Origin of the sequence: Ruegeria sp. HKCCD8929 (assembly GCF_013031405.1) — a bacterium.
GTDB lineage: Bacteria > Pseudomonadota > Alphaproteobacteria > Rhodobacterales > Rhodobacteraceae > Ruegeria.
The window spans coordinates 286326-343531 of the sequence record NZ_WPZY01000004.1 but is presented as its reverse complement, the minus strand read 5'-3'; the positions used below and the strand labels follow the sequence as shown (position 1 = coordinate 343531).

At 63.6% G+C, this 57206-nt stretch carries 49 protein-coding genes (2 of these 49 cut by a window edge); 21 read left to right on the top strand and 28 right to left on the bottom strand.

Annotated elements, in window-relative coordinates; translation table 11 throughout:
* Positions 1-1126, bottom strand: the 5' portion of a protein-coding gene (locus GOX53_RS08770) for an ABC transporter substrate-binding protein (RefSeq protein ID WP_171175406.1). It extends 362 nt beyond the left edge of the window; only the first 1126 of its 1488 coding nucleotides appear in the window; its start codon is at positions 1124-1126; its stop codon lies beyond the left edge, outside the window.
* Positions 1127-1301: 175 nt separating this feature from the next.
* Between GOX53_RS08770 and panB the strand changes: the two genes are divergently transcribed.
* The 3 genes from panB (at position 1302) to glpK (ending at position 4537) form a co-directional block, all read left to right on the top strand.
* Positions 1302-2141, top strand: coding sequence for a 3-methyl-2-oxobutanoate hydroxymethyltransferase (panB, locus tag GOX53_RS08765; protein ID WP_171175404.1), 840 nt, complete (start codon positions 1302-1304; stop codon positions 2139-2141).
* Positions 2138-2989, top strand: coding sequence for a pantoate--beta-alanine ligase (panC, locus tag GOX53_RS08760; RefSeq protein WP_171175402.1), 852 nt, complete (start codon positions 2138-2140; stop codon positions 2987-2989). Before panB ends, panC begins: the two co-directional genes overlap by 4 nt.
* Before the next feature lie 69 nt (positions 2990-3058).
* On the top strand, positions 3059-4537 hold the full coding sequence (gene glpK / locus GOX53_RS08755) for a glycerol kinase GlpK (protein WP_171175400.1): 1479 nt from the start codon (positions 3059-3061) through the stop codon (positions 4535-4537).
* A 246-nt stretch (positions 4538-4783) separates the two neighbouring features.
* Here the strand turns inward: glpK and GOX53_RS08750 are convergent, their stop codons facing one another.
* The 10 genes from GOX53_RS08750 to GOX53_RS08705 all read right to left on the bottom strand — a co-directional run bounded on the left by GOX53_RS08750 (position 4784) and on the right by GOX53_RS08705 (position 13699).
* Positions 4784-6082 (bottom strand): flavin-dependent oxidoreductase, encoded by a 1299-nt coding sequence (locus tag GOX53_RS08750; RefSeq protein WP_171175398.1) that lies wholly within the window; start codon positions 6080-6082, stop codon positions 4784-4786.
* A 59-nt stretch (positions 6083-6141) separates the two neighbouring features.
* The gene (locus tag GOX53_RS08745) at positions 6142-6684 is read right to left on the bottom strand and encodes an isopentenyl-diphosphate delta-isomerase (protein WP_171175396.1); all 543 of its coding nucleotides are present in this window, start codon (positions 6682-6684) and stop codon (positions 6142-6144) included.
* Positions 6685-6904: 220 nt separating this feature from the next.
* Positions 6905-7318, bottom strand: a complete 414-nt coding sequence (locus GOX53_RS08740) for a cytochrome c family protein (protein ID WP_171175394.1) — start codon at positions 7316-7318, stop codon at positions 6905-6907.
* A 114-nt stretch (positions 7319-7432) separates the two neighbouring features.
* A complete protein-coding gene (locus GOX53_RS08735) occupies positions 7433-8452 on the bottom strand; it encodes a P1 family peptidase (protein WP_171175392.1) in 1020 nt (339 codons plus the stop codon).
* An 84-nt stretch (positions 8453-8536) separates the two neighbouring features.
* Positions 8537-9283: an SDR family oxidoreductase gene (locus tag GOX53_RS08730; protein WP_171175389.1), complete on the bottom strand. Its 747-nt coding sequence runs from the start codon at positions 9281-9283 to the stop codon at positions 8537-8539.
* A gap of 58 nt (positions 9284-9341) precedes the next feature.
* Positions 9342-9761, bottom strand: coding sequence for an alternative ribosome rescue aminoacyl-tRNA hydrolase ArfB (gene arfB / locus GOX53_RS08725; RefSeq protein ID WP_171175387.1), 420 nt, complete (start codon positions 9759-9761; stop codon positions 9342-9344).
* Positions 9762-9820: 59 nt separating this feature from the next.
* Entirely contained in the window at positions 9821-10459 is a 639-nt protein-coding gene (locus GOX53_RS08720; RefSeq protein WP_171175385.1) for a queuosine precursor transporter, read from the bottom strand.
* Positions 10460-10554: 95 nt separating this feature from the next.
* Positions 10555-11439 carry an esterase-like activity of phytase family protein gene (locus GOX53_RS08715; protein WP_171175383.1) on the bottom strand — a complete coding sequence of 295 codons (885 nt, stop codon included), beginning with the start codon at positions 11437-11439 and terminating at the stop codon, positions 10555-10557.
* Complete coding sequence (gene mepA / locus GOX53_RS08710; protein ID WP_171175381.1) at positions 11412-12278, bottom strand: penicillin-insensitive murein endopeptidase; 867 nt, start codon at positions 12276-12278, stop codon at positions 11412-11414. Before mepA ends, GOX53_RS08715 begins: the two co-directional genes overlap by 28 nt.
* Entirely contained in the window at positions 12278-13699 is a 1422-nt protein-coding gene (locus tag GOX53_RS08705; protein WP_371810269.1) for an MFS transporter, read from the bottom strand. The genes mepA and GOX53_RS08705 overlap by 1 nt, the downstream gene beginning before the upstream one ends.
* A 98-nt stretch (positions 13700-13797) precedes the next feature.
* Here GOX53_RS08705 and GOX53_RS08700 point away from each other — a divergent pair, with 98 nt between their 5' ends.
* The 3 genes from GOX53_RS08700 (at position 13798) to yaaA (ending at position 17037) form a co-directional block, all read left to right on the top strand.
* Positions 13798-14085 (top strand): YggT family protein, encoded by a 288-nt coding sequence (locus GOX53_RS08700; protein ID WP_171175377.1) that lies wholly within the window; start codon positions 13798-13800, stop codon positions 14083-14085.
* Positions 14086-14184: 99 nt separating this feature from the next.
* On the top strand, positions 14185-16224 hold the full coding sequence (recQ, locus tag GOX53_RS08695; protein ID WP_171175375.1) for a DNA helicase RecQ: 2040 nt from the start codon (positions 14185-14187) through the stop codon (positions 16222-16224).
* Between the two features lie 30 nt (positions 16225-16254).
* Positions 16255-17037, top strand: a complete 783-nt coding sequence (yaaA, locus tag GOX53_RS08690) for a peroxide stress protein YaaA (protein WP_171175373.1) — start codon at positions 16255-16257, stop codon at positions 17035-17037.
* A gap of 81 nt (positions 17038-17118) precedes the next feature.
* Here yaaA and GOX53_RS08685 read toward each other — a convergent pair whose 3' ends face one another.
* The gene (locus GOX53_RS08685; protein WP_171175371.1) at positions 17119-17583 is read right to left on the bottom strand and encodes a VOC family protein; all 465 of its coding nucleotides are present in this window, start codon (positions 17581-17583) and stop codon (positions 17119-17121) included.
* A 112-nt stretch (positions 17584-17695) separates the two neighbouring features.
* Positions 17696-19912: a response regulator gene (locus GOX53_RS08680; protein ID WP_171175369.1), complete on the bottom strand. Its 2217-nt coding sequence runs from the start codon at positions 19910-19912 to the stop codon at positions 17696-17698.
* Between the two features lie 138 nt (positions 19913-20050).
* Between GOX53_RS08680 and GOX53_RS08675 the strand changes: the two genes are divergently transcribed.
* From GOX53_RS08675 to GOX53_RS08660, 4 genes are read left to right on the top strand one after another with little or no spacing between them, the layout of a single operon-like run.
* A complete protein-coding gene (locus GOX53_RS08675) occupies positions 20051-25477 on the top strand; it encodes an alpha-2-macroglobulin family protein (protein WP_171175367.1) in 5427 nt (1808 codons plus the stop codon).
* A complete protein-coding gene (locus GOX53_RS08670) occupies positions 25474-26037 on the top strand; it encodes a putative glycolipid-binding domain-containing protein (protein WP_171175365.1) in 564 nt (187 codons plus the stop codon). Before GOX53_RS08675 ends, GOX53_RS08670 begins: the two co-directional genes overlap by 4 nt.
* On the top strand, positions 26030-28066 hold the full coding sequence (pbpC, locus tag GOX53_RS08665) for a penicillin-binding protein 1C (protein WP_171175363.1): 2037 nt from the start codon (positions 26030-26032) through the stop codon (positions 28064-28066). Before GOX53_RS08670 ends, pbpC begins: the two co-directional genes overlap by 8 nt.
* Positions 28067-28085: 19 nt before the next feature.
* On the top strand, positions 28086-28934 hold the full coding sequence (locus GOX53_RS08660; RefSeq protein WP_171175361.1) for a 2-keto-4-pentenoate hydratase: 849 nt from the start codon (positions 28086-28088) through the stop codon (positions 28932-28934).
* Here GOX53_RS08660 and GOX53_RS08655 read toward each other — a convergent pair.
* From GOX53_RS08655 to GOX53_RS08640, 4 genes are read right to left on the bottom strand one after another with little or no spacing between them, the layout of a single operon-like run.
* Complete coding sequence (locus GOX53_RS08655) at positions 28931-30973, bottom strand: hypothetical protein (protein ID WP_171175359.1); 2043 nt, start codon at positions 30971-30973, stop codon at positions 28931-28933. The two genes, GOX53_RS08660 and GOX53_RS08655, sit on opposite strands and share 4 nt — an antisense overlap.
* Positions 30970-33732 carry a DUF4159 domain-containing protein gene (locus tag GOX53_RS08650; protein WP_171175357.1) on the bottom strand — a complete coding sequence of 921 codons (2763 nt, stop codon included), beginning with the start codon at positions 33730-33732 and terminating at the stop codon, positions 30970-30972. Before GOX53_RS08650 ends, GOX53_RS08655 begins: the two co-directional genes overlap by 4 nt.
* On the bottom strand, positions 33729-34604 hold the full coding sequence (locus tag GOX53_RS08645; protein WP_171175355.1) for a DUF58 domain-containing protein: 876 nt from the start codon (positions 34602-34604) through the stop codon (positions 33729-33731). Before GOX53_RS08645 ends, GOX53_RS08650 begins: the two co-directional genes overlap by 4 nt.
* Entirely contained in the window at positions 34601-35608 is a 1008-nt protein-coding gene (locus tag GOX53_RS08640) for a MoxR family ATPase (protein ID WP_171175353.1), read from the bottom strand. The genes GOX53_RS08645 and GOX53_RS08640 overlap by 4 nt, the downstream gene beginning before the upstream one ends.
* 64 nt (positions 35609-35672) lie before the next feature.
* Between GOX53_RS08640 and GOX53_RS08635 the strand changes: the two genes are divergently transcribed.
* The 3 genes from GOX53_RS08635 (at position 35673) to GOX53_RS08625 (ending at position 37513) form a co-directional block, all read left to right on the top strand.
* Positions 35673-36269, top strand: a complete 597-nt coding sequence (locus GOX53_RS08635) for a DUF1285 domain-containing protein (protein WP_171175352.1) — start codon at positions 35673-35675, stop codon at positions 36267-36269.
* 159 nt (positions 36270-36428) lie between these two features.
* Positions 36429-37184: a hydroxypyruvate isomerase family protein gene (locus tag GOX53_RS08630; protein ID WP_171175351.1), complete on the top strand. Its 756-nt coding sequence runs from the start codon at positions 36429-36431 to the stop codon at positions 37182-37184.
* A gap of 74 nt (positions 37185-37258) precedes the next feature.
* Positions 37259-37513 carry a DUF2798 domain-containing protein gene (locus tag GOX53_RS08625; protein WP_171175350.1) on the top strand — a complete coding sequence of 85 codons (255 nt, stop codon included), beginning with the start codon at positions 37259-37261 and terminating at the stop codon, positions 37511-37513.
* A gap of 15 nt (positions 37514-37528) precedes the next feature.
* Here the strand turns inward: GOX53_RS08625 and polA are convergent, their stop codons facing one another.
* The 3 genes from polA to GOX53_RS08610 form a co-directional block, all read right to left on the bottom strand.
* The gene (polA, locus tag GOX53_RS08620; RefSeq protein ID WP_171175349.1) at positions 37529-40327 is read right to left on the bottom strand and encodes a DNA polymerase I; all 2799 of its coding nucleotides are present in this window, start codon (positions 40325-40327) and stop codon (positions 37529-37531) included.
* A gap of 70 nt (positions 40328-40397) precedes the next feature.
* Positions 40398-40868 carry a hypothetical protein gene (locus GOX53_RS08615; protein ID WP_171175348.1) on the bottom strand — a complete coding sequence of 157 codons (471 nt, stop codon included), beginning with the start codon at positions 40866-40868 and terminating at the stop codon, positions 40398-40400.
* A gap of 81 nt (positions 40869-40949) precedes the next feature.
* Positions 40950-41126 (bottom strand): zinc-finger domain-containing protein, encoded by a 177-nt coding sequence (locus tag GOX53_RS08610; protein ID WP_171175347.1) that lies wholly within the window; start codon positions 41124-41126, stop codon positions 40950-40952.
* A gap of 89 nt (positions 41127-41215) precedes the next feature.
* Here GOX53_RS08610 and GOX53_RS08605 point away from each other — a divergent pair, with 89 nt between their 5' ends.
* Positions 41216-42145 (top strand): ABC transporter ATP-binding protein, encoded by a 930-nt coding sequence (locus tag GOX53_RS08605; RefSeq protein WP_171175345.1) that lies wholly within the window; start codon positions 41216-41218, stop codon positions 42143-42145.
* Positions 42146-42214: 69 nt separating this feature from the next.
* Here the strand turns inward: GOX53_RS08605 and GOX53_RS08600 are convergent, their stop codons facing one another.
* Positions 42215-42688, bottom strand: coding sequence for a DUF1203 domain-containing protein (locus GOX53_RS08600; protein WP_171175343.1), 474 nt, complete (start codon positions 42686-42688; stop codon positions 42215-42217).
* 121 nt (positions 42689-42809) lie between these two features.
* On the opposite strand from GOX53_RS08600, the gene GOX53_RS08595 reads away from it, so the two are divergent.
* Positions 42810-45743 (top strand): error-prone DNA polymerase, encoded by a 2934-nt coding sequence (locus GOX53_RS08595; protein WP_171175341.1) that lies wholly within the window; start codon positions 42810-42812, stop codon positions 45741-45743.
* Here GOX53_RS08595 and GOX53_RS08590 read toward each other — a convergent pair.
* The 4 genes from GOX53_RS08590 to GOX53_RS08575 all read right to left on the bottom strand — a co-directional run bounded on the left by GOX53_RS08590 (position 45740) and on the right by GOX53_RS08575 (position 51281).
* Positions 45740-47797, bottom strand: a complete 2058-nt coding sequence (locus GOX53_RS08590) for a choice-of-anchor B family protein (protein ID WP_171175339.1) — start codon at positions 47795-47797, stop codon at positions 45740-45742. The two genes, GOX53_RS08595 and GOX53_RS08590, sit on opposite strands and share 4 nt — an antisense overlap.
* A gap of 12 nt (positions 47798-47809) precedes the next feature.
* Positions 47810-48427, bottom strand: coding sequence for a superoxide dismutase family protein (locus GOX53_RS08585; RefSeq protein WP_171175338.1), 618 nt, complete (start codon positions 48425-48427; stop codon positions 47810-47812).
* A 33-nt stretch (positions 48428-48460) separates the two neighbouring features.
* Positions 48461-50359 carry a M36 family metallopeptidase gene (locus GOX53_RS08580; protein WP_171175336.1) on the bottom strand — a complete coding sequence of 633 codons (1899 nt, stop codon included), beginning with the start codon at positions 50357-50359 and terminating at the stop codon, positions 48461-48463.
* A gap of 250 nt (positions 50360-50609) precedes the next feature.
* A complete protein-coding gene (locus GOX53_RS08575; RefSeq protein WP_371810268.1) occupies positions 50610-51281 on the bottom strand; it encodes a CAP domain-containing protein in 672 nt (223 codons plus the stop codon).
* Positions 51282-51308: 27 nt separating this feature from the next.
* Here GOX53_RS08575 and GOX53_RS08570 point away from each other — a divergent pair, with 27 nt between their 5' ends.
* Both GOX53_RS08570 and GOX53_RS08565 read left to right on the top strand, forming a co-directional pair.
* Positions 51309-51908 (top strand): L,D-transpeptidase, encoded by a 600-nt coding sequence (locus tag GOX53_RS08570; RefSeq protein WP_171175335.1) that lies wholly within the window; start codon positions 51309-51311, stop codon positions 51906-51908.
* A 139-nt stretch (positions 51909-52047) separates the two neighbouring features.
* Positions 52048-52230, top strand: coding sequence for a hypothetical protein (locus GOX53_RS08565; RefSeq protein ID WP_171175333.1), 183 nt, complete (start codon positions 52048-52050; stop codon positions 52228-52230).
* 74 nt (positions 52231-52304) lie between these two features.
* Here GOX53_RS08565 and hemH read toward each other — a convergent pair whose 3' ends face one another.
* Complete coding sequence (hemH, locus tag GOX53_RS08560; protein WP_171175331.1) at positions 52305-53354, bottom strand: ferrochelatase; 1050 nt, start codon at positions 53352-53354, stop codon at positions 52305-52307.
* A gap of 56 nt (positions 53355-53410) precedes the next feature.
* Complete coding sequence (locus GOX53_RS08555; RefSeq protein ID WP_171175329.1) at positions 53411-54241, bottom strand: class I SAM-dependent methyltransferase; 831 nt, start codon at positions 54239-54241, stop codon at positions 53411-53413.
* Positions 54242-54257: 16 nt separating this feature from the next.
* Between GOX53_RS08555 and GOX53_RS08550 the strand changes: the two genes are divergently transcribed.
* Genes GOX53_RS08550 through GOX53_RS08535 form a run of 4 tightly spaced genes read left to right on the top strand, consistent with a single transcriptional unit; the run spans position 54258 to position 56566 of the window.
* Positions 54258-54986: a ComF family protein gene (locus tag GOX53_RS08550; protein WP_171175327.1), complete on the top strand. Its 729-nt coding sequence runs from the start codon at positions 54258-54260 to the stop codon at positions 54984-54986.
* Positions 54987-55023: 37 nt separating this feature from the next.
* Complete coding sequence (gene grxC / locus GOX53_RS08545) at positions 55024-55281, top strand: glutaredoxin 3 (protein WP_171175325.1); 258 nt, start codon at positions 55024-55026, stop codon at positions 55279-55281.
* Complete coding sequence (locus tag GOX53_RS08540) at positions 55281-56111, top strand: carbon-nitrogen hydrolase family protein (RefSeq protein ID WP_171175323.1); 831 nt, start codon at positions 55281-55283, stop codon at positions 56109-56111. Before grxC ends, GOX53_RS08540 begins: the two co-directional genes overlap by 1 nt.
* A 14-nt stretch (positions 56112-56125) precedes the next feature.
* Positions 56126-56566 carry a MarR family winged helix-turn-helix transcriptional regulator gene (locus tag GOX53_RS08535; protein ID WP_171175321.1) on the top strand — a complete coding sequence of 147 codons (441 nt, stop codon included), beginning with the start codon at positions 56126-56128 and terminating at the stop codon, positions 56564-56566.
* Positions 56567-56676: 110 nt separating this feature from the next.
* On the opposite strand, the gene ubiG is transcribed toward GOX53_RS08535, so the two are convergent.
* Positions 56677-57206: the 3' portion of a bifunctional 2-polyprenyl-6-hydroxyphenol methylase/3-demethylubiquinol 3-O-methyltransferase UbiG gene (ubiG, locus tag GOX53_RS08530; protein ID WP_171175319.1), read on the bottom strand. Its footprint extends 217 nt past the window's final position; 530 of the gene's 747 nt are visible here — the last part of the coding sequence; the start codon falls outside the window, past its right edge; it ends in the stop codon at positions 56677-56679.

Sequence of the window (57206 nt, the reverse complement as noted above, 5' to 3'; positions counted from 1 at the left end):
CGGCCTTGATGCCGACCTCGGCCAGTTGGGCGGCGATGATCTCACCTCCACGCCGGGCGTAAGAAGGCGGCGGCAGGTGCAGCGTGGTCTCGAACCCGTCGGCATACCCCGCCTCGGCCAGCAGCGCCTTGGCCTGTTCGGGGTCATGGCCCGACTTGCTGGTCAGATCGACATAGGCCGGGTGATGCGGCGCGAAATGGGTGCCGATGGGGGTGCCATAACCGAACATCGCACCATCAACGATGGCCTGACGGTCGATGGCATGGGCCACGGCCTGACGCACGCGGAGGTCATCAAACGGGGCCTGCTTGTTGTTGGTGGACAGGATCGTCTCACCCTCGGTCGAGCCGACCAGCACCTGAAAGCGCGGATCGGCCTCGAACTGCGGCAGGTTCTCGGGCGCTGGGAAGTTATCGAATACGTCCACATCCTCGGCCATCATGGCAGCAAAGGCGGCGGTCGGGTCCGAGATGAACTTAAAGGTCGCCTTGGCCAGCGCAGGCTGCTCGCCCCAGTAGTCCGGGTTGCGCTCAAGCACGATCTTGTCGCCCTGCACCCATTCCGCGAACGTATAGGCGCCAGTGCCGACCGGATTGGTCTTGATGCTGTCAATGCTCTCGGGCGCCACGATCACCGCATCGCCCCAAGCCATGTTGAACAGAAAATTGCCGTTGGGCTCACCCAGCGTGACCTGTACGGTCAGCGGGTCGACCACGCTCACATCGGTAATGCCGGCAAACAGAGCCTTTTGCGCGTTGGCACTGTCTTCGGCCCGAGCCCGATCGAGGCTGAACTTGACGTCCTCGGCATCCATGGCCGAACCGTCATGAAAGGTCACACCATCGTTCAGTTTGAAGGTATAAACCGTACCGTCATCCGAGATTTCCCAGCTTTCCGCCAGCCCCGGCACGATGGAGCCGTCGCCCATGAAACGGGTCAGCCCCTCGAACACGTTGGAATAGACGACCGAGTCGATGGCCTGTGCCGCAGCACTCGTCGGGTCCAGATGCGGCGGTTCAAGCTGCATGGCCACGATGATGTCATCCTTGGCCCAGGCCTGTCCTGCGATCAGCGCGGAACTCAGCGCCAAAGCCGACACAAATCCACGTTTCAATGACTGTCCCATTATCGTCTCCCCACGTAATGAACCGGTCGCCTGAGCCCTGCGGCCCGGCGTCTCTGGCCTCACTGTTTCCGCAAACCTCGGGTCAATCAAGGGTATGTTGGCGCAACCGGGCTTTATATGAGGGGGGTCTGTCTGCTATGCCGCACTGCAACATAATCCGCCACCAGGACTGACGATGAGCGCCACCGCCCGCAAGAAAGCCCCGAACGCCGAGGATATCCGCGCCCGCAAAGGGCGGGAGCCACTGGTCAGCCTGACCGCCTACACCACGCCGATGGCACAGCTGATGGATGCCCATTGCGACTTTGTTCTGGTCGGCGACAGTGTTGGCATGGTGCTGCACGGGCTGACCTCGACCCTCGGCGTGACGATGGAGATGATGATCCTGCACGGGCAGGCCGTTGCGCGCGGGCTGGATCAGGCGATGATGGTCGTCGATATGCCGTTTGCGTCATACGAAGAGGGCCCGGCACAGGCGTTCCGCAACGCTGCCCGGCTGATGGCCGAAACCGGCGCCGGTGCGGTCAAGCTGGAAGGCGGGGTCGAGATGGCCGAAACCATCCGCTTTCTGGTGAAACGCGGCATCCCGGTCATGGCCCATATCGGCCTGACCCCGCAATCCATCAACACGCTGGGCGGCTACAAGGTGCAGGGCCGCGATGCGCAGGCGCAGGCGGTTCTGGCCGATGCCCGCGCCGTGGCCGAGGCCGGGGCGTTCTCGGTGGTGCTGGAAAAGGTGCCCGCCACTCTCGCCGACCAGATCACCGCCGAGGTACCGATCCCCACTATCGGCATCGGCGCGTCCGCCGGGTGCGACGGTCAGATCCTGGTGGTCGATGACATGCTGGGCTTTTTCACCGCCTTCAAACCGAAATTCGTCAAGCGCTATGCCGAGCTTGGCCCGCAGGCCGAAGCCGCCATCGCTGAATACGCCGCCGAAGTGCGCGCCCGCAGCTTTCCTGCCGACGAACATATCTTTGCCGATCAGGCCCCGGCCAAAGGACCCAAAGCATGACCGTCCCCATCCTGCGGCAACTGGCCGATCTGCACGCCAAGACCTCCGAGTGGACCCGCGCGGGTGAGGTGATCGGCGTGGTGCCGACCATGGGTGCGCTGCATCAGGGACATCTGTCGCTGGTCGAGGCCGCAAAGGCCGAGTGCGACCGGGTGATCGTGACGATCTTCGTGAACCCCAAGCAGTTCAACAACCCAGAAGACCTCGCCAAATACCCCCGCACCGAGGCTGACGATGCCGTCAAGCTGGAGCCTTATGGCGTCGATGCGATCTATGTCCCCGAGCCCGACCAGATCTATCCCGCGGGCTTTGCCACCAATGTCTCGGTCGCGGGCCTCACGGACGTGATGGAGGGCGAATTCCGCCCCGGTCATTTCGACGGGGTGGCGACAGTGGTCGCTAAACTCTTCCTGCAGACGCGCGCAAACAGAGCCTATTTTGGAGAAAAGGACTATCAGCAACTGATGGTCGTCCGCCGCATGGCCCGCGATCTGGACATCCCGACCGAGGTGATAGGCTGCCCGACGGTGCGTGAGGCGTCCGGTCTGGCCATGTCCTCCCGCAACCTGCGCCTGTCGCCCGAGGGGTTGGAGGTTGCCGCGCATCTTAACGCGGCAATGCGCTCGGTGGCCGAAGCGCTCGGCCGGGGCGAGGCTTTTGACGAAGTAGCCAAACACGCCTGCGCGGGGCTGCTGGAAGCCGGTTTCTCGGAGGTCGAATACCTCGATCTGCGCAGCGCGGCCTCGCTGAAGCCACTCGGCCGCGCCAGCGAACCTGCCCGCCTGTTCGCCGCCGCGCTGGTGGAAGGCATCCGGCTGATCGACAATATTGAGGTGCCTGCCGCCTGAATTCCGGACTGGTCCGAATGGGATATGTCGGGCTAGTGTCCCCCTCAAAAGTTCAAGGGGAGGGCAGGCATGACCCATATTCTGGCTATCGATCAGGGCACAACCTCAACCCGGGCCATTCTGTTTGACGCCGACATGCGGCCCGTTGGCACGGCGCAGACGGAGTTCACCCAGCATTTCCCGCAGGAAGGCTGGGTCGAACATGACCCGGACGAGATCTGGGACAGCGTTCTGACGGTCTGCCGCGAGGTGATGGCGGCTCAGGGCGTCATGCCCGCACAGATCGCCGGAATCGGCATCACCAACCAGCGCGAGACCACGATCATCTGGGATCGGGCGACCGGCAAACCCATCCACAACGCCATCGTCTGGCAGGACCGCCGCACTGCTGACGTCTGCGACCGGTTCCGCCACGCCGGGTGCGAGGATGACATCACTGCCCAAACCGGCCTGCTGCTGGACCCCTATTTCTCGGGCACCAAGGTGAAATGGCTGCTCGACACCATCCCCGGCGCACGCGACCGGGCGGCGGCAGGAGAGCTTCTGTTCGGCACCATCGACAGTTTCCTGATCTGGCGCCTGACCGAGGGCCGCGTGCACGCAACCGACGCCACCAACGCGGCGCGGACGCTGCAGTTCGACATCCATCAGGGCGCGTGGAGCGAAGAAATTTGCGACCTGATGAACGTGCCGATGGCGATGCTGCCCGAGGTTCGCGACTGCGCGGCGGATTTTGGAACCACCACAGCGCTGGGCGGCGAAATCCCGATCCTCGGCGTTGCCGGCGATCAGCAGGCCGCCACGATGGGTCAGGCCTGCTTTGCGCCGGGAATGATGAAATCCACCTATGGCACCGGCTGTTTCGCCCTGCTCAACACTGGCGCCGAACCGGTCGAGTCGCGCAACCGTCTGCTCACCACAATTGCCTATCAGCTGGGCGGGCAGCGAACCTATGCGCTTGAGGGCTCGATCTTCATCGCGGGTGCCGCGGTGCAATGGCTGCGGGACGCGTTGCAGATCATCGAAACCGCGGCAGAAAGCGGAGAACTCGCCGCCCGCTCGGACCCGGCGCAGCATGTGGTGCTGGTGCCTGCCTTCACCGGTCTGGGCGCGCCCTACTGGAACCCAGATTGCCGCGGTGCCGTGTTCGGGCTGACCCGCAACTCGGGTCGGGCCGAGATCGCGCGGGCGACGCTGGAAAGCATCGCCTATCAGACCCGGGACCTGTGGCAGGCGATGCAGGGCGACTGGGGCGCCGAAACGGATGTGATCCTGCGCGTCGATGGCGGAATGAGCGCATCCGACTGGGCCATGCAGGGCCTGGCCGACCTGCTGGGCGCCCCGGTGGACCGCCCGGTGATGCCTGAAACAACGGCTTTGGGCGCGGCCTGGCTGGCGGGGATGCAGGCCGATGTCTATCCAGACCAAGAGGGCTTCGCGCAAACCTGGGCCTTGGACCGCAGGTTCCAACCTGTTCTGCGCGCATCGGACCGAGATGCAGCTTACGCACGCTGGCAGAAAGCGGTTCAAGCGGCGATGATGTTTTAAGGTGTGGCCGCGGGATTTGCCCTGCGCCGACGACATCGGCCTGCTTGCCCACACAGGGCGGCGCCTGACCGCGGGTGGGTGCCTCTGTCATCGGTGGTCGTCGCTTTATTGGGCCACCACATCCAAGATTCGAGCGGGCCTACGGCGTCAACATAGCGCCCGCCCATAGGAGCGGTTGGGCGCTGCCCGGCGGCACTGCGTGCCTCGATTCCGGGCTGGTCGCCAAGGTCGAAAGGACGGTCCTTTTCAGTCTGTCTGACTGACCCGATATTTGGCTCTTAGAGCCTGGTTACGAACCAGCGCGCCCTCGGGAATCGTCCGCGGTCTCGCATTCAGGTCCGCAATCGAGAACCCAGCTATAGATTTGTACTTCTCCGCGTGCGCTGCCAGTCCTGCCCTTGGGATCACCTGCTCGATATCCCCGAAATCGCCACCGCACAAATCCTCGACCCGCTGCAGCACCGCGTCCGGGCCTCCGCCCGCGCGGTTGGCCCGACCGACGACGGTTGTCAGGGGGCGCATTTCGCCCTCATAGGCGGTCAGGGCGGCGGGAGTCGGGCCGTGCTCCAGCAGTTTTGCTCCGATGACGCGGGCATCGATGATGGCCTGGCTGGCCCCGTTCGAGCCCACTGGATAGGTCGGATGTGCGGCATGTCCCATGAGCGTGACGGGGCCGTGGTTCCAGCGGGGTAGCGGGTCGCGGTCGACCATCGGGTATTCATAAACCACTTCGGCACCGCGGATCAGGGCCGGCACGTCGATCCAATCGAACCGCCAATCCTCGAACTCGGGCAGGAAATCACCGATATCGGCGGCGCGGTTCCAATCCTCTTTCTTCCACTCGGCATCCAGCGGAAAGCGTTTCTCGGCGATCCAATTGATCGTTGCGATCCCGTCAGCATCGGGGTTCGAGATCGGATAGGCCACCAGCCGCAGCGCATCATGCCCGATCATCACCATCGCCGCCCCGCCGAACCAGACCGGCGCCTGCGTGGTGGCGCGCCAGAGGACGCGGCCATTCCAGATCGGTTCGCCCTCGTCCGGGTACATCTGCGCCCTGAGCGCCGAATGGATGCCGTCGGTCCCCACCAACAGCGTACCTTCGACCCGACGACCATCTTCGAGCCGCAACACGGAAACGCCGTCGGTCGTATCGAACCCGACCGCCCGCGCGCCGGTGACCACGCAATCCGGCCCGGCCCGATCGATCAGCGCGTGATGGAGCATCATCTGCAGGTGCCCGCGATGCACCGAGTATTGCGGCCAAGCATAACCGGCCCAAGTGCCGCGCGGTTCCTCCCAGATGGTCTTGCCGAGCTTGGAATAAAACCCGTATTGCCGCGTTTTGACCCCGATGGCCTCAAGCTCGGCACCCAGGCCCAGATCCAGCAGCTCGCGCACCGCGTTGGGTTGCAGGTTGATGCCGACGCCCATGGGGCGGATCTGGCGCGCGGCCTCGAAGATGCGAAAAGGAACGCCGATCTGGTGCAGGGTCAGGCCCAGGCTAAGCCCCGCAATGCCGCCACCCGCGATCAGTATGGTCATTGTCCCGCCCTCCGTCCGTCCGGGCCCAGAGAAACAGGCAGGGGCGCGGGGCGCAAGCCTCAGGCCTTGGCGGAGATGATCAGATCAGGGCCAAAGATCGTGTCGGCGTGATGATGCAGATAGATCTTGAGCCAGGGCGTAAAGCGTTCGGGGTGGCGTTTCACTTCGGCGAGCAGGTCGTGATAATCGATCCAGCGGGTATCCATCACCTCGTCCGGATTGGGCTCCATCGCCAATGCTCCACGGGCGTGGGCCAGGAACACGTCCACCACCTCATTCTCGACCATGTTGTTGCCGACATCGGCGTGATACTCCAGCCGGTGACGGTACTCGGGATACAGGCCGCCGATCCCCAATTCCTCGCCCAGACGCCGCACTGCGCAGGCGGACGAGGTTTCGTCCCAGTCGGGATGGGTGCAGCAGGTGTTCGCCCACAGGCCCGGCGTGTGGTATTTGCCCATGGCCCGGCGCTGCATCAGGATCTCCATTCCGCGCACGACAAAGACTGACACGGCCTTGTGCTTGAGGCCCTTTTCATGCGCCTCCAGCTTGTCCACGGGGGTCAGTTCGCCATCGACCCATGCCGGGATCATGATTCCCATGTCAGTTTCTCCTGCTGCCACTGCGCCTGTCGGGGGCGGCTTGGGCGGGCGTTTGGATGGCCGGATCGACCAGAGGCATATCGGCTATGCTGAGTAGGCGGGATGGCCCTTTCAACCGGCTCCGGTTTCAAAGTGGCGCCGAACCGGCGCGCGATCAATCGCACGAAAGGCCGCAGGGGGCTGCGGCCTTCGCGAAGGGTTGACGAGTGTATGTGGAGCGTTATTCGGACGCCACGCTCGCGAGATAGGCATAGACGTCTTCCGCGCCTTTCCTCAGCTTGAAGGTCATCTTGGACTTCGCGCCATCGTCCTCGAGATAGGTTTTCAGGAACGCCTTGGGGTCCTGGGAATACTCGACGAAAGTGGCCTCATCCCAGACCAGACCCTTCTCTCCGGCCTCGACCAGGCTTTTGCCGTATTTATAACCTTCGACGGTACCCGCGGTGCGTCCGGCAATGCCGTAGAGGTTCGGGCCGGTCTTGCCGCCCTTGACGATGGTTTCGCCGGCATCGCTTTCGATGGTGTGGCAGGACTTGCATTTGTTGAAGGCTTTTTCGCCCTTCTCTGCATCGCCCTCGGCGAAGGCTGGAACGGCCAGCAGGCCAACAAGCGCGGTGGCAAGGATACGAGTCATGGCTGATACTCCAAAGGTTCTTGGCTGCCTCAATGGAAGCCTGCGGCCAGCGATAGTCAACCGGCACATTGCCGCGCGCGGGCAGTGTGTCGCACATCATGCGCGATGACAGGCCTAACTGTTGCCGGGGATTGCCGACCAGCTCGGCAAAAGATCGCCTTTGGCGGGGGTGGCAAGATAGATGGCGCGCGCGATGGCCCGGCTGAGGCACAGCGCAGCTGCGTGGCCGATGCGGGTGAGGTCCTGCTCGGGGTTGGTCAGGGGGCGGGCGCCGGTGCTGACGCTGAACACCAGATCGCCATCGCCCGGAGAATGCGCAGGCACGACGGCGCGCGCGATGCCGTCATGGGCGGCGATGGCCATACGCTGGCATTGCGCCTTGGTCAGATCGGCATCGGTGGCAACGATGGCGATGGAGGTGTTGGCGCGTTCTGTTGCCTGCGTTTGCATGGACTGCATCTTGCGGCTTTCGAACCCACGCCCCAGCCCCGCGTTTGGATCGGGTCCAACGCCGCCGAATTCTGTGCCTATCTCGAATGGGGCGGCCCAGAAATGGCGGTCGCCGGGGGTGGTGACGCTGCCCATCGGATTGGCGGCGACCAGCGCGCCAACGGTGGTGCCATCATCGAGTACGAGTGAGGCCGAGCCCAACCCGCCCTTGAGCATCGCTGTCAGCGCGCCGGTGCCAGCCCCGGCGGTGCCCAGCGCGAAGCTATCCGAAGCGGCTTCGAAGGCGGCGCGGCCCAAGGCGCGGTAAGGGTTCTCGGCCCAGTTCTTTTGCCCGCCGTTGAGCAGGTCGAAAATGATCGCGCCGGGCACAATGGGGATGACGGCATCCGCCACCCGGAATCCGCGCCCGCATTCCCGCAATGCGTCCGAGACGCCGGAACAGGCGTCGAGCCCATAGGCCGAGCCTCCCGAAAGCGTGATGGCGTCGATCCGGGCCACGGATTTGTCGGGCGCCAGCAGATCGGTTTCGCGCGTGCCCGGCGCGCCGCCCATCACGTGGACTGAGGCGGTGAACGGGGTGTCGGCGATCAGGACGGTGGTGCCGGATTTCAGCACATCGTCCTGCGCGTTGCCGACTTTGAGGCCGGGGATATCGGTGATCAGGTTTTTGGGGCCCGGGATCATTGCTGTCTTGTCCGTTGGTACGGGAAAGCGCGCGGCCGCGCGCTGCCTCCGGCGGGGATATTTTTGAACAGAAGAAGGAGCAGGTCAGATACAGCGGCCACCGTCGACCTCCATTGCGACACCGGTGATCATGCTGGCCTCGTCCGAGCAGAGAAAACAGGCGGCGTTACCCATGTCTTCGGGGGTGGAGAAACGGCCGAGCGGGATAGTCGAGAGGAACTTGGCGCGCATTTCCGGCGTGTCCTCACCCATGAAGGATTTGAGCAGCGGGGTTTCCCCGGCCACCGGGCAAATCGCGTTGACGCGGACGCCCGAGGGGGCCAGTTCCACGGCCATGGTGCGAGTGGCGGTGATCATCCAGCCTTTGGAGGCGTTGTACCAGTTGAGGTTGGGGCGCGGCGAGATGCCCGCGGTTGAGGCGACGTTGAGAATGGCGCCGGTGCCGCGGGTCTTCATATGCGGGACCAGCGCGCGGGCGGTCAGATAGACGGATTTCATGTTGACGTTGAACACCCGGTCGAAATCGTCCTCGCCGACATCCTCGAGCGGTGTCGGCAGGTGGGTGACGCCTGCGTTGTTAACCAGAATATCGAGCTGGCCAAAGGCGGCGAGCGCGGCTTGTGCCATGGCATTTACCGAGGCACCATCCGCCACGTCGACCTGTTGCGCGACGGCGTTTTCGCCCAGTTCAGCCGCCATGCGGGTCGCAGCCTCGCCGTTGATATCGGCGATCATCACCCGGGCGCCTTTCGCGATGAACTTGGTAGCAATCCCGGCGCCAAAGCCCGAGGCTGCGCCGGTGACGATTGCGGTTTTTCCCTGAAGCCTCATGGCCCTGCCCCCTCTCGGCTATCGGGGCAGAGTATCAACGTGCCCGGAAGATGCCAGACTATTCCTCGCCCACCTTGCCGCGCAGCGCCTTGACCTCGCCCCGCGCTTTCTTGGCCGCAAGACGGCGCTTGACCGAGCCATAGGTGGGTTTGGTGGCGATCCGGCGTTTCGGTTTGACCAGCGCCTTGGCAATCAACGCGGCCAGCCTCTGGCGCGCGATCTCGCGGTTGCGGGTTTGCGAGCGGGTCTCGTCGCATTGAATGACGATAGCGCCCTCCTTGGTCCAGCGCCGCCCGGCGAGGCGTTTCAGGCGGGACTTGACCGGATCGGGAAGGGCGGGAGAGCGCTCGGCCTCGAACCGCAGTTCAACCGCCGTCGAGACCTTGTTCACATTCTGGCCGCCGGGACCCGAAGCGCGCATGAAGCTTTCGGTGATTTCCCAGTCCTCGATGGCGATATCGTCGCTGATGCGCAGCATGGCGCGACCTTACAGTCGGGAAAGTGAAAGGGCCACCCGGGTGGGGTGGCCCTAGCAGGTCAGACTGCGCGTACCGCTGGGTCGAGCCGCTGCACGATCACCCGGAACGGGATCAGTGCGATCAGCGCCAGTGACAGTTTCACCATCCAGTCTGCGAAAGCCAGCGTCACCCAGAGCGGGGCAGCGGGGCCGGAATTCATGAACGGCACCGCCTCCCACGCCCAGTTGATGGCGGCGTCTGCATTTGGGCCGAACACGGTGACCGAGGCGGAAAAGGCGATGGTGAAGAACAGCGCGGTGTCCAGCGCCGAGCCGATCAGGGTCGAGATCAGCGGCGCGCGCCACCAGACCCCGCCGCGAAAGCGGTTGAACACGGTGACATCGGTAAGCTGCGCCACAAGGAACGCGGTGCCCGAGGCAACGGCGATGCGCAGCGGCACGGCGGGGCCGAACTCGAGCATGATCTGGCTGCCGATCAGCGAGCAGATGACGCCGGTCACAAACCCGGCAAAAACCACCTTGCGCGCCGGTCCCACGCCGTAGACGCGGTTCATGATATCCGTCACCAGAAAGGCCAGCGGATAGGTAAAGGCACCCCAGGTCAGGAGGCCGTCCAGGATCAGGAACTGGACCAGAATATTCGATGCCACCACGATGGCGGCCATGGCAAAGATGCCGGGAAGGTATGAGCGTTGCATGTCTTGATGCCCGTTTTGACAAGGTTACGGCGACTTGGCCCGGCGAGGGCACCGGGCAAAGCGGGCTTCTAACCGCCTTGCGCGCGCAACGCAAGTCATTCGGGCAAGAGATATTCCACCAGTTCGGTGCGCTGCAGCCCCAGGAAATTGTCGTCCGAAATCATGGTCGCCCTGAGCCGGCCCTGCTGGTCGCGCCAGACCGAGAGCCCTTCGAGATTGTCATGGGTGCCGGTGCCGGTCCTGAACAGGGTCTCTTCGGCGCGAACGCCGCCCTCGGTAACCTCCCACCGCCTCAGGCGCGACCGAAAACCCAGAAGCGAGGCGTCACGCTCGAGCACATAGAACCTGCCATCCGGGCCGAAATCGGCGGACACCGGCAGAAACCCATCGCTTGGCGGCAAGGTGAACGGGGTAGACCACCCCTGCCCGTTCCACATGTAGACCGGGATTTGTCCATCTATCGTCCGGCTGCTTTCGGTCAGAGTATAGAGCCGCCCACGGCCATCCATCGCCAGCCCCTCGAACGAGCCGTTGCGGGCCAGACCTTCAAAGGCCTTGGGTCGGGGCAGCACTTTGGCGGGGCTGCCAAGCTTTGGGTACCGGGCAACACGGTGCACGCCTTCGAACGAGATAAAGATCGTGCCGTCGGGTGCGATGGCCAACCCCTCAGAATCGCCAGCCCAGCCCAGGAGAATACGGTTTCTGCTGGATCTGACGCTGTACGCCTTGCCTGCAGTCACATCCGTGATCCGGTCGCCGTCGCGTGTGATCGTGGCGGTCAGAATGTTGGCCCGGTCGCTGAGTACCGTCATGCTCTGGCCGTCCTCGGACAGCTCCAATGCAGAAAACCCGCCGAACCAGATCGCCTTTTCACGCCAGGTATAGCTGCTCAGATGGGTTGCCGATTTTGCATCCACAGCAAGGGCGGGGGCCGCCAGCAGCAGCGCCGAGATTATCGAGATTGCAGTACGGATGCGCATTGCTTGGGCAAATCGGCCAGAACGTATTCACGACGCTTTTTTGGAGGCGGCGCATTGGGGTCCGGCGGCGGCGGGTTGAGGATGTTGTTCACCCATTGCTGCGCATCCGCGCACCCGTCGCCGCGGGGTGGGGGATCCTGATTGACGCACCCGCGCACGCCCTTGGGGCACTTCAGGCGCACGTGGAAATGATAGTGGTGCCCCCACCAGGGCCGGATCTTGCGCAGCCAGGCGCGATCGCCTTTTTCATCCTTGCACATCTGCACCTTGGCGCCGGGAAAAACAAAGATCCGCGCAACCCGCTTGTCCTTGGCCGCCGCCCGCAGGATGGCGTGATGCTGCCCGGTCCAGCTGGAATTGACAAAGGCGCCGTTGGCGCGGCGCATGGAAATGGACGAGATATTCTCACGGTTTCTGCGCGAGAGGCGCAGATCGTTCGCGGGCCGCATCCAGATGTCGATGTCCAGACCGATCTGGTGGCTGCGATGACCGGACAGCATCGGACCGCCCCGAGGCTGGCTGATATCCCCGATATAGAGACCGTCCCACCCCGGCTGCCGGGCCGCAAAGGCGCTGAGCTTTCGGATATAATCGATGGTTTCCGGATGGCCCCAGTTGCGGTTCCGGCTTAGCCGCATGGCCTGCCAGGTGGGGCCGGTTTCCGGCAACTGAACCGCCCCGGCGACGCATCCCTTGGAGTATGAGCCATAAGCCGCCGCACGTTGTTTGGAGGCTTTGGACTTCGCCCCGAACAGTTCTTTTGCCAATGGCGCGGCATCTGCACCGGTGGCCAGGATCATCGACGCAAAAGCGTAGGCGGCAAGTTGCAGCAGTCTCATCAGGTCTGGTCCCCTTCCGGTCTGACCCAGCGCATCAGGAACAGGCCCAGAATAAACAACAGGACGATTGGCGAAACCCCCAATCTTGCGCTGCCAGTGGTGACGGTCGCGATGTCGATGAGCAGCGGCGCGGCAAAAGCGGTGGCGCGGCCCGAAAGGCCATAAAGACCAAAGCTCTCGACCGGTGTTTGCGTGTCGGTATGGCGCACCATCATCGACCGGCTGGCCGATTGCAGGATCCCGCCCATGCCGCCGATCAGGATGCCGCAACCGAAGAAAATCGTATCCGGCAGGCCTGAGCCTTCGGGCAGGGCGATGCCGAAAATCTGGCTGCGATCCATCGAAACAATGGTTGTGCAGACCAGGATCAGCACCCAGATCGCGACCAGAATCACCGGTTTAGGGCCGAATTTCCGGTCCATCTTGCCGCCCACCCACGCGAATACGGCCGAGGCGAGCACGCTCACGATGCCGAAGATACCGATCTTGATCAGGTCCCATTCCAGCACCAGCCGGGCATAGACACCACCAAAGCTGTAAAGCCCGTTCAGCGCGTCGCGATAGAACATGGACGAGCCGAGATAGGCGGTTAGGCTGTGGCGATGGCGCAGATTGGCGACCGACTTGCCCAACAGTCGCAGCGCGTCGCCAAAACTGCCGTGCTTGTCGCCCTGCTCTCCGTCACGAACCCACAGGAAGTAGGGCACCATGAACAGGACAAACCATCCAGCGGTGAACGGGCCAACAAAGCGCGTGCCCTCACGCAGGCTAGCGTCAAGACCGAAGAGCGGGTCAAGCCCCACAAGCGTCTTGCCGCTGGGCTGTTCGACGAACAGCGCCAGCATGATCGCCAGCGACAACAGCCCGCCGAAATAACCAAAGGCAAAGCCCGAGCCGGAAATCTCACCCACCTCGCTGTCGTCCCCCAGATCGGGCAGTTGCGAGTTGATGAAGATCAGCGCGTATTCCGCACCCACAAATCCAAGGCCAAAGGCCGAGAGCATGAGCCACATGTTCGAACCATCCGGCATCGTATACCAAAGGGCCGCAGAACCTGCGGCATACATCACCGAAAAGGCAAATATCCAAGGAATGCGGCGCCCGGACACATCCGCGAGCGCCCCGAGCAACGGCGCGCCAAAAGCGATAACCAGACCAGTGATGGTGAGGCAACGCGCCCAGACGCTTTGCGCCTGCGCCGCGGCGGCCTCGGGCGTCAAACCAGCGCCGGAGTAATACTCGGCGGCGACGCCTGCGAAATAGGGACCGAAGACAAAGGTGACCAGCAGGGTGTGATACGGCTGGCTGGCCCAGTCAAAGAACCACCACCCCCATATGCGCCTGCGCTTGGAAATCTCTGCCATGCCTGCCCTTTTGATCTGTTTTGACAAGTTATGCGGGTCAGGTGGCTCGCGTGGCAAGCATTTCCTACGGTGCTCGCCCCACGTCACATGGCAAACCCTTGTTCTTTGAGGCTGAAACGACTACCTGTCGCCGGAACAGATCGGAGTATTCAGACATGATGGCAATCTACGGACCTCTGCAGTTAATCCTCAGCGTGGTCTATTTCATTATCATCGTGCACGTGATCATGAGTTGGCTGATCAACTTTCAGGTTCTGAACTTGCGTCAGCAATTCGTGGCGCAACTTTGGTATGGTCTGAACCGGCTTCTTGAGCCGATCTACCGCCCGATCCGGAACTTTCTGCCTGATACTGGTGGCATTGACCTCGCGCCGCTGGTGGCCTTCATCATCGTGATTTCGCTTCGCGCCTACATTCTGCCAACCCTCTTTGGCTTTATGTAACCCCCGGGGACATCCAGCCCTCTTGTTCACCGATTCTTAGTATGTGAGAGTGCGATCTAAGAGCAGATAGACATAATCTTAGACAGGGCTGCCCCTCACATGTTCGACTCCGCGCCGTTGCTGCGAGATGTCTTTGGATTCGACGCCTTCCGGCCCGGCCAGGAAGAGATCGTCGATGCCGTGACAGCGGGCGAGAACGTGCTGGCGATCATGCCGACCGGGGGCGGAAAGTCTCTTTGTTTTCAGCTACCTGCTCTGTTACGTGATGGGGTTACGGTGGTGATCTCTCCGCTGATCGCCCTCATGCGCGATCAGGTGCGCGCCTTGCAGGAGGCCGGGGTTGAGGCGGGTGCGCTGACCTCGGGCAACACACCCGAGGAAACCGACGCGGTGTGGCGGGCGCTGGAAGACGGTCGGCTGAAACTGCTCTACATGGCGCCCGAGCGGCTGGCGGCGGTTTCGGCCATGGGCATGTTGCGCCGGATCGGCGTCAGCTTGATCGCCGTGGACGAGGCGCATTGCGTCAGCCAGTGGGGCCACGATTTCCGCCCTGACTACCTGCGGATCGGAGAGCTGCGCCGCGCCCTGGACGTGCCGCTGGCCGCCTTCACCGCCACGGCGGATGCGGAAACGCAGGACGAGATCATCCAGAAACTGTTCGACGGTGTTGCACCGCGCAAGTTCCTGCGCGGGTTCGACCGACCCAATATCCATCTGGCCTTTGGTGCTAAGGACAGCCCGCGCAAGCAGATCCTAGACTTCGCCGCTGCCCGGCGCGGTCAGTCCGGCATTGTCTATTGCGGGACCCGCAACAAGACCGAGGCGCTGGCACGCGCATTGCGCGAGGATGGCCACACCGCCTGCCATTATCACGGAGGGATGGAGGCCGAGGATCGCCGTATCGTCGAAACCCGCTTTGCCCGCGAGGACGGGTTGATCGTGGTGGCCACCGTTGCCTTTGGCATGGGCATCGACAAGCCGGATATCCGCTGGGTGGCCCATGCCGATCTGCCCAAATCCATCGAAGCCTATTATCAGGAGATCGGGCGCGCGGGTCGCGATGGCGACCCCGCCGAGACACTGACCCTGTTCGGCCCCGACGACATCCGCCTGCGTCGGTCGCAGATTGACGAAGGCCTCGCGCCACCCGAACGGCGCTCTGCCGACCATGCGCGGCTGAACGCTCTGCTGGGTCTGGCTGAGGCGCTGGAGTGTCGCCGTCAGACTCTGCTGGGTTATTTCGGGGAAGAGGCCGCGCCCTGCGGCAAATGCGATCTCTGCGACACTCCGGCCGAGGTGTTCGACGGCACCACGCCCGTGCGCATGGCACTGTCGGCCATACTGCGGACCGAAGAGTGGTTTGGCGCCGGGCATCTGATCGACATCCTGCTTGGCAACGAAACCGACAAGATCCGCGCCCGCCGTCACGACAACTTGCCCACCTACGGTGTCGGCAAGGATTGGTCGCGCCCGCAATGGCAGGCGATTTTCCGGCAGATGATGGGGCATGATCTGGTGCGCCCGGACCCGGAGCGTCATGGCGCGCTGCGGATGACCGATGCGGCGAAACCGATCCTGAAGGGCGAGGCGCAGATCCGGCTGCGCAGAGATTCCATCCGCAAGGCCACCCGTCGCCCCGCCGTCAAGGCGATGGTGTCGGAAGAGGATGCGCCGCTTTTGTCCGTGCTCAAAGCCAAGCGCCGGGCGCTGGCCGAGGCGGCACGGGTCCCGGCCTATGTGATCTTTCCCGACCGCACGCTGATCGAGATGGCCGAAAAGCGTCCCGCCACGCTGGACGATATGGCTCGGATCGGCGGCGTTGGCGCGAAGAAGCTGGAGCGGTACGGCGACACGTTCCTCGAGGTGATCTCGGGCGCGGTCGAAACTGTGCATCCCGCGCGCCGTAAGCTGGCCGGACGGGATACCGCCGGGGTATATGATCAGTTGCTTGAAGTGCAAACCGAACTGGCCCGCGGCCCGGACGGGATCGACAAACCGCTGACCTGCTCGGCCTCGCAATTGGCCAAGGTGGCGCAAATGCGCCCGGATGACGAGCACGCGCTTGGACGGCTGCTGGGCGAGCGACGGGCCGAACGGTTCGGCGCCGCGTTTCTGGACGTGCTGCGGGCGGCGGGCTAGATACGGCCGGAACGGATTGAGGGGGCAGGCATGCTGACAGTGATCTCTCCGGCCAAGCGGCTGGACTGGACGGAACGGAACGTGACGGCGACCGAGCCTGCGTATCAGGACGATGCGATCCGTCTGGCCAAGACCATGCGCAACCAGACCCTTGGCGAACTGAAAAAGCTGATGGATCTGAGCGACGATCTGGCCCGGCTGAACCGCGACCGGTACCGGGTCTTCTCCGACACGCCCGAGGCCGACGTGACCCGCCCCGCCGCGCTGGCCTTTGCGGGGGATACCTATCTGGGGCTCGAGGCCGCATCGCTGGATAAGGATGAGATGGCCTGGGCGCAGGACCATCTGCGGATATTATCCGGGCTTTACGGCATCCTGCGCCCGCTGGACGCGATCCAGCCCTATCGGTTGGAGATGGGTTCGCGCCTCAAGACCCGGCGCGGCAAGAACCTGTATGACTACTGGCGCGACCAGCTGAGCCATGCGCTGAATGCGCAAGCCGCCGAGATCGGAACCAGCATTCTGGTGAACTGCGCCAGTCAGGAGTATTTCGGTGCGGTCGCGTCCAAGGCGCTGAACCTTCGGGTGATCACACCTGTCTTCATGGAGGACAAGAGCAGCGCACCCAGGATTGTCAGCTTCTTCGCCAAAAAGGCGCGCGGTGCGATGGCGCGCTATATCATCCAGCGGCGCCTGACCGATCCGACAGCGCTGATCGAGTTCGATACCGGTGGCTATGCGTATTGCGAGGAGATGTCCGAACCGGACAAACCGGTTTTTGTCAGGCCCTACACCACGGCGCCAAACACCTGAAACACCCAACGCTGTCTGAAATCATGGTTTTCAACGCGTCAGGTGATACTGGATTTATGTGGTTTTTCGCGAAGTGCTTTATCAAGCCTGATCCGACAACATCGACGCATCGTAGGCGACAAGTTCCACGGTGTTTCCCTCGGGGTCCTGGGTGAAAACCCCACGCCAGCCGATCCAACCGAACTGCTCGACCCAATAGGGCTGACCGAGGTGGTCGTACCAGCGCATGACCGCTTCCTGCTCTTCGAACGGTAGCGACAGCGCGATGTGATGCAGGGATGATGCGGCGTCGGTTGCCGGTGGGGCGAATCCCGTCGGATGCTGGCCCGGCTTGACGGAAACCTCGTGGTGGAACAAGGCAAGCACGGCAGTGTGGCCACCAAACCCTTCCGCGATCCGAAAAAAGGTGATGGCGCTGTCGTGGTTTCCGCTCAGACGCTCCAGTCCGATCACGGTTTCATAGAACTCCACCATCGCGGCCATGTCGGCGCAACGAATGGCAATCTCGCCCAAGGCGCGCGGGCGGAACCCTCGATCCTGTGTCATGGGACCAGCTTAGATGGGCGTTTCAAGAGAGGGCAAGCCGTTAGATTGCTCCCGGATCAGACCGGATCGGCTCTTGCTGCCGCGCGTTCTGACCAAACAAATCGGCGGCGCACTAATCCTCCTCAGGCAGAACAGGCCGCGCGTCCTTGGGGCAGGCGGCAATGATCCGCTCGTGGATCAGCGCCTTGCGCAGCGGTTTGGTCAAGTAATGGTCCAGCCCGGCACTCAGAATTCCGTCGGCATCCCCGGTCATTGCATGTGCGGTGAGCGCCACGATCGGAACATGATGACCGGTACCCGCCTCGCGCCGGCGGATTTCGCCGGTAGCCTGTTTTCCATCCATCTTGGGCATCGAGATGTCCATGAATATCAGATCGGGCTGAAACGCCTCATGGACTTCAACCGCCTCAAGCCCGTTGTTGGCAAAGCGCAGATCGATATCGAGCGCCTTGACCATCTTGCGCAGAACCAGCTGGTTGGTGCGGTTGTCTTCGGCCGCCAGAACCCGCATCTGGCGTTGCTTCTGGCCGGGGCGTCCCGGGGCGGAAGGATCAGACGCCCCATCCGCCTCGGCACTCAGGGACCACGCAGGCTCAAACACCGGATCGCTTAGATTTTCCAGCCGAGAGAACAGCTCGGCCCGGGGGATGGGCTTTTGCAACACGCCCTGCAACAAGTGCCTGGCCGGGTCGGCGTGAACCGCGCCCGGATTGGAGGACAGAAGAACAAAGGGCAGATCGTTCCAACCGCGATCCCGGATCGCCTCGACCAGTTCCAGCCCGTCCATGTCGGGCATGTTGTGATCGCTCAGCACCAGATCGACACTGTCATCGAGCCGCTCCAGCGCCTCGCTACCCGAGACACAGGACGTCACCCGCGCGCCAAGGCGGCTGAGTTGTTTTTCGAGGATAGCGCGGTTGATGACCTCATCATCGACGATCATCACATGCCGCAGCCGTCCGGCCAGGCTGGGCGGCACCGGTTGCGGCCCGTCCGCGGTTGGCAGGGTCACGCGAAACCCGAAACATGATCCCTCACCCTCTTCGCTTTCGACCCAGACGGTGCCCCCCATCAATTCGATCAGCCGCCGGGTGATGGCGAGGCCCAGCCCGGTGCCGTCGAACTGGCGGTTGCGCTCGTTTTCGACCTGATTGAACTCGCCAAAGATGTGGCCAATCTTGCTGTCGGGAATGCCGATGCCGGTATCCTCGATCGCCACATGGATGGCGCAGCTTTCGCCGGCCGGATCGGGCACCCCGGTCACCCGGATCAGGACATGGCCCTGACTGGTGAACTTCACCGCATTACCGACCAGATTGGTCAGCACCTGCCGGACGCGCCCCGGATCGCCGACGAACCGGGTGGGCAGGAACAGGTCGTAATCCACCAGCATCGACAGGCCCTTGTCGCGCACTGTCGGTTGCAGCAGCATCGCCACCTCGTGAATGCAGCGCTCAAGGTCAAAAGCCTCGGAATGCAGCACCAGCTTGTCGGCCTCGATCTTCGAGTAATCCAGCACGTCGTTGATGATCACCAGCAACGCCTCGCCCGAGTTCCGGATGGTGTTGACGTAAAGCCTTTGTTCCTCGTCCAAACTGGTGTCGGTCAGCAACTCGGCCATGCCCACGACCCCGTTCATCGGCGTGCGAATCTCGTGGCTCATATTGGCCAGAAAGGCAGATTTGGCGCGGTTGGCGGCCTCGGCCCTCTCGCGGGCAGCACGCAGCTCGGCCTCGTACCGGACGGTCGAGGTGATGTTCAGCGCCAGGCTGACCACGTCGCCCCCGTGACCCCGCTGATCGATCAGCTTGATATACTGACCGTTCCACATGCGGACCACCACCGGTTTGGGGCTGGGCGACATCCACCGGTCGCGCATCATCGCGCGCCATTCCTCGGCCGCCATTTCGCCGGTATCCACGATCCCCTCATCCGTGAACAGCTGCAGGATGCGCATGTAAGAGATGCCCGGCGCGATCTCTTCCAACCCGTCGAACGCGTTCAGATAGGCGGTGTTGGCGCCGATCAGCTTGTTGTCGGAATCGAAAAAGGCAAACCCGTCCTGAATGGTCTGGATCGAGTGCCACAGCCGCCGCTCGGCCACCTCGATCTTGGCATTGGCAACCGTCAGGTCCGATTTCACCTTTTCGTTCTCGTCCCGCACGGTCGCGACCTCGGCCTGTTTCTCACCAATCCGCTTGGTCAGGGCCAGTGCGTGACGGCCCAGTTTGCGGTTCGCAGCCGAAAGTTCGGCCTGTTTGAGATCAAGCAATCGCTCGGCGGCCAGACGGGCGCGCCGTTCCTCGGCAAGTTTGTTGGCAAGGCTCATCGCAATCGTTCCCACGCATGGTCCGCGCCCGAGCATCCGCCGCAACGGTGAAAAAGTGTTTAAGCTTGCCCGTCCCAATGGGAATCGTTGCAAAGCCCTGTGCCCTCATGCGACCCTGAGAACAAACAGGAGGACGTCATGCGACGCTTTGCTTTTTCCTCAATTGCTTTGTTTCTCTCGGTTTTTTCAGGCGCCAAAGAGGTTGAGGCGCAAACTCATGTGCCCGAGTTCCGCTATGTGGTGACCCGCGACGCCGATTTTCCCGGCGGTGATCTTGAGGCTCTGTTCGACACCGACCTGTCCTCCTGCGTGCGGGCCTGTTCGGCGCGAAGCGATTGCGCCGCGTTTACCTTCAACACCCGCTCGAACGCCTGCTTTCCCAAAAACGGTGTTAGCGAGGCCGCCCCATACGAAGGTGCAATATCGGCTCAGAAAATAGCGACGGCGCCGGATATTCTCAGCACGGCACCGGCTCGGGCAGGCGATCTTGCGTTCCTGAGGCAACAGGATTTTGAGCGCGCGCTGAACCAGGCGCGCGATCTGGGCCTTCGCCATCCGGGCGGCGGGCTGGATTTGCAAGCGGTTCTGGATGCCGCGCGCACCGCTGGTGATTCCGTCCGCGCCATGCGTTGGAGCGGGGTCGCGGTGTCGCTGTCCGACCGGCCGGATCTATGGGTGGAATACGCCCGGTTGCTGCTGCGAATCCGGACCAATGATGGAAACCAGCAACGCAACTACCAGCGTCGCGCGCTCAGTGCCGCGCTCAACGGTTATTTGCGGGCCGGTACGCAAGGCGGGCAGGTGGCTGCTCTGGATATCCTGGCTGACGCGCTGGAGCGTAATGACCGCGGGCGGGACATGGTCTTGGCCCTGCGTCTGGCGTATCGGATCCAGCCACGCGCGGACATCCAGACCGCTCTCGACCGGGCAGTGGCCAAATATGGTTTCCGCGTCACTGACAGTTCAGTGGAAAGCGATTCCGCGGCGCCCCGGATCTGTGCTCAGTTCTCGGAACCGTTGGTCAAGGCCGGGGTGGATTACGAGACCTTTGTGCAACTGCCCGAGCCGCAGATGGTGGTACAGGCGGACGGCACACAGCTTTGCGTGGACGGGGTCGAGCACGGCAAGCGCTACCGCATCACCTACCGCGAGGGGCTGCCGGCGGCGTCGGGTGAATCGCTCTACCGCGACGTGACGCTGACCCACTATGTGCGCGACCGGTCGCCTTCGGTGCGGTTCCCCGGGCGCAGCTACGTGCTGCCCAAGGCGGCAGATGCCGCGCTGCCGGTCGAGACGGTCAACTTGACCGAGTTGAACCTGACCCTGCGCCGGGTCAGCGACCGCAACCTGCTGCGCGCCATTCAGGATGAGTTCTTTGGCCGCCCGCTCAATCACTGGCAGGATGAACAGTTCTCGGACGAGATCGCCGAAGATGTCTGGACCGGTACGGCCGAGGTGCAATCCGAACTCAACCGCGACATGACCTCACGCCTGCCGATGGCCGAGGCGATTGCCGGACAGCCCGCTGGGATCTACGCGCTGACCGCGCGGGTGCCGGGGGCCGATCCCTACGACGATCCGGGGGCGACGCAGTGGTTCGTGCTGTCCGATCTGGGAATTAGCTCGATGTCCGGCACAGACGGGTTGCATGTGACGATCCGTGGCCTCGGTGATGCCGCGCCACGCGAGGGTGTCGACGTAACGCTGATCTCGCGCGCCAATGCCGTCATCGCTCAGGCCACAACAGATGCCGACGGGCTGGTCCGTTTCGATCCGGGCATGACTCGGGGCCGGGGCGCGGCGGCACCCGCGATGATCCTTGCCAAAGCGGGGGAGGAGGATTTCAGCTTTTTGTCGCTGACCGATCCCGCCTTTGACCTGTCCGACCGGGGCGTCGAGGGCCGCGCACCTGCCGGGCCGGTGGATGTGTTCCTGACTACCGATCGCGGCGCCTACCGCGCCGGCGAGACGATCCATGCAACCGCACTCAGCCGCGATGGCGAGGCGCAGGCGGTCGAGGGGCTGCCGCTGACCGCCATTCTCAGCCGTCCCGACGGGGTGGAATACCGCCGTCTGGTCTCGGATGGCGGGGTCGCGGGCGGCCATGTCTTTGCACTGCCGGTCGGTCCGGATGTGCCGCGCGGAACATGGCGGCTTGAGGTCCGGTCCGATCCCAAAGGTCCGGCACTGGCCAGCCAGACCGTGCTGGTCGAGGATTTCCTGCCCGAACGCATCGACTATGACCTGTCATTGCCCGGCGCCCCTCTGCGCCCGGGCGACAGCCCGCCGCTGCGGATCGAGGCGAAGTATCTCTTTGGCGCGCCGGGCTCGGACCTGACCATCGACGGACAGGTGGTGCTGCGCGCGGCGGAGACCGTCGCGGGTTATGAGGGTTACCGCTTTGGGCGCTATGACGAACGCACCTCGGCCCAGAGCAGCCAGTTCGGCGGCGCGCGGACAGATGCGCAGGGCTTGGCGACCGTCCCGGTCGAGATCCCGCAGATTGACGCCAGTGGCAAACCACTTGAGGCGACTGTGATCGCCCGTCTTGCCGACGGCTCGGCCCGCCCGGTCGAACGCCGCCTGACCGCGCCGGTTCTGCCAGCCGGCCCGGTGATTGGCATCAAGCCGATGTTCGACGATGTGGTCAGCGAAGGGACCGAGGCCGCGTTCCATGTTATCGGCCTGTCCCCCGAGCTTTCGCCCATGCCGATGCGCGTCCGCTGGACGCTGAACCGGGTCGAGACGCGCTATCAGTGGTATCAGCTCTACGGCAACTGGAACTGGGAACCCACGACCCGCCGCACCCGTGTTGCCACCGGTGATGCCGATCTGATCGCCGAGCCTCTGGTGCTGAGCCAGCCGGTCGACTGGGGCCGGTATGAGCTGGTGGTAGAACGGCTCGATGGCGCCTATGCCGCCTCGGCGGTGGATTTCTATGCCGGGTGGTATCAGGCCGCCGATGCCTCAGCCACGCCGGACCGGCTGGAGATGTCGCTGGACCGCGACAGATATCGCCCGGGCGACACGGCGCAGCTGCGGATCGTGCCGCGCATGGCCGGAGTCGCGCAGATCGCGGTGCTATCGAACAAGGTGATCGCGCGTCGGATGATCGAGGTGCCCGAGGGCGAAACCGTCATTCCCGTACCGGTGACCGAGGATTGGGGCGCCGGGGCCTATGTCACGGCCACCGTGATCCGTCCGATGAATGTGACCGCCGGGCAGAACCCGGCCCGCGCGCTGGGCGTGGCCCATGCCAGTGTCGAGCCGGTCGGGCGCGAACTCGCGGTCTCACTTGACGTGCCGGAGATTACCGAGCCACGCGCAACGCAGCAGGCACGCGTCAAGGTGGAGGGAGCTGCAGAAGGTGAGCAGGTCTGGATGACGCTGGCCGCTGTGGACGTGGGCATCCTGAACCTGACCGGTTTCGAAAGCCCCGATCCCAAGGGACACTATTTCGGCCAGCGCCGTCTGGGGGTCGAGCTGCGCGATGTCTACGGACGGCTGATCGACGGCATGAACGGCGTCATGGGCATCGTTCGCTCGGGCGGTGACAGCGACGCTGGAATGCGGATGCAATCCCCGCCGCCGACGCAGGAACTGATGGCGGTTTTCAGCGGCCTCGTCGAACTGGATGCGAACGGAGAGGCAGTGATCGACATCGTCCTACCCGCCTTCAACGGCACCGTGCGGCTGATGGCAGTGGCCTGGTCGCCCAGCGCCGTGGGACAGGCCGAGGCCGAGATGATCGTGCGCGATCCGGTGGTGGTCACCGCCAGCCTGCCACGCTTCCTCGCGCCGGGTGACAGCAGCCGCATCTTGCTGGAGGTGGTGCATGCCGATGGGCCGTCGGGCGCGATGTCGCTGGCCCTGAACGCCCCTGGTGCGCTGCAACTGGGCACCGTACCCGGGTCGTTCACGCTGGCCGAAGGCGGCAAAGCCGTGTTCGAGGTGCCCGTCACCGCCTCTGCCATCGGCGATCCGGTGGTCGAGGTGGCTCTGACCACACCGGATGGCCGCGCACTGACCCAATCGCTGACCCTACCGGTACGCTCGAACGATCCGGTGGTGGCGCAAACCCGACGGTTCGCGCTGGGCGCGGGCGACAGTTTCTTGTTTTCGAACGATGTTTTTGCCGGTTTACGTCCGGGATCAGGCAAGGCGATCCTGTCTGCCGGTCCGCTTGCGAAATTCGACACGCCCGGCCTGCTCGACCGGCTGGATCGCTACCCCTATGGCTGCACCGAGCAGGTGACCAGTCAGGCGCTGCCGTTGCTCTATCTTTCGTCGGTCGCGCAAGCGACCGGGCTGGGTGACGGCCCGGTGGTCGAAAAGCGGATCAACGCCGCGATCACCCGAGTGCTGACCCGGCAGGCCTCGAACGGAGCGTTCGGGCTATGGCGCGCGGAAAGCGGGGATTTTTGGCTGGATGCCTATGTCAGCGACTTCCTCAGCCGCGCCCGGGCGCAAGGCCATGCCGTGCCTGACCGCGCCTTTGCGCAGGCGATGGACAACCTGCGCAACCGGATCAACTACGCACCCGATTTCGACCTAGGGGGCCAGGATATCGCCTATGCCCTGATGGTGCTGGCGCGCGAGGGCGCGGCGGCGATGGGCGATCTGCGCTATTACGCCGACGTCAAGGGCGAGGCATTTGACACGCCGCTCGCAGCGGCACAACTGGGCGCCGCGCTGGCCTCATACGGCGATCAAACCCGCGCGGACGCAATGTTCGCCCGCGCCGCCCGGATGGTGGCCAGCCAGACCGCGCAAGAGGCTCAGGTCTGGCGCGCCGATTACGGCACCCGGTTCCGCGATGCGGCGGGCCTGCTCGCGCTGGCGACCGAGGCCGGCAGCAATGCGGTGGACCGCAACGCCCTGATCACCCGCGTCAGTGCCGACAGTGCCGCCCTGTCGACGCAGGAGGCCACTTGGTCCCTGCTGGCCGCCCACGCGCTGGCCGCGACGCCTGGTCAGTCGGGGCTGCGGGTGAACGGCGCACCGGTTGACGGACCCTTCGTGCAGGTGTTGGAAGGCAACGCCAGCGAGGCGCTGAACATCACCGCCGTCGACGGGCAAAGCACTGACGTCACTCTGACCGTCAGCGGCGTGCCCGAGGTCGCACCGCCCGCGGGTGGCACCGGCTACACGATCACCCGCCAGTATTACTCGATGGAGGGCGCCCCGCTGGACCGGCGCAGCTTTGCCGTGGGCGAACGCTTCGTGACCGTGCTGACCGTGTCCCCGCATGAGTCTGGTGATGGCCGCCTGATGCTGGATGATCCGCTGCCCGCCGGGGTCGAGATCGACAACCCGAACCTGCTGCGCTCGGGCGATGTGCGAGCGCTGGACTGGCTCGACCTCACCGAAGCGACCCATGCCGAGTTCCGGTCCGACCGGTTCCTCGCGGCGGTGGACCTGTTGGGCGGCGGATCGGTGACGCTGGCCTATGTGGCGCGCGCAGTGACCCCCGGCACGTTCCATCACCCGGCGGCCTCGGTCGAGGATATGTACCGCCCGCGCTACCGCGCATGGACAGGAACGGGGCAGGTCGTGGTGCAATGACAGGCCGCACCGCCATTGCCACCGCCCATTGGCGGCGGCTGGATATCGAAGGCACGGATCGCTGCACCCTGTCGCGTCTGGATCACGGCTGGATGCTGGTCGGGCAGGCGATCTGGCACGAGGACGGGACCGACGCGAACCTGACCTATGATGTCCGCTGCGGCCCGGACTGGACCAGCCTGTCCGCCGATGTCAGCGGCGAGGTTGCCGGGCGCGCGCTGGCCCTGCGCCTGCGCCGTGGCGCCGAGGGCTGGCTGCTCAATGACGAACCGCAGGCGGATACCAGCAATTGCCCCGATCTGGACCTCAGCTTTACGCCTGCCACCAACCTGCTGCCCCTGCGGCGGCTGACCCCGACCGATGGACACAGCGCCTCGGTCTGCGCCGCATGGCTGCTGCCGGATTTCGCCACCATTGCCCGGCTGGATCAGACCTATACCTGGATCGAGGCGGGCAAGGTCTCCTACACCTCCCCCAATTTCACCGCTGATCTGGACGTGCACGAAACCGGCTTTCTCACCCGCTACCCGGATCTGTGGGAGGGCTGGGTCGATGGCTAACCCCGCCCGCCTGCTGTTGAGCCTCGCCGCCTGCCTGTTCCTTGCCGGTCTGGCGCGGGACACGGTGGACGATTGGGTCGCGCGCACCGAACTGCCCACGGTTCTGGCCGAAACCTCGGTCGAGGTGCGGGACCGCAATGGCGCCCTGCTGCGCACCTATCCGGTGGAGGACGGGATATGGCGGCTGCGCCCGGGGCCGGTCGATGCAGGGTTCGTCTCGATGCTGATCCGGTACGAAGACAAACGGTTCCGCTCCCATAACGGCGTGGACCTGATGGCCATTGCTCGCGCCGCCGGGCAGGCGCTTTGGAACGGCCGGACGGTCTCGGGCGGTTCGACCCTGACCATGCAGGTAGCGCGCCTGCTTGAGGATGGACCGACCGGACGCTGGAGCGGCAAGCTGCGCCAGATCCGGGTGGCGTTGGCGCTGGAACGGCAGCTAAGCAAGCACGAGATCCTGTCGCTCTATCTGACCCACGCGCCTTATGGAGGCAATCTGGAAGGGGTGCGCGCGGCGACGCTGGCCTGGTTCGGCAAGGAACCGCGCCGCCTAACTCCGGCTGAGGCCGCGTTGCTCGTGGCCCTGCCACAATCGCCCGAAGCGCGGCGCCCCGACCGTCATCCGGAGCAGGCACGGGCCGCGCGCAACCGGGTACTGACACGGATTCAGCAGCACGGTGTTCTGCCCAAAGCAGAGGTGTTGGCCGCGTTTTCCGAGCGTTTGCCGGGCACTATGCGGGCCTTCCCACAACTGGCGGCGCATCTGGCCGACCGGGTGCGCGCGGAAACGCCCGAGGCCGCTGCCCATGACCTGACGTTGGATGCCGGATTGCAAGCGCGCCTGGAACCGCTGGTGGCCCGTGCCGCTGCGCGGGCCGGGCCGCGCGTGTCCGGCGCGATGATCGTGGCCGATCATCTAAGCGGCGAGGTTCTGGCCTCGATCGGCTCGGCTGGTTATGCCGATGCGCGTCAGGGTTTCGTGGACATGACCACCGCCCTGCGCTCACCTGGATCGACCCTGAAACCGCTGGTCTACGGGCTGGCCTTCGATCAGGGCATGGCCCATCCCGAGACGCTGATCCACGACAGCCCGGTCATGTTCGGTCGCTACGCCCCCCGCAATTTCGATGGCATCTTCCGCGGCGATGTCCGTGTGCGCGAGGCGTTGCAGATGTCGCTCAACATCCCGGTCGTGCGGCTGACGCATGAGCTTGGACCGGGCCGCGTGATGGCGGCACTGCGGCGCGCGGGCGCCCAGCCACGCCTGCCGGGCGGAGCGCCGGGGCTGGCAATCTCGCTGGGTGGTGTCGGGATCACCCTGCACGATCTGGTACAGCTCTACGCCGCACAGGCACAGGGCGGTCAGGGGCCGCTGCTGCGCCATGGTCTGACCGATCCGAAAGAGCAGACCACTCGGGTCATATCGGACATCGCCGCCTGGCAGGTCGGCAACATTCTGGCCGGGCTCGCCCCGCCGCCGGGCGCACCCGCTGGGGTGCTCGCCTATAAGACCGGCACGTCCTACGGCCATCGCGACGCCTGGGCGGTGGGCTATGACGGGCGCCATGTGATCGGGGTCTGGCTGGGGCGCGCGGACGGCACCCCGGTGCCCGGCGCCTTTGGCGGCGATCTGGCGGCGCCGCTGCTGTTCGAGGCCTTTGGTCGTCTGAAACCCGGCTTTGTTCCCCTTCCACCGCCACCGCCCTCAACGCTGATCGTAGGTGCCGCTGACCTGCCGCAACCTCTGCAACGGTTCCGCCCCCGCTCGGCCGCCTTTGAGACGCAGGCTGACGCGCCGCAACTGCTGTTCCCGCCCGATGGCGCCCGGCTGGCCACCGATGGTGGCGCGCTGACCGTGAAACTGCGCGGCGGGTCCGGACCGTTCTCGCTGCTCGCCGATGGGCAGCCGATGGCCACGGGCATCCGGCAGCGTGAGTTTCAGGTGCCCAATCCGGGGCGCGGTTACGCCTCGCTGGTGGTGATTGACGCCCGCGGGCGATCGGACCGGGTGACCGTGGAAATCGAGTGAACCGAACGAGGAGGCCATCATGACACGAACATGGATCTACGCCCTTGCCGCCAGCCTGACCGCAGGCACCGCGCTAGCCGAATGTGCCACCGATGCCGAGATCGAGGCCTTTGTCGCAGATTACCTGTCCAACACCCCAACACAGGCTCTAACAAAGGACGGCGGCATCGAGGATGCGCTCTGCACCCAGGCCAAACTGACCCTTGCGTTGGAGCCGCACAAAGGGCCGGTCGCGGGCTACAAGGCCGGGCTGACCAGCAAACCGGCGCAGGAGCGGTTCGGGGTGTCCGAGCCGGTGCGTGGCGTGCTTTACCGCGACATGATGCTACCTGACGGGGCCGAGGTGCCCGCGAACTGGGGCGCAAGGCCGGTGTTCGAGGCCGATCTGATCCTTATCGTGGGCGATGCGGCGATCAACCAGGCGACAACACCGGAAGAGGTGCTGACCCATGTCTCGGCCGTACATCCCTTCATCGAACTGCCCGACCTGACGCTGGCCGAGGGCGAGCCCATCACCGGCGTCACCCTGACCGCCATCGGCGTGGCCCCGAAACTAGGCGTGCTGGGCGCGGCGATCTCGGTCGAGGACCCGGCAGCGATGGCACAGGCGCTGGGTGACATGCAGGTCACGCTGGCGGCGGCGAACGGAGAAGTTCTGGCACAGGTTCCGGGCAAGGCGGTACTGGGTCATCCGGCCAATTCCGCCCTGTGGCTGATGTCCAAGGGTATCGAATTCAAACCCGGAGACATGATCTCGGTCGGCTCCTTCGGGCCGCTATTCCCGCCTGCCAAGGGCAAGGGCGGAGCAACCGCGACCTATAACGGCCTGCCCGGCGATCCGTCGGTCAGCGTGGTGTTCACGGATTAACGCCGCCCCTCGCGCAGCCAACCGGCCAGCAGGAAACCACTGGCCAACAGCAGCACCAGCCACGGCGGCAGCAACCCGGCCTGCGTCACATCCCGCGTCTCGTAGGCGCCGCGCGGGGTCAGGCCGATCCAGCCGCGCCCCGCCGCCGGACGTCCCTCGCGCACGGTGCGGACCGAGGGTAACCCATCCTCCAGCCGGATCACCCCGCCACGCAGATCGGCCAGCACCGGGCCCACGATCTCGTCGGTGGCAATCGTACGCTCGAACTCCTTCGGGGCAGCGGGACCAAGGCCGATCACCGCCTCATGATCGCCCTCACGCAAACGATAGAGCCCGATTTCCGGCCCCTGATAGAGCGCCTCGTAGCGGCCCGGCGAGGTCTCGTTCAATATCACCTCGACGGTGCTGCCGTCGGGGTTCGTCACGGTCACCGGTCCGATTTCCGTCTCTAACGTGCGGCGAATGATGCGCATGGTCTGGGCGCTGGCCTCGGCCCACAGCGCCTCTTCCTCAAGCTCGGGCTCCTTCATCATCCAATGCGCCAGCCGCCTCAGCAGCTCCAGTTGCGGCCCGCCGCCCTCATAGCCCCGGCTCCAGAGCCAGGCATGGTCCGAGGCCAGCAGCGCCACTCGCCCCTCGCCCACACGGTCGAGCACCAGCAGGGGCCGCTCGTTAATTCCGGTCATCAGCATCTGACCCGAGCGCGGCTTGACCTCGATCTGCCGCAACCACGCGCCCCATTCCTCGTCGGTGGTCAGTCCGGAGGTCACCGGATGGCGTTCGCCCAGCTCGGTCACTTCTGGCACATAGCGTTCTTCGATCACCCGCGCGGTCGGCTGCGCAGGCAGGATCGGCGCCAGCGGTGAGCGGAAGATACTGTCGGCGGTCGCGAAATCCGGCCCCGCCGCCACCAGAACTGCACCGCCGCCGTTCACATATTTAGTGACGTTGTCCAGGTAGATCGCAGGCAGGATGCCGCGCCGCTTGTAGCGGTCGAAGATGATCAGGTCGAAATCCTCGATCTTTTCCAAAAACAGCTCGCGGGTGGGAAAGGCGATTAGCGACAGCTCATCCACCGGCACGCCATCCTGTTTCTCGGGCGGGCGCAGGATGGTGAAATGCACCAGATCCACCGAGCTGTCCGATTTCAGCAGGTTGCGCCATGTGCGCCCGCCCGGATGCGGCTCGCCCGAGACCAGCAGCACCCGCAGCCGGTCGCGCACGCCGTTCATCTGAATCAGCGCGGTGTTGTTGCGGTCGGTCAGCTCGCCCTCTGCGGCAGGCACCGAGAACTGGATCACGTTGCGCCCGCCATGAGACAGGGTAACCGGAAGTTCGATATCCTGACCAACGGGCAGGTCGAAGCGCTCGGGTTCTCCGCCGTCCACCGACAATTCCAGTGGCGCCAAAGGCCGCGAGTCCGGAGCGGCCCCGCTATCCTCGATCCGCAGGGTCAGGGTGACCGGCTCGCCAATGATGGCAAAGGCGGGCGCGTTGCGCACGATAAGGCGCCGGTCCCAGTCATCCTCACGCCCGGTGAGCAGCAGATGCATCGGGGCGGGCAGTTCCGGGGTCTGTTCGATGTCATGCACCAGACCGTCAGACAGGGCGATGATCCCAGCGATGCGGGCACGCGGTTCCTCGGCCAGCGCTTCGGAGAGGGCGGTCATCACCTGCGTACCTTCGTCGCTTTCGCCATCGCGGACACCTATGCGGCGCAGCTCGGTGTTGTCGCGCGCTTCGATCACGGCAGCGAGTTGCTCGGCGGCCTGCGCTGTCTGGTCGCCCCGATCCGACAGGGTTTGGCTGGCGCTTTCATCCTCGATCATCAGCACGATGTCGGTCAGCGGCGCGCGGTCCTCGATCTGATAGACGGGTCCGGCAAGGGCACCGATGACCACAAGCGCCGCCAGCCCGCGCAGCGCCCAGCCCGAGAGGCCCCGCCACAGCGCAAGCATCACGCCACCCACCGACAGGGCCGCGACAATAGCCAGTATCGGCCACGGGATCAGCGGATCGAATATGACGGTTCCGGTCATTGTCCCAACCTGTCGAGCAAGGCGGGCACGTGGACCTGATCGGATTTGTAGTTCCCGGTCAGCACATGCATCACCAGATTGACGCCGAAGCGATGCGCCAATTCACGTTGGCGCTCGCCCGCATAGCCGCGCCCGACCGGCAGCAGCGCCTGACCGTTGCGGTCCACGGCCCAGGCGCTGGCCCAGTCATTGCCGCCGATCACCACCGGGGTCACGCCGTCATTGAGATTGCGGAACGGCATCCCCTCGATCTGCTGGGCATCTGGCGGTGCGGCCTCAACCCAGACCTCGGGGCCGACATAGCGGCCCGGGAAATCCTGAAGCAGGTAAAAGGCGCGGGTCAGCACATGGTCGCGTGGCACCGGCTCCAGCGGCGGGATGTCCAGCGGCGCGGCCAGTTGCTGCAGCTTGCGGCCATTGGGGCTGGCAGTGCCGAACCGGGCGATATCGGCGTCACGGGTGTCGAACAGGATCATCCCGCCCGAACGAAGATAGGCGTTGAGTTTGGAGTATGCCTCGTCCGAGGGCAGCGGCTGATCCGGTGTGACAGGCCAATAGAGCAGCGGGAAAAAGGCCAGCTCGTCGCGTTCGAGGTCAACACCAATAGGCGCGGCGGGCTCGACCGAGGTGCGATAGAACAGCGTGTCCGACAAGCCGCGCAGCCCGGCCAGCGCCACATCGTCCACTTTTCGATCCCCGGTCAGAACATGGGCCAGAACCAGCTCGTTGGTGGAGGACAGGGCAAAACCGGTCTCGGCCCCGTCCTGCGCATGGCCCTGTGGAGAAGCGACAACAGCGCCCAGTATCAGAGCCGCCGCGCGTGCCAGACCCAGCCGCCCCGACAGCGCCAGAGAGACGATGACGTCGATCACCAGCAGGATCAAGGCAAAGCTCAGCAACGGCCCGCCCAGCGGGGTCTCGCGGTTACGCTGCTGCCCGCGGACAGGCACGTTGGCGGGCCAGACGGCGGGGCTCAGTTCGGCCTCTTCGGACAGCACATTGAGCGCCAGCCGCTGCTTGCCGTTCTCGTAGATGCCGGGCCGCAGATCGGGGCCGATCTCACCGCTGGCGAGCAAAACCCCATCGATCCCTGCGAGATTGCCCGCATCCGACAGCCCGCCAAACCCGTCGAGCACCTGCGCGGGCGCCCACGTGGTGCCCTGCAACTGCGCCTCTTCCCGCGCTTTGGCAGACGAGGCCACGGCCAGCCGGTCCAGCATTTCGACGAACAGGCCGGAAAGCGGCAGGCTGGACCATTCCGCATCCGCCGTCACATGGAACAGCACCACCTGCCCCAGCCCCAGCGCCTTGCGGGTCACCAGCGGTGTGCCGTCGCTGAGCGAGGCAATGGCGCGGTCGGCCAGATTGGGATCGGGCTGCGCCATGACCTGCGTCGTCACTGTCACATCCTCGGGCACGCTCAGCCCGTGGAACGGCGAGGTCTCGGCAAAAGGCGCCAGTCCCTTGGCCTCACCCCAACTCATCGCGCCACCCACCGTGCGGCCACCGCTGCGCAGGCGGACGGGCAGCAGGATATCCTCTTCATCGCGGCCAAGATCGCTGGCGGCCATGCGCGGCCCGGCAAAGCGCAACAGCAGCCCACCCTGTTCGATCCACTCGACCAGCTCCGCCTCTTCCTGCCCCGACAGCGTGGCCACATCCGCCAGCACGATCACGTCCGGCTTGGCGGGCAGCACCTCAAGCAGTGTGCCATCGACGAAATCCGCCGTGGGGATCAGCACCTGCGTCAGGTAATGCAGGGGCGAGAGCAGCTCCAGCCCCTCGCGGTTGCGGTTGCCGGCGATCAGCGCGACCTCGCGGCGGCGCAGGCTGTCATCGGTCAATGTGATGGCACCGGCCGAGCGCAGGCTCTGCAACTCGAACCGGGTGATCCGCGCCCGCAGTTCCGACGGCAGGGATAGGGCGGTTTGCGCCTGCGTCTCGCCCTCGGCAAACTCGGCGGTGGCGGATTGCAGCATGCGCATATTACCCGCAGGGTCACGGCCCTGCGCAAGGATCGTCACGCTCTGCACCCCGTCGGGCCGCGAGCGCGTGGCGGTCAGCTGAATGGCGCCGTCCTCGTAGCGCGCAGGCAACAGGCCGATAATCGGTGCATCGGTCTGGAACACGGTGACCGCGCCACGGGCTTGTAGGGCCGGCAGCAACTGCTCGCGCCCATCATAGTCGATGGCATCGCTGAACCAATGGGTGTCGAACCCACCCTCAAGTGTATCCAGGCTGGACAGCGCCATCTCGATCAGCGCCGCATCCGGCTGCCACGGCATCGGCATCAGGCCCGGCAGCCGGCTGCGCCAGGCCTCGGCGGATTGAAAGACCGGGGGTTCGGGATCGCTGAGCCGCAGCAGCGCCACGGGCTGCCCTGCGCGTCCCGCCTCGGTCAGCTGCGTGTCGATCAGGTTCAGCCTGCGGGACCAGTCCGAGGCACCGGCCCAGCTGGCATCGAACACCAGTAACAGAGGCCCGGTGCCGGTTTCATCCCGCGAGGGGTTCAGGACCGGCCCGGCCAGCCCGATGATCAGCGCCGCCGCCGCCAGCATCCGCAGCAGCAGCAGCCACCATGGTGTGCGGTCCGAGACGCTTTCGTCATCCTGCAAACCCAGCAACAGGGTCACCGCCGGGAACAGCCGCCGGATCGGCGCGGGCGGCACGGCGCGCAGGATAATCCACAAGACCGGCAGCGCCAGCAGCCCCAGCAAAATCCAGGGCGCGGTAAAGCCGATGCCTGCAATGACGGTCATCGGGTTCCCCCATCCAGCGCACGATAGAGCCACAACAGAGCCGCCTGCGCACTGTCACCGGTATGGTGCAGGCCCAGTTGCCAACCGGTCGCACGGCAGAGCTGCAGCAGAGAATCTTTCCGCCGCGCCAGCCGGTCCAGATACCGCTCGCGCAGATCGCCCGCCTTGAGCGTTTCGTGCCTGAGCGAGCCCCCGATACTTTCGAAAATCGTCCTGCCGCGATAGGGAAACGTCTCTTCCTTCGGGTCCAGAACCTGCAACAGAACGCCCCGCACACCGCGATCGGCGGCCTTGGTCAGCGCCAGCTCCACCTCGTCCTGATCGCCGAGGAAATCCGAGATGAACACAGCGCGCGAATGGGGGATCATGGCACGGTGCTCAGGCGGGGCGTAATCCTCGGCCTCATCCTTGGACCAGGCCTCGGCCAGCCGGATGATCTGTGCATTGCCGCGCCGCGGCGGCAGGGTGGTGCCGGTCAGGCCCACACGTTCGCCCCCGCGCACCAGCAGGATCGACGTGGCCAGGCCCAGCAGCCGCGCCCGGTCGGCCTTGGGCGGCAGGTTCTTGTCCGAGGAAAATCGCATCGACGCGCCCTGATCGACCCACAGCATCACCGATTGCGCAATCTGCCACTCGCGCTCGCGCACATATTGCTGATCGCCCCGGGCCGAGCGGCGATGGTCGATCATCCTCTTGCTGTCACCTGTCTGCGCCGGGCGGTACTGCCAGAAATCGTCCCCCAACCCCGCGCGGCGGCGGCCGTGATCGCCCAACAGGACAGTGCCCGCCAGATGTTCGGCCCGTGCCAACAGCGGGGGAAGTCGGGCCGCCTCAGCCTCGGATCTTTCGCGTAAGGAGAGCGCGGCGTTCACGCCGCTGCCTCGTTGCGGGTCAGGCTGGCGGCGGTGCTGTCGATCAGCTCGGCCAGGCTGTCACCGCGGGCGCGGGCAGCAAAGTTCAGCGCCATCCGGTGGCTGAGCACAGGGCGCGCCATGTCCAGCACATCCTCGGCATTGGGCGCCAGCCGGCCCTGCAACAGCGCACGCGCCCGCACGGTCATCATCAGTGCCTGCGCCGCACGTGGACCGGGCCCCCAGGCCACGGTTTCCGCGACACGCTCGGACACACCGGGCTCATCGGGACGGAAGGCGCGCACCAGATCAAGGATCAGCTCGACCACCGACTCCCCAACCGGCATCCGCCGCAGCAGGACCTGCGCTGCCAGAAGTTCCTCGTGGGTGAACACCTGCGAGGCCTCCTCCTCCTCCATTCCGGTGGTGGCGATCAGGACGTCGCGCTCGGTTGCACGGTCGGGATAGTCGACATCGACCTGCAACAGAAAGCGGTCGAGCTGTGCCTCGGGCAGCGGATAGGTGCCCTCCTGTTCGATCGGGTTCTGGGTGGCTAGCACGTGAAACGGCACACCCAGCGAGCGATCTTCGCCCGCCACGGTCACCGTGCGTTCCTGCATCGCCTGCAGCAGCGCCGATTGCGTCCGCGGACTAGCGCGGTTGATCTCATCCGCCATCAGAAGCTGGCAGAAGATAGGCCCGGAGATAAAGCGGAAATGGCGGCTGCCGTCCTCGGCGGTATCCAGCACCTCGGACCCCAGAATATCGGCAGGCATCAGGTCCGGCGTGAACTGGATGCGGTTGCCATCCAGCCCCATCACCGTCGACAAAGTCTCGACCAGCAGCGTCTTGCCCAGCCCCGGCAGACCGATCAGCAACGCATGCCCGCCGCACAAAAGCGCGGTCAGGGCCAGGTCCACCACCCGCTCCTGCCCGATGAAGCGGCGGGTGATCGAGGACTTGGCCAATTGCAGCTTCTCTTCCAGCGCTTCGATCTCGGCGACAAGGTCGGCAGGTTCGGACATGACTTTCCTTTCCGTCGGCATGTATGCTTGGAGTGTATCGCGCTGAGAGGAAATGGCAAAAACAATGAGCGAACAAAATGCTGTGACACCTTCAGCCGATGGCATTGCTGCATCGGTCAAGGCGGTGAAATCAAGGGGCCTTCCGCCGGTTCACCTGTGGAACCCGCCCTTTTGCGGCGATCTGGACATGCGGATCGCGCGGGATGGAACATGGTTTTATCTTGGCACGCCGATCAACAGGCCGGAGATGGTTCGGCTTTTTTCGTCGATCCTGAAGCTGGAGGATGGCGAGTATTTTCTGGTCACGCCCGTTGAAAAGGTGGGAATCACCGTCGAAGACGCGCCATTTGTCGCCACCGATTTCGAGGTATCGGGCGAAGGAGAGACGCAGCAGCTCATATTCACCACCCATGTCGGCGACACCGCCGTTGCAGGCCCCGGCCATCCCATGCGGGTTGAGCGCGACCCTGAAACGGGCGAACCGTCGCCTTATATTCTGATCCGCGCCGGGCTTGAGGCGTTGATCGACCGCAAGAGTTTTTACCGGCTGGTCGAATTGGGGACGCATCACGACGGCTGGTTCGGCCTGTGGTCTTCGGGGCAGTTCTTTCCGGTGATTCCGGCGGAAGAGCTGGAGGCGACTGAAACGACGTCTCGTTAGGCCGACGATCACGCCTGTGATCACCTTGGAAAGGGGGCTCTGCCCCCGTCGCCCAAGGGCGACTCCCCCGGGATATTTTTGAACAGAAGAAGCTGGGGATGCGCTCTTTCCCCCGTGCGCACGGGCCGGTATGTCTGGAGCGCCTAGTGCGAGAGCCCAATGCCAAGATTTGCCGCCAATCTGTCCCTGCTGTTCAACGAACTGCCCTATCTGGACCGTTTCGCCGCCGCCGCTGCTGCCGGATTCGAAGCAGTGGAGATCCTGTTTCCCTATGAACTGGCCGCCAAAGAGACGCGCCGTGCTATGCTGGCCAACGGGCTGGAACTGGTGCTGATCAACGCACCACCGCCAAACTACGCCGGTGGTCAGCCCGGTTATGGCGCGGTCCCCGGTGGAGAGGCGCGGTTTCAATCCGACATCCGCAGGGTGCTGCGCTATGCCGAGGCGCTGCTGCCCGGGCTGATCCATGTGATGGCGGGCTATGTGTCCGGGGACGAAGCCGCCGAAACACTCGTGCGAAACCTGCAATGGGCCGCCGACGCCGCACCCACTCAGCGCTTCACCATCGAGCCGTTGAACCCGATCTCGCAGCCCGACTACTTCCTCAACGACTACGATCTGGCGGCTGAGATTCTGGACCGGGTCGACCGCCCCAATGTAGGGCTACAGTATGACAGTTTTCACGCAGAAATGATCCATGGGGACGCGCAAGCGGTGTGGGAGCAGTTCCGGGCTCGCGTCTTCCACGTCCAGATCGGTGCGGCCCCGGACCGGTCCGAACCCGGTCGTGGACCCATCGATTTCCAACGCCTTTTCAACGCGATAGATCAAAGCGGCTATACAGGCTGGGTGAGTGCCGAATACACACCCTCCACTGCGCGGACCGAAGCATCTCTGCACTGGATGAGCCTGTGATGTGCACGGGCGCACTGGATTTCACATCTCAAGTGCTGCATATGATGCGGTAACCCGGCTCAAGGAACGCCCGTATGATCCCAGCACGTTTCGCCCCCGTCCTGTTCGGCTTCATCGTTTCGGGGCTGATGTCCTGCATCGTGACCTGCATCGCCACGATCCGGAATGTCGGCTTGGGGCCCGAGACCTTCGGGAAATGGATGGGCGCCTGGACGCTTAGCTGGCCCGTCGCATTTGCTGTGATCCTCGTCGTCGCCCCGCTAGCCCGGCGTCTGGTGGCTTGCCTGGTCAGGCCCGAAGAGGCCTCGAAGAGGGCCCGCTGGGCCTGATGAGAGGCGCGTTCCCTAGTGCGCTTCGGCCCAGTTGGCCCCCCGTCCGGCATCAACGATAAGCTTCACATCCAGCTTCACCGCCGGATCAGCCGCGCCTTCCATGACCTGACGCGCGGCGGCGATGGTATCGTCCACCGCATCCTCGGCCACTTCGAACAGCAGTTCGTCGTGCACCTGCAACAGCATCTTTGCGGGCAGATCCGCAATCGCGTCAGGCATCCGCACCATGGCGCGTCGGATTACATCCGCCGCCGTGCCCTGAATCGGCGCGTTAATCGCCGCGCGGCGGGCAAAACCCGCATGCGGCCCCTTGGCGTTGATCTCGGGCGTGTGGATGCGGCGGCCAAAGAGGGTCTGTACGTAGCCATGTTCCTTGGCAAAAGCGATGGTGTCGTCCATGTAGCGCCGGATGCCCGGGAACCGTTCGAAATAGCGGTCGATGAAACCCTGCGCCTCGGCCCGCGGTATACGCAGGTTGCGGGCAAGGCCAAAACCGGAAATGCCGTAGATCACACCGAAATTGATCGCCTTGGCCTGTCGCCGGATATCCGGGGTCATCTCATCCAGAGGGACGTCGAACATCTCGGACGCGGTCATGGCGTGAATGTCCAGACCATCCGAAAACGCCTGCTTCAGAGCCTGAATATCGGCGATATGCGCCAGAATCCGCAGCTCGATCTGACTGTAGTCGAGCGACAGCAGAACATTGCCCGGCTCGGCAATGAACGCCTCGCGAATGCGGCGGCCTTCCTCGGTGCGCACGGGGATGTTCTGCAGGTTGGGATCGGTCGAGGCCAACCGCCCGGTACTTGCGCCGGTGATCGAGTATGAGGTGTGCACCCGTCCCGTATCGTCATTGATATGGGTCTGCAGCGCATCCGTGTAGGTCGATTTCAGCTTACTGAGTTGCCGCCAGTCCAGCACACGGCGGGGCAGCTCATGCTCGGTCGCCAGATCCTCAAGAACATCCGCACCGGTCGAGTATTTGCCGGTCTTGCCCTTTTTGCCGCCCTCAAGCCCCATCTTGTCGAACAGGATCTCACCTAGCTGCGCGGGTGAGCCCACGTTGAAGGTCTCACCCGCCAACTCGTGGATCTCGGCCTCAAGCCCCGCCATCTTCTGCGCAAACGCATTGGACATGCGGTTGAGAACCTCACGGTCCACCTTGATCCCGTGCATCTCCATCTCGGACAGAACGGGGATCAGCGGGCGTTCCAGGGTCTCGTAAACGGTCGTCACCTGCGCCCGGTGCAACTGCGGTTTGAACAGCTGCCACAGACGCAAGGTGATGTCCGCGTCCTCGGCGGCATAGGCGGTGGCCTCGTCGATCGAGACCTTGTCGAAGGTGATGGCCGACTTGCCTGAGCCCAGCAGCGGCTTGATCGGGATCGGCGTGTGGCTCAGATACCGCTCGGACAGCATGTCCATCCCGTGCCCGTGTTCGCCGCCATGCATGGCATAGGACATCAGCATAGTGTCATCCACCGGCGCCACGTCCAGGCCATAGCGGGCAAAGATCTTGGCGTCGTATTTCATGTTCTGCCCGATCTTCAGGATCGACGGGTCCTCGAACACAGGTTTCAACAGCGTCAGAGCCTCATCCAAAGGCATCTGCCCCTCAGCCAACTGATCCGTGCTGAACAGATCATCGCCCGCCCCTTGCCGGTGGGTCAGCGGGATGTAGCAGGCCGTGCCCGGCTCAACACAAAGCGAGATGCCCACCAGTTCGGCAATCATCTCGTTCAGCCCGGTAGTCTCGGTATCCACCGCCACCCAGCCGCGCTCATACGCAGCATCGACCCATTTCTGCAAAGCCACCGCATCGCGCACGCATTCGTATTTCTCGGCGTCAAAGGGGATGTCTTCCGGCACTGTCTCGTCAACGGCAGGCGCGGGAGCATCGGCGATCACCGGCGCTTCGACACCCAGTTGCCCGGCAATCCGCTTGGTGAGCGTTCGGAACTCCATCTCGGCCAGGAACCCCATCAACTTCTCGGGCTCGGGGTCCTTCACCTCAAGATCGCTCAGCGTGAAATCCAGCGGTGTTTCCTCATCCAGCTGCACCAGCTTCTTCGACAGCTCGATCTGGTCGCGTTTTTCGATCAGCGTCTGACGGCGTTTGGGCTGTTTGATCTCCTCGGCTCGGTCCAGCAGCGTTTCCAGGTCGCCAAACTCGTTGATCAGGAGCGCGGCAGTCTTGACCCCGATCCCCGGAGCGCCCGGCACGTTGTCCACACTGTCGCCCGCCAGCGCCTGCACATCCACAACGCGCTCGGGACCCACACCGAATTTCTCGAACACCCCGTCGCGGTCGATGCGCTTGTTCTTCATCGCATCCAGCATTTCGACCCCGTCGCCGACCAGCTGCATCAGGTCCTTGTCGGAACTCACAATGGTCACGCGTCCGCCCGCATCGCGCGCCTGCACGGCCAAGGTGGCAATGATGTCGTCGGCCTCGTACCCCTCTTTCTCCTTGCAGGCGATGTTGAACGCGACGGTTGCCTGACGGGTCAGCGGGATCTGCGGGCGCAGATCCTCGGGCATCGCCTCGCGATTGGCCTTGTACTGGTCGTAAAGCTCATTGCGGAAGGTGTGCGATCCCTTGTCGAAGATCACCGCCACATGCGTTGGCGCATCCGGCCCGGTGTTCCCCTCGACATATTTCTGCAGCATGTTGCAGAACCCGGAAACGGCACCAATCGGCAACCCATCCGATTTCCGCGTCAATGGCGGCAGTGCGTGATAGGCGCGAAAAATGAAGGCCGATCCATCAATCAGATGCAGGTGACACCCTTTTCCGAACTCACTCATGCGCCCTCTCCCTGTCGGTCAGAACCGGTTCTGCCACAGGGTCGCACGGGTGGCCAGTCAAGAACGCGATCTAGCCACCAAGGAGGCCCGAAAAGAAGTCCGAGAAACTGTGCAGCAAGGCCATGATGACGAGCACGCCAAGCAGAGCCAGAAACGCCCAGGCAAAGAACTGGAACAGGATCGCTCCCGTGCCGATCACGATGCCAGCTATCGCAGGGCGCATCTTTTCGTGGCGCAGCAGACCTACGGCAGACAGAATGATCGCGATCCCTCCCAGCATAGAGACGCCGATGCGTAAATAGTCGTCCGTGTCCCGAGCCTGGGTGACCGGTTCCGGCTGTTCCAAACCGGCGGCAGCCCGCAGGGTGGATTTCCCGATCTCGGCAGCAAGTTCCCCAAGAGAGACGCCCGTGGACTGTTGCGGCGCAAACGGCCCGGCCCAGAACACGAACAAGGCAGCCATCAGGGCGATCGAACCCACGATGAACCCTAGCCAACCGAAAACGGGGCTCTGGATGTCCTTGGCGGAAATGTCAGTCATCGCGCTCTCCCACGCCGTTGCGCGGCGTCGGTACCATCAAAACGCGGCGAGACTTTGGCGTTATGATCTGCCGAACAGAGCTCAGGCCTGCTCGGTGCCCTTCAGTACATATTTGCAGTCGCAATACGGACACTCGACCCAGCCCTGATCCTCAGGGATCTGCAACCACACGCGCGGATGTCCCAACGCCCCTTCGCCGCCGTCACAGGCGACGCGGGTTGTCTCGACGATCTTGGTTTCCGGCGCTTCGATGGTCATCGCTGGCGATCCTTCTTGAGTTGTCGGCCTCGCGGGCATGCAGTAGGTGCGTTTATGAGCGATGAGTTGAGCAGGGGCAAGAGCCGCAGATGACCGATGATGCGATCCGGATCGAGGGGCTGACGAAAACCTATCGCGGCACCCGTGGCCAGCCCGACAAACAGGCGCTGAAGGGGATTGATCTGACGGTGCCGCGCGGCTCGGTCTTTGGCCTGCTGGGGCCGAACGGGGCGGGCAAATCGACCCTGATCAACATTCTGGCCGGGCTTGTGGTCAAGACCAGCGGCAAGGTGACGATCTGGGGTTTCGACCAGGACGCCAATCCGCGCCAGTCCCGCGCCTCGATCGGGGTGATGCCGCAGGAGCTGAACCTCGATCCGTTTTTTACTCCGCGCGGCGCTTTGGAGGTGCAGGCGGGGCTTTATGGCGTGCCCAAATCCCAACGCCGCAGCGATGAGATTCTCGACATGATCGGCCTTTCGGACAAGGCCGAGGCCTATGCACGCACCCTCTCGGGCGGGATGCGACGGCGGCTGTTGCTGGGCAAGGCGCTGGTGCACCGCCCGCATGTGCTGGTGCTGGACGAGCCTACGGCGGGTGTGGATATCGAGCTGCGCCAGATGCTCTGGGCCAATGTGCGCAAGCTGAATGCGCAAGGTATGACCATCATCCTGACCACCCACTACCTGGAAGAGGCGCAGGAGATGTGCAACGAGATCGCCATCATCAATCATGGTGAGCTGGTTGCGCAGGACAGCACCGCCAACCTGCTGGGGCGGCTCGATGCGCGTGCGATGGTGATCGTGCCGGACGCCCCGGTGGCAACCCTGCCGCAAGCCGACGGGATCGAGGCGCATGTGCGCGACGATGGCGCGCTGACCCTTCAGTATCACAGCCAGCACACCAGCGCCGAACAGGTGCTTGAAGCGGTGCGCGCCGCAGGCATCCGTATCCGCGACGTCAAGACTGAGGAAGCGGACCTTGAGGATGTCTTTCTGGCGCTGACCGCCGGGCGGTGACAAGAACTTTGGAAAATTCTTGGCGCGAGGTGAAGAGGGCAGCGCCAAAGACCTGATCGCGGCCTTCGCTCAGTTCTGATCCCTATCTATTCGCGCCTGATAGCAGTTGTTGCGGGATGACCGCACATGGATATAGGCCACATCATCGCGCGCAAAAATCCGGGCCACGGCAACACTGATCTCGTCAGTCGGTGTCACGGTGCCGGTGCCGTACACAATCCGGTCATCCCGCCCGTAGCCCTTGATCAGGTAGTCCGGAGAATTGACCAGCGCCTCCGGCATTTCGCCGCCTTCTTCATGCCGCGCGCAAGGCTTGGCACACAGAAAGATCGGGCCGGTTTCGGCATATGGATGTGTCTCTGAAAAGGGCCGATGAGCCAGTATCAGCATCTCCTCACCTTCCGGGATGTAACGCAGGCAATGACGACAGGGATTACCGCCCCCATCCGACACGGCGCGTTCGGGCGCGTTGCCATAGGCGTCGGGCTGACCAGCCTGATAGGCGCGAACTTCATCAGTGGGCAGGGCGGTGATCCTGAACATGTGCTGTCTCCTTTTCTGCCTCCGACCATGCGCCACCCGGCACGTGGAAACGACCCGTTTCCTGCGCAATGACGGGAAAGACTCGAAAAAGAACAAAACGTGAATATAATAGGGAATCGCCATGTATGCCGAATTGTCGATAACCTCGAACTTCACCTTCCTCACCGGGGCCTCGCACCCCGAGGAATACATGGCGCGCGCCGTCACGCTGGGCCTACCCGCCATCGCCATTGCCGACGACAATTCGGTGGCCGGGATCGTGCGCGCCCATACCGAGGCGCGCGAGATCGCCCGCAAGGTGCGTGAGCGTCAGGCGTGGGAGGCACAGAACACCCCCATCGGCCCGCCGCGTCCCGACCACATCCCGAAACCGCCCTCATACCCGATCTACGACATCCCCCGGCTGATCCCGGCGGCCAGACTGATCTTCACCGACGCACCCCCCGTCACCGCGCTGCCGCTGAACCGGCAAGGCTGGGCCAGCCTCTGCCGCCTGCTCTCCACCGGACGGCTGCGCGCCGAAAAAGGCGACTGCATCCTCCACCTGTCCGACCTCGAGGAATTCTCCGACGGCCTCCACCTGCTGCTCTGGCCACAGGCGCCAACCTCTCAGGGCGGCGCGGGTGAGTGGGTGCCACATGCGGAACGGCTGGCGCGCCGCTTTGCCGGGCGGATGCATCTGCTGCTCAGCCCCCGTTACGATGGCGCGGACACTGCTTATTTTGCTGAATTAGAGACTGAATCACAAAAACTCGACCTCCCCATAATCGCCAGCGCCGCGCCGCTGATGCATCACGGGCGCCGCCGTAAACTGGCCGATGTGGTGAGTGCCATCCGCCTGCGCTGCAAGGTTGACGAACTGGGCCGCAACGCGCTGGTCAATGGCGAACAACGCCTGCGTTCCGAGGATGAGATGCTGCGCATCTTCAAGGGGTTCGAAGGGGCCGTGACCGAGGCGTACAGATTAAGCGAGCAACTCACCTTCTCCCTCGACGAGCTGCGTTATGAATACCCCGATGAGGGCAGCGAACACGAAACCCCGGCCCAGCGCCTGCACCGCCTGGCGCATGAGGGGCTCGACTGGCGCTATCCGGCAGGCGCGCCGGACAAGGCCAAACAGATGCTGGCGCATGAGCTTGCCCTGATCGGCAAGCTGAAATACGAGCCCTATTTCCTGACCGTCCGCGACATCGTCAACTTCGCCCGGTCACGCCACATCCTGTGTCAGGGGCGCGGCTCGGCGGCCAATTCGGTGGTCTGTTTCTGCCTCGGTATCACCGAGGTCTCCCCTGAAATGGGCACCATGGTGTTCGAACGCTTCGTCTCCGAGGCGCGCGACGAGCCGCCCGATATCGACGTCGATTTCGAACACGAACGGCGCGAAGAGGTGATCCAGTGGATCTACCAGCGCTATGGCCGCGAACGCGCGGGCATCTGCGCCACGGTCATCCATTATCGCGGCAAGCGCGCCATCCGCGAGGTGGGCCGCGCCATGGGACTGACCGAGGACACGATCTCGGGGCTCAGTTCCCAGCTCTGGGGGTTCTTCTCTGCCGAAGGGCTTGAGGCGCAGAGGATGCGCGAGATCGGCCTCGACCCCGAGGATCGCCGCCTGCAACAGACCATGGCACTGGTTTACGAGATTGTGGGCTTTCCCCGCCACCTGTCCCAGCATGTGGGCGGCTTCATCATCACCGAGGGGCGGCTGGACGAGCTGGTTCCCATCGAAAACGCCACCATGGAGGACCGCACGGTCATCTGCTGGGACAAGGACGATATCGACAGCCTGGGTATCCTCAAGGTCGACGTGCTGAGCCTTGGCATGCTCACCTGCATCCGCAAGGCGTTCGACCTAATCGGGCAGCACCACCAGACCCAATACACGCTGGCAACGCTGCCGCCCGAGGACCCCAAGGTCTATGACATGCTCTGCGTGGCCGACAGTATCGGCGTGTTTCAGGTGGAAAGCCGGGCGCAAATGAACTTTCTGCCCCGGATGAAGCCGCGCAAATTCTATGATCTTGTCATCGAGGTCGCCATCATCCGCCCCGGCCCCATTCAGGGCGACATGGTGCACCCCTATATCCGGCGGCGGAATGGGGAAGAGCCGGTTGTTTTCCCTTCGGATGCGCTGGGCGAAGTGCTGGGCAAGACGATGGGGGTGCCGCTGTTTCAGGAACAGGCGATGCAGATCGCCATCGTCGGTGCCGGGTTCACGCCGGAACAGGCCGACCGGCTGCGCCGCTCGCTGGCGACCTTCAAGAAACACGGCAATGTCAGCGAATTCCGCTCGCTCTTCCTGCGCGGCATGGCGCGGAACGGATATGAACAGGACTTTGCCGAGCGCTGTTTTTCCCAGATCGAGGGCTTTGGCTCTTACGGCTTTCCCGAAAGCCACGCCGCCTCTTTCGCGCTGCTGGTCTATGCCAGCGCCTGGATCAAGTGCCACCACCCGGGCATCTTCGCCTGCGCGCTGCTGAACGCGCAGCCGATGGGCTTCTACGCGCCCGCCCAGATCGTGCGCGATGCGCGCGAGCATGGGGTCGAGGTGCGCCCGGTCTGCATCAACTCCAGCTATTGGGACAACGTGATGGAGCCTGACGGGCGCGGCGGTCTGGCGTTGCGGCTGGGGTTCCGGCAGATCAAGGGGGTCTGCGAAGAGGATGCCGAATGGCTGACCGCCGCGCGCGGCAATGGCTACCACGAGGTCGAGGATATCTGGCGCCGTGCCGGTCTGGGCCCGTCGGTGATCGAGCGGCTGGCCGAGGCGGATGTCTTCGCCGGTTGCGGCCTGACCCGGCGCGAGGCGCTATGGCATGCCAAGGCGATTGCCAGCACCAAACCCCTGCCGCTTTTCGCGCAAGACCTTGAGGGCGAGGTTCTGGACGAACCGGCAGCTTACCTGCCGCAGATGGCGTTGGGCGAGCAGGTGGTCGAGGATTACGTGGCCATGCGCCTCAGCCTCAAGGCGCATCCGGTGGCCTTGCTCCGGCATCTGCTGACGCCGGTGCAATACGCGCGCGCAGAGGATGCGATGGAAGGCACCACGCCCTAGTTCCGCCGCAGCAGGAACAATCCCCCTTCGATATCGCTGACCAGGATCGTCCCCGACGGCAGATAGGGGTATGTACCCCAGGCACCGTTAAAAACCGCATCATCGACCGGGTCCTCGATATAAGTGTCGAACAGCGCCGCCTCTTCGGGGTTCAAGGCCTCGATATTCTGCGGATCGGAAATGTCGAGCACCGTCAGGCCCCGGCGGTAGTTCGAGATGTAATATTCATTGCCCAGCGTAAAGCCATTGTGGTCGATGGCACCGGTCGGGCCGGTCCATGTCGCCGTGATGCTCGGGTTTTCCAGATCCCGCAGGTCCAGCACCCGGACGGTCGTGTTCAGCTGAAGGTCCTGCTCGTCAAGCTCATCCTGAATCAGGACGAAATTCTTGTCCTCGGTCCACCAGCCAGAGTGGATATAGACCTTGTCCGGATAGGTAATCGTGCTCAGCAGCCGGGCATTGCCCTTGTTCGTCACGTCCCAGATATCGACGGCATCCTCGGAATAGTCGATCAGGATCTCGCAGGGCTGACCCGAACAGACATTGGCGCGGTCGTCGTCGATGCTCATCGTGGTTGCGTCATGGGAATAGGTCGCGTCCGACGGCGGTGACTGCACCAGAACCGGATTGACCGGATCGCTCACATCCAGAACGAAGAACGCCCCGATGGTGGACGGATCACCGAAATCCGAGCCCAGAATGTAGACGAACGGCGTCAATCCGGGCAGCGCCGCGCCGGTGGAATAGTCGACATTCGAGATGTAGACGTTATGCGCGACATCAACCAGATCGAGTGTGGCGGCCTGAGTGATCCGGTCCGGAAGCTCGGTCAGGTCGATGATGACGATGCCGTGCGTCTGTGCGGCGCGATCGTCGGCTGTCACATAGGCATAGGCCTTCCACCGGTTTTCGGCATCGTCGAAGAACTGATAGACCTTGATGTCCCGCCAGATGGTGGGCAGGCCCGGGATGGTCCCGATCTCCTTGGGCTGTTCCGGATCCGTGACGTCCACAACCGCAGTACCGTTTTGCAGCCCGATGATCGCATATTCCCGGTTGTCGTTCAGATCGACAAATCCCCAGATATCATTCGCTTCGCCGGGGCTGGATGAAAACGCGCCCAGCGGCATCTGGGCAATGCGGTCGATTCCCTTGCAGGGGTGCCCGTCCGCCATCCCCGATTCACAAGGCGCGGGCCCCTTGAGGGCAGCGTCACGTGCCGCTGGAGCAATGGTCCGGTGCTTGCGGTCCTGCTGCAGCCGGATACCGCTGCCGGCAAGCGCGGCCCGATCCGAAACCGACGGCCCGGTAACAACGGTTGCCAGTGCCGCCACATTGGGCGCCCTGGCCGTCGCGGCAAAATTGCTGGCCCGGGCGAAACCGCCCGCGATCTGCACTTGACGCTCATTGGCCTGTGCCAAGGTCTCGGAATCAAGGTCGAAATAGCCTTCGCTGACCCGGATCTCCTGACCTTCCGCCGCTTGTGACACGGCATAAGCAATTGTCTGGCACGGATCGTCGGGGTTCGTGCAATCGCCGGTATCGGCACCCCCTTCCGAGACATAGCCGGTTTGTTCGCCCGCCTGTTCGGCCTGCGCCAGTATGATCTCGCCCTGCGCCAGTTCGGACGGATCGTCCGGCACCAGAAGGAACCCGTTCTCAGCCAACCGCGACCGGTACGCAGTATCAGGGCCGACCAGAACCGTGACCCGGTGATCGTTCGTCCGGTTCTCGAATTTCTGCTCGGGATCGAACCCGCCGCGAATGCGGATGACGCTGCCGAGAAGCTTCAGCGCCTCTTCACGCCGCTCGGTCGGAAAGCGGAACATACCATGCGCCACACGGATCTCGTCACCTTTTTCGGCCTTCGACAGGGCATAGGAAATGGTGCCGCAGGGTTTCTCGGGGTTGATGCATTTGCCTTCGTCAACACCCCCTTGGGCCACGAAAAGGCTGGGATATCCGTCGCCATGTGACAGGGCCACACTCGGGTGCAATGCGGCCACAAGCACGGTGGCCAGCGCGGTTGAGAGGATCGGTTTCAAGGCCGTCATTGTGATAACTCCCTAATTGGGAAGAACAGCGCAGGCGATTTTCTCGCCGCCCCCTCTGGGCAAGCGCAGGTCTTCGCTGGCTTCCGGATGAGCGTGCAGAACCACGGAGCGGCCCCGGAACTGGTCCAGTTGCAGCCGATAGCTGAGAATCCGTGAATCTGTCACGCCATGTTCGTCTGTGTAGACCGCAGGCAGATCACCCAGCGGTCGTGGTTTGCGTCCAGGCGGCGGCGGATCGGCGTCCGGCATTTCCATACCGTCCATGTTATGCGCCATTTCCATACCGCCGTCATTGTCGGCCATGTCCATGCCGTCGCCGGTCATTCCGGGCATGTCCGCCATGACGCCGGTCGGGTCGAAATGCATACCGGAAGCGGCGCCCGCGACCCACTTTCCATCCTGAAGCTCCCGTTCGCAGGACGGGTTTTGATGCACATGCATGGCGTGCCAGCCAGCCGGAAACTCGGACAGAACCACGCGAATCTCGACCGACCCGGCGCCTTGCCGGACCGACAGGGTTCCCAACCGGTCATGCACACCCTGCGCCGATATTCTGTGAATGGGCGCTTCGATGGTTTCTGCCGCGACCATGCAGGGCAGAGCGGTAAGGCATACAAGGGCAGTGTGCATGATTTTCATCTCGACACTCTCCGATCTAGCGGATCAATTCTTGGACACGGGCGTTTCCGCACCGCCCGCGGCGCCCGCCACCGATGTCGGCGCAACACACGCGCCGGACTGGTTCGGGTCACAGATATTGTATCTCTGGAAGCTTTCCAGAAAGACGCCCGCATGGATGTCACCGGGAAACAGGGCCTCGGCGGCCAGAACCGTCAGCATGGCGAGATCGGGCATCCGGGCGCCAGCCGAGGAAATGCCGAACATGCCTTCGATAATGATTGCATCCGCGTCATCCATCGGTTTCCCAGCGGCAACAAGCGCCAGTTGAGCCTGGAAGAGCGGTGAGCCCCAAAGCTCATCCGACACCGCGCCGCCGCCAATCCCGACATGATCGGGATAGGTGCGCCCCGGATCATAAACCGCTCCGGTCATGTTCACCGACCGGCCCGCCCAGCAGGTGCCGCCATCCCAGTTGAACACCCGGTCCAACTGAAAGTTTGCGCCGTCGGTCGCGCGCAGGCTCAGCGATGCGGCGAGGTAATCGCCGAACCCCTCGCCCATCGCGCCGGTATCACCACTGGTCCAGTTCGACCCCACGATATCCGCGTGGATGGCATGGCCGTATTCGTGCCAGATTACATCGGCATCCTCATTGTCGTCGACGCAGCCATGACCAAAGGCAAGCCGTCCCGAGCGGCCCGTCGTCAGATCAGGCACATGATAGGAGTTGTCGCCGCCATTTACGCCATTGGCATCGACCTCGATCGGCCTTGCGACGATATCGGTATAGCCCAGCGACCGCAGATACCGCTGCGCCTGGTCGATGTGATAATAAGTCATCGCATCGTTGAACCCGAGATCGCCGCGCAGGGCGGTCCAGATGCCGTCCGGCGTCGTTGTCGGATCGACAAACGGCCGGTCCCAGTCCACCACCTGAACCCAAGGGCCCTCAAGGTGGAAAGCACCATCGCGTTCCGTCAGCTCCATCAGTTCACGTTCCTGATAGGCGCCGTCAAACGCGCTTGCGTCGGAGGTATCGGTCAGGCTGGCATCCTGCAACGTGGTGATCGGATCAGGGTCAAACACCTGTGCCTTTCCGTTCGACACTGCTGCACTTGCCGCCACCGGCGCGGCCTCCATCACCGACAATCTCTGCTGCAAGGCACGCATCTCGTAGTCGCGGAACAGTTCCAGCCGATCCGCCGTCGTTTCGGTTGCCGCGCGTTTGTGCGCGTCGCCAAGATCCGTCGCCCGATTGCGCGCCTGTATCACCTCGCCGGTCCCGGCGTCGATCAGGTACTGCCAGTAGCCATAGGGCTCGCTCACCGCGATATTGGCCTCGTAGACCAGCCGAAAACCGCCATCCGAAGGAAGGTATTTCAGGCCGATCGTTGGCTGTTCCAGCACCGCAGCCCCGTCCACCACGCCAAGATCCTGCCACGCCGCGTCATAGGCGGCATCCTCGGCAATAGCCGGATCGGACGTCTTTTCGGCCACGGCGTCGCCCGCCACGGGGTGGATATTGTTCGACACCCGGGTCACGACACCATCGTTGCCCACCGACACGACGATCTCGCCGGTGACCACCTCAAGCCCGCCCAGAAATTGCCGGAACACATAGTGCTTGCCCAACCGGGATTGCTGTTTCCGGGTTAGCTGCAACTCTGCAGCAGTGCCGCTCAACCCGTAACGTTCTGAGTTCGCAGCCAGAAACTGCAGCACCGCAGCGCCTTCATCGACGCCAGCCAAGGTTTCCGCGCCGGTCATGGCGGCGGGAAGAGTGACGGCATTGCTGTCAATCAGATCGGACGTGATGACGTCCAGCCGGGGCGTCGTCCGTCCGTCGGTATGAAAGTTGCTCTCCTGCGCCGACGCATGCTGAAATGCAAAGCTTGCGAGTGTCACGGCGAGGATTTTCGTAGGCGTTCTTAGGAGAAGCATTGCGCCATTCCCCCTTAAAACAAGCTGTAACAAACCTTTGCCAGTGGCTCATCTTAACACGAATCAGCCTGCGGTTGAACGGCGGATGCCAGGGACTTCCCAGCCGCCGTCCTGAGAGGATGATGGCTCCAAATCCGTCTACGACCGCTGAACCGAAGCCCCCGCCAATTGCGATGTGTCGAGACCACCCAATCCATGCGCACAAAAAAAGGCCCCGCCGGGGCCTGATTTTTGTCGGGGTGATGTCAGATCAACTGCTGAATCCGCCGCTGCCCATCTCGAGCGTCCACCAGATCTTGCCGCTGTTTTCCTGAAACCACGAGAAACCCATCTGGTTCGCCTTGGGATCCATGATGACCGAGCGCGGGCCCGGAGAATCCATCCACGCGGCCAGTGTCTCCAGCTCGGTTTCGTAGGTTTCCGAGATCGCCTCTCCGACCAGTGTGCCCGTGTATCCGGCCCGTCTGACCCGATCCAGCGGTGACGAACCGTCGGAGCCGAAATGCCAGGGCCGGTTCTGCACCGACATGTCCCGGGCATGGGTTGCCGCTGCCGCATTCAGCCGCGCATCCAGCTGAACGGGCTGCAAACCCGAAGCCTGACGCAACGCATTGACCGAATCAAGCATCCGGAACTGCAGTTTGTCCGAGTTGCCGCGAATCTTGTAAGGCGTCGGCAAAGGTTTGCCATCCGCGCCCAGTGTCTGGGTGTTATTCGGTACGGTACATGCCGCAAGACCGACAAAACAAATGAGTAACAACGAAAGAATACGCGCCATGATCAGCCTGGTCCGATTGTATCGCACAGGGGAATAGCGTGGTGTGTCCGCATGAGCAAATGCCCAAATGCCACGAACCGCCGGAATCGGCCAGTTTGATTTGCGACTGCGGCTTTCTGGCAATAAACTGCCGAAGATTTCCATGAGTGAACACATAAAAGGTCCGCCCACATGGTCAAGAAACACACTCAATCCGCCACGCGCCGCAGTTTTCTGACCGGCGCTGCCGCCACATTGGCCACGCCGGCCATTGCACAATATATCCCCGGTGACCCGTTGCGCCCCGCGCCCGAGGCTGAACCGGCAGTCCGCCGCAACATCTCAAGTTTCCGGGCACTCGACTGGCGGCCTTATTTCTCGAATACGAAAAACGGCGCGATTCTGGTCGATACAGTCTCGCGGGCGCTGCATTACTGGTCTGCGGATCAGTCTGTCTACAAGCTCTACCCATCCTCGGTTCCGCTGACGGACGAGTTGACGCGCCGCGGACGCACCAGCGTTATCCGCAAGGTCGAGGGACCAAGCTGGTCGCCCACACCGTCCATGAAAAAGCGCAATCCGGAATGGCCGGATTATGTGCCGCCGGGTCCCGATAACCCGCTTGGTACCCATGCGCTTTACCTAAGCTGGAAGTATTACCGTATCCACGGCACCCATGACACCCGCAAGATCGGGCGCCGTTCGTCGAATGGTTGTATCGGACTCTATAACGAGCACATTGCCGAGCTTTTCGGTATGGCAAAGGTGGGAACGCAAGTGTTGCTAATTTGACGACATTTCCATTCGCTGATCCGTTGCGCCCGCAACTAGCGTTTGCAATCCCGCAACATTGCTGCTTAGAAAAAACCACGAGGTAAGTCTTGAGTGCGCGGTTCACGTATTGGGAATCGCGCAAATTCTGGAGGTTAATATGAAAAAACTCGTTCTCGCTGCTGCGCTGACCGCTGCTGCTTCGACCGCATCTGCGGGCAACCTGGAAGAGCCGATTGTTGAGGCACCGGTTGTTGTCGAAGAGACCCAGGGCTCGTCGCAAGGCATCCTGCTGCCCCTGATCCTGCTGGTCGTGGTGGCTGCTGCTGTTGCTGCAGGCTAAGTCGACGCAAGTCATCTAAGAAAAGGCGGTGGATTTCTCCACCGTCTTTTTTTGTGCCCGGAAGGTCGGCTGAATCAGTCCAGCCACCCCCTGAGGTTGTCCCGGATCACCTTGGCCAGTACCGCGATATGGGCGTCCTCGTCATTAAGGCAGGGGATATAGGTAAAGCTCTCACCCCCGGCCTCTTCAAAACTCTCACGAATCTCTTCGTTAATCTCTTCCAGCGTTTCGATGCAGTCTGCGGAAAAGGCTGGCGCCACAACGGCGATGTTCTTTTTTCCTTGCCGCGCCAGCTCGGCCACGTGATCGACGGTGTAGGGTTTCAACCATTCTTCAGGCCCGAACCGCGACTGGAAGGTCGAGACAATCCGGTCATCTCCCCAGCCCAACCGCTCTTTGAGCAGCCGTGCGGTCTTGGCACACTGGCAGTGATAGGGATCGCCCTGCGTCAGGTAGCGTTCGGGCATGCCATGGTATGAGCAGACGAGGATATCCGGCTCAGCTTCCATCTCTGCATAAGCCCGCTCGATCGACTGCGCCAGTGCGTCGATATAGGCGGGTTCGCCGAAATAGGCCGGAACCGTGCGCGCAGCGGGCTGCCAGACCTCCTCCATCAGCGCGCGAAAGAACTGGTCATTGGCCGTGGCCGTCGTAGCACCCGCATATTGCGGATAAAGCGGGAAAAACAGGATGCGATCGCACCCCTCGGCCACCATCTGCCGCACCTTGGATTTGGTCGACGGATTGCCGTAGCGCATACAGAAATCGACCAGCACCCGGTCCCCATACTGTTCCTGCATCGCCGCCGCCACTTTGGCGGTCTGATCCTTGCTGATGGTCATCAGCGGGCTTTCGCCCTTGTCATGGTTCCAGATCGACTTGTACGCCGTGCCCGAACTGAACGGCCGCTTGGTCAGGATGATCCCTTGCAGGATCGGCTGCCACTTCCACGCCGGATAGTCGATCACCCGCTTATCCGACAGAAACTCGTTCAGATAGCGCCGCATCGGCCAGTACGAGTAGTCGTCGGGCGTGCCCAGATTGGCCAGCAGGATGCCCACGCGGCCCGTCTTGATTTGCGGATGGTCGGCGGGGGCATGGGTGGGTCGGCTGGCGTCAAACATCACGGGCGTCCTGAATTGATCGGTTCCGCCCTGAGATAACGGGAATTCAGGCCCCGTCAATCGGACAGTTTGGTCTCATTCGTGCCCAGCGCCTCGGCCAGCCGCGCCTGGGCCGCGCCCGGACGCAGCGGTTTCGGCTGGCTTTCGTCCGGCGACCAGCCGGTCAGGCAGATCAGGTCAAACGTGGCACGCAGCTTTCCATCGGATGTCGCGTAGTTCTGGGCATAAAGCGCGCTGGCGCGATCGAACACCGCCCGCCGGGTCGGGTGCTTAAGCCGTGAAGACAGCACGTTGGTCTCGGCCATCGCCCGCAGGTCCCGCATCAGGTGCCGCAAATCGCGATATTCCGCAGTTAGAGCCACATTATCGGCCACCGGCAGCGCCAGTCCGGCCCGTTGTAGCAACGCGCCCAGATCGCGGATCTCACCCATCGGCGCGATCCGCGGGCTGAGCCCGCCCGTCACTTCGACCTCGGCCTGCCCCAGCACCGCCCGCAGCTCGTGCAGCGTCTCGCCGCCCAGGCACACCGCCAGCAACAAGCCATCCGGCCTCAGGGCTCGGCGGCACTGGATCAGCTGGCCCACCGGGTCGTTGGCCAAGTGCAGCGTCATGGCGTGGACCACCAGATCATGGGCGCCGGGCTCAAGCGCCAACACCTCATCATCCGCTACGATTGTCGCGCCGAGCAGAATCGCGTCCCAGACCTGCGGAAAGGGCGTGACCACTGCAGGCGCCGTAAACCCTCTCTTAACCATAGAGAGGCGATCCTGCACCTCGTCCACTGCGGCGCGGTGCAGGAACAGGGCCTCGTCCTGCACGCGGGCGCGGCGGGCGGCAAGGGTGGTGCGGTCGAACAGGGCCGGAATGTCGGACGCGGGCATCTTCATGAGGCGCAGTTAACGCATGTGGAACCGGATTCAAACCGCTGTCGAGCTGATCTATCCGCCGCGATGCTTGGGCTGCGGCGATCTGGTGACCTCGGATTTTGGTCTGTGCGGCCCGTGCTGGCGCGACACGCCCTTTATCGGCGGCACCATCTGCGAAAGCTGCGGCACGCCGCTGCCCGGCGACACGGATGGTCACCGAATCGAATGCGACGACTGCATGACCACCCCCCGCCCATGGAAAGATGGGCGCGCAGCGCTGCTATACACGGGCCGCGCCCGCCGAATGATTCTGGCGCTGAAACATGGCGACCGGCCGGAACTGGCCCGCCCGTCGGCGCTATGGATGGCGCAGGCGGGCGAGGATTTGCTGCGCCAGGGGATGCTGATCGCCCCTGTTCCTTTGCACTGGTCGCGGCTGGTCAAACGGCGCTACAACCAGTCCGCCCTGCTCGCCCAGCATCTGGGGCGCGAAACCGGTCTGGCGGTGTGCCCTGACCTGCTGATCCGGACGCAGCGCACGCCGGTTCTGGACGGCAAGACCACCACCGAGCGGGCCGAAACGTTATCGCAGGCCATCGCCCCGCACCCCAAGCGCCGCCACCGGATGGCGGCCCGCGATGTGCTGCTGGTGGACGACGTGATGACCTCGGGCGCGACTCTGGCGGCCTGCGCCCGTGCTTGCCTTGACGCAGGTGCAAATCATATTTTCGTGCTCACACTGGCGCGCGTTGCCAAGGATGCCTAGTTGCCCCTAGATTGCCAAAAAACTCTAGGGAACGGATATGAAAGCTGTCGAAATCTACACCTCACCGCTCTGCGGCTTTTGCCATGCTGCCAAGCGGTTGCTGACCCAAAAGGGCATCTCGTTCACGGAGATTGACGTCATGCGGAACCCGAACCTCAAACCCGAGATGATCCAGCGCGCGAATGGCCGCCGCACCGTGCCGCAGATCTTTGTCGGCGAGACGCATGTCGGAGGCTGCGACGATCTCTATGACCTCGAACGCTCGGGCAAGCTCGACCCGCTGCTGGCCGCCTGATGAAGACCGCGCTGCTGCAAATCACCTCATCGGACGATCCTGTCGCCAATCTGGACATGGTCCGGGACATGGTGGCCGAGGCGGCAGCACAGGGCGCGCGGTTCATCCTGACGCCCGAGGTGACCAATTGCGTCTCGAACAGCACGACGCGACAGCGCGAGGTTTTGCAGCACGAAGAGAATGACATCACGCTGGCAGGTCTGCGCGAGCAGGCCGCCGGGCTGGGCATCTGGCTGCTGATCGGCTCGTTAGGGATCAAGACCCACGACGCCGATGGCCGTTTTGCCAACCGCTCGTTCCTGATCGATCCCGAGGGCGGGATCGTAGCGCGGTACGACAAGATCCACATGTTCGACGTGCAGGTGACCGAGACGGAAACCTTCCGCGAATCCGCCAATTACCGGCCCGGAACGCAGGCGGTGGTGGCAGATACCGAGTTCGGCAGGATCGGTCTGACCATCTGCTACGACGTGCGGTTCCCACATCTGCACGCGGCCCTTGCGCAGGCCGGTGCCACCATCCTGACCGTTCCGGCGGCGTTTTCGCCGGTTACAGGTGCCGCGCATTGGGAATCGCTGTTGCGCGCGCGGGCCATCGAAACCGGGTGCTGGGTGCTGGCCCCGGGCCAGACCGGCACGCACCCCACAAAGCGCGGCAAGGTGCGGCATACCCACGGGCACTCTCTGGTCGTGGCGCCCTGGGGACAGGTGCTGATCGACGCAGGCACCGAACCCGGCATTCACATTTTTGATCTGGATGATAAGTCTGTTACTGAGGCGCGACGCAAGGTGCCCTCACTGACTCATGTCCGTCCCTTCGACGGCCCCTGATCCAGATTTGGAACATGCAAGACGATACCAACGCCCTGGCGGTCGCGCTGTTCAGCGAGATCCTGACCGCCGACCAATTGCTGCGGAACCGGCTGAGCCGGGTGCTGCCCAAGGGCATGGAAATCTCGCATTTTTCGGTGCTGAACCATCTTGTTTTTGTCGGGGATGAACGCAGCCCGGCGCAATTGGCCAGCACGTTCCACGTCACGAGGGGGGCGATGACCAACACCTTGGCCAAGCTGGAATGGGCCGGCTACATCCACATCCGTCCCGACTGGGACGATGCGCGCCGCAAGATGGTGGCGATCAGCCCCGCCGGACGGCAGGCGCGGGATCAGGCGATCTCGTCCATTGCACCGTTGATCAATCAGGTGGTCAAGGAGCTGGGGCTGGACCGCGTCCGTACGACGTTACCGGTGCTGCGCGATCTGCGGATCAGGCTGGAAGACGAATAAAGCGCCCCGGTTCTGACCGGGACCAAGCCGCTTGCAAGCGGCTTAAGCGGTTTGCAAACCGCTTTAAGGCGTTTCCAAACGCCTTGGTACCGATAGAAAACTCGCGAACCCTATTCCGGCTTTACGCTTGCGGTGACGTAGTTCACGCTTAGGTCGCGGTCGGAAATCGACCAACTCCACGAGATCGAGTTGAACACGAACCCCTTACGGTCAACGGGCTCAAGCCCCGCCTGCCGCAGCAAATCGAACAGTTCATCCGGCGTGATGAATTTCGACCATTCATGCGTACCGCGCGGCAGCCAGCGCATCACCACCTCGGCACCCACAATTGCCATCGCGTAGGATTTCGGGTTGCGGTTGATGGTCGAACACACCTGGAGGCCGCCGGGCCGCAAAAGCTGCTGCGTGGCGGTCAGATAGCTCAGCGGATCGGCCACATGCTCGACCACCTCCATGTTGAGCACCACATCGAACTGCTCTCCGGCCTCGGCCAGTGCCTCGGCGGTGGTGTGGCGATAGTCGATCTTGAGCCCCGACTGTTCGGCGTGAATGCGCGCGACCGGCAAGTTACCCTCGGCGGCATCGGCACCAACCACATCCGCACCCAGCCGTGTCATCGGCTCACTCAGCAGACCGCCGC

What these genes read in the sequence shown, in the direction of transcription:
- panB (WP_171175404.1), top strand. Translation starts at nt 1,302, where the DNA reads ATGAGCGCCACCGCCCGCAAGAAAGCCCCGAACGCCGAGGATATCCGC.
- panC (WP_171175402.1), top strand. Translation starts at nt 2,138, where the DNA reads ATGACCGTCCCCATCCTGCGGCAACTGGCCGATCTGCACGCCAAGACC.
- glpK (WP_171175400.1), top strand. Translation starts at nt 3,059, where the DNA reads ATGACCCATATTCTGGCTATCGATCAGGGCACAACCTCAACCCGGGCC.
- GOX53_RS08750 (WP_171175398.1), bottom strand. Translation starts at nt 6,082, where the DNA reads ATGACCATACTGATCGCGGGTGGCGGCATTGCGGGGCTTAGCCTGGGC.
- GOX53_RS08745 (WP_171175396.1), bottom strand. Translation starts at nt 6,684, where the DNA reads ATGGGAATCATGATCCCGGCATGGGTCGATGGCGAACTGACCCCCGTG.
- GOX53_RS08740 (WP_171175394.1), bottom strand. Translation starts at nt 7,318, where the DNA reads ATGACTCGTATCCTTGCCACCGCGCTTGTTGGCCTGCTGGCCGTTCCA.
- GOX53_RS08735 (WP_171175392.1), bottom strand. Translation starts at nt 8,452, where the DNA reads ATGATCCCGGGCCCCAAAAACCTGATCACCGATATCCCCGGCCTCAAA.
- GOX53_RS08730 (WP_171175389.1), bottom strand. Translation starts at nt 9,283, where the DNA reads ATGAGGCTTCAGGGAAAAACCGCAATCGTCACCGGCGCAGCCTCGGGC.
- arfB (WP_171175387.1), bottom strand. Translation starts at nt 9,761, where the DNA reads ATGCTGCGCATCAGCGACGATATCGCCATCGAGGACTGGGAAATCACC.
- GOX53_RS08720 (WP_171175385.1), bottom strand. Translation starts at nt 10,459, where the DNA reads ATGCAACGCTCATACCTTCCCGGCATCTTTGCCATGGCCGCCATCGTG.
- GOX53_RS08715 (WP_171175383.1), bottom strand. Translation starts at nt 11,439, where the DNA reads ATGCGCATCCGTACTGCAATCTCGATAATCTCGGCGCTGCTGCTGGCG.
- mepA (WP_171175381.1), bottom strand. Translation starts at nt 12,278, where the DNA reads ATGAGACTGCTGCAACTTGCCGCCTACGCTTTTGCGTCGATGATCCTG.
- GOX53_RS08700 (WP_171175377.1), top strand. Translation starts at nt 13,798, where the DNA reads ATGATGGCAATCTACGGACCTCTGCAGTTAATCCTCAGCGTGGTCTAT.
- recQ (WP_171175375.1), top strand. Translation starts at nt 14,185, where the DNA reads ATGTTCGACTCCGCGCCGTTGCTGCGAGATGTCTTTGGATTCGACGCC.
- yaaA (WP_171175373.1), top strand. Translation starts at nt 16,255, where the DNA reads ATGCTGACAGTGATCTCTCCGGCCAAGCGGCTGGACTGGACGGAACGG.
- GOX53_RS08685 (WP_171175371.1), bottom strand. Translation starts at nt 17,583, where the DNA reads ATGACACAGGATCGAGGGTTCCGCCCGCGCGCCTTGGGCGAGATTGCC.
- GOX53_RS08680 (WP_171175369.1), bottom strand. Translation starts at nt 19,912, where the DNA reads ATGAGCCTTGCCAACAAACTTGCCGAGGAACGGCGCGCCCGTCTGGCC.
- GOX53_RS08675 (WP_171175367.1), top strand. Translation starts at nt 20,051, where the DNA reads ATGCGACGCTTTGCTTTTTCCTCAATTGCTTTGTTTCTCTCGGTTTTT.
- GOX53_RS08670 (WP_171175365.1), top strand. Translation starts at nt 25,474, where the DNA reads ATGACAGGCCGCACCGCCATTGCCACCGCCCATTGGCGGCGGCTGGAT.
- pbpC (WP_171175363.1), top strand. Translation starts at nt 26,030, where the DNA reads ATGGCTAACCCCGCCCGCCTGCTGTTGAGCCTCGCCGCCTGCCTGTTC.
- GOX53_RS08660 (WP_171175361.1), top strand. Translation starts at nt 28,086, where the DNA reads ATGACACGAACATGGATCTACGCCCTTGCCGCCAGCCTGACCGCAGGC.
- GOX53_RS08655 (WP_171175359.1), bottom strand. Translation starts at nt 30,973, where the DNA reads ATGACCGGAACCGTCATATTCGATCCGCTGATCCCGTGGCCGATACTG.
- GOX53_RS08650 (WP_171175357.1), bottom strand. Translation starts at nt 33,732, where the DNA reads ATGACCGTCATTGCAGGCATCGGCTTTACCGCGCCCTGGATTTTGCTG.
- GOX53_RS08640 (WP_171175353.1), bottom strand. Translation starts at nt 35,608, where the DNA reads ATGTCCGAACCTGCCGACCTTGTCGCCGAGATCGAAGCGCTGGAAGAG.
- GOX53_RS08635 (WP_171175352.1), top strand. Translation starts at nt 35,673, where the DNA reads ATGAGCGAACAAAATGCTGTGACACCTTCAGCCGATGGCATTGCTGCA.
- GOX53_RS08630 (WP_171175351.1), top strand. Translation starts at nt 36,429, where the DNA reads ATGCCAAGATTTGCCGCCAATCTGTCCCTGCTGTTCAACGAACTGCCC.
- GOX53_RS08625 (WP_171175350.1), top strand. Translation starts at nt 37,259, where the DNA reads ATGATCCCAGCACGTTTCGCCCCCGTCCTGTTCGGCTTCATCGTTTCG.
- polA (WP_171175349.1), bottom strand. Translation starts at nt 40,327, where the DNA reads ATGAGTGAGTTCGGAAAAGGGTGTCACCTGCATCTGATTGATGGATCG.
- GOX53_RS08615 (WP_171175348.1), bottom strand. Translation starts at nt 40,868, where the DNA reads ATGACTGACATTTCCGCCAAGGACATCCAGAGCCCCGTTTTCGGTTGG.
- GOX53_RS08610 (WP_171175347.1), bottom strand. Translation starts at nt 41,126, where the DNA reads ATGACCATCGAAGCGCCGGAAACCAAGATCGTCGAGACAACCCGCGTC.
- GOX53_RS08605 (WP_171175345.1), top strand. Translation starts at nt 41,216, where the DNA reads ATGACCGATGATGCGATCCGGATCGAGGGGCTGACGAAAACCTATCGC.
- GOX53_RS08600 (WP_171175343.1), bottom strand. Translation starts at nt 42,688, where the DNA reads ATGTTCAGGATCACCGCCCTGCCCACTGATGAAGTTCGCGCCTATCAG.
- GOX53_RS08595 (WP_171175341.1), top strand. Translation starts at nt 42,810, where the DNA reads ATGTATGCCGAATTGTCGATAACCTCGAACTTCACCTTCCTCACCGGG.
- GOX53_RS08590 (WP_171175339.1), bottom strand. Translation starts at nt 47,797, where the DNA reads ATGACGGCCTTGAAACCGATCCTCTCAACCGCGCTGGCCACCGTGCTT.
- GOX53_RS08585 (WP_171175338.1), bottom strand. Translation starts at nt 48,427, where the DNA reads ATGCACACTGCCCTTGTATGCCTTACCGCTCTGCCCTGCATGGTCGCG.
- GOX53_RS08580 (WP_171175336.1), bottom strand. Translation starts at nt 50,359, where the DNA reads ATGCTTCTCCTAAGAACGCCTACGAAAATCCTCGCCGTGACACTCGCA.
- GOX53_RS08575 (WP_371810268.1), bottom strand. Translation starts at nt 51,281, where the DNA reads ATGGAAATCTTCGGCAGTTTATTGCCAGAAAGCCGCAGTCGCAAATCA.
- GOX53_RS08570 (WP_171175335.1), top strand. Translation starts at nt 51,309, where the DNA reads ATGGTCAAGAAACACACTCAATCCGCCACGCGCCGCAGTTTTCTGACC.
- GOX53_RS08565 (WP_171175333.1), top strand. Translation starts at nt 52,048, where the DNA reads ATGAAAAAACTCGTTCTCGCTGCTGCGCTGACCGCTGCTGCTTCGACC.
- hemH (WP_171175331.1), bottom strand. Translation starts at nt 53,354, where the DNA reads ATGTTTGACGCCAGCCGACCCACCCATGCCCCCGCCGACCATCCGCAA.
- GOX53_RS08555 (WP_171175329.1), bottom strand. Translation starts at nt 54,241, where the DNA reads ATGAAGATGCCCGCGTCCGACATTCCGGCCCTGTTCGACCGCACCACC.
- GOX53_RS08550 (WP_171175327.1), top strand. Translation starts at nt 54,258, where the DNA reads ATGTGGAACCGGATTCAAACCGCTGTCGAGCTGATCTATCCGCCGCGA.
- grxC (WP_171175325.1), top strand. Translation starts at nt 55,024, where the DNA reads ATGAAAGCTGTCGAAATCTACACCTCACCGCTCTGCGGCTTTTGCCAT.
- GOX53_RS08540 (WP_171175323.1), top strand. Translation starts at nt 55,281, where the DNA reads ATGAAGACCGCGCTGCTGCAAATCACCTCATCGGACGATCCTGTCGCC.
- GOX53_RS08535 (WP_171175321.1), top strand. Translation starts at nt 56,126, where the DNA reads ATGCAAGACGATACCAACGCCCTGGCGGTCGCGCTGTTCAGCGAGATC.